Source organism: uncultured Parasphingorhabdus sp. (genome assembly GCF_963975735.1).
In the GTDB taxonomy this organism is placed as follows: Bacteria; Pseudomonadota; Alphaproteobacteria; order Sphingomonadales; family Sphingomonadaceae; genus Parasphingorhabdus.
Genome location: NZ_CAXBIA010000017.1, coordinates 1 through 52,599, shown reverse-complemented (window position 1 = coordinate 52,599; position 52,599 = coordinate 1). Strand labels below are relative to the sequence as shown.

The following is a 52,599-nucleotide window of genomic DNA, read 5'->3' as shown; positions in this document are numbered from 1 at the left end:
GCTATCTGATCGGCGAGCTGAAGTGCCGATTCAACTTCTGGCGGTATCTCGCCTAGGGACTCTTTGATGGACTCTCGATTGAAACCCTCTCCGCCCCATGGACGTCGTAATACATTTCGTGTGAGTTCGATCAATTTGGTGAATTTGTCGTCGCTATGATTGAGCGTCTGACTGACAAGTAAAAGTGTTATATATGTTCGGGTTTCCACAGACCCCAGAGGCGGCAAACGGAATGGAACTTGAATAAGTTTTTCGAGATAATTGCGAGCGTAAGATGCGGGGCCTGTAGATAGTGGCAGGTCCGGGAAGTGCTTTCGCACGGCATATTCGATCATGGCTTCGTCGGCCGCAACCACAAATGCAGAGCCGGGGACAAATAGAAACAACCTAATCGCTTCGAGCGTTTCAATCGCCGTTTCTGGAAGACATCTGTCGAGATCATCAACGACAACGACGAGACGCTCCACCTTTGCAATTTTGAGTAGTTCGGCGAACTCAACACGGAATGCATGAATCTGATCGGGGATGGTTTCTGCCTTGGCAGGACTAAGCATACCGCTCGCACCCTCGACAAGCGATTCAATATCTGAACTTTCAATATTTTGAGACTGGCCGATCAAGCCTTTTAGGCCAGAAATCAAATCCTTTGCCTGATCAATGCTTGGGATGCCGGTCATTGCGGTAAATGCTAATCCGCCACCCTTCTTTGCCAGTTTAAGCCAATTGACCCTGCTAAGGAGTTCTGCCGCTTTGTCCTTTACCGCCTGAGATGTTTTTTTCTGCTGGACAAGTTCAGCAATGATCGACTCAATAAGGACAGTTTTTGTTTCTTCAAATCCTTGAAACAACCATCCATTAAAATGGACACACAATGTGTCATCGTCAGTCCCGTATTTTGATTCGATCATTTTGAGGACGCTTGACTTACCTGCTCCCCAATCACCGTGAACCCCTATAGTTACTGGTGATTGTCCAGCCTGCTCTATCGTCTCAATAATCGTATTCGAAATCGCTTCATAATAAAGATAGTCAACTTCGGTTTCATTATCTGGAATAATCATTTCTTGCCTTCTTGGAGGTGCTTTGCTCGTTTAAATCAGAAATCTAGCAACATATTTGGATTTCTACCAATCAAATGATCGCGAAGTAGGACGGAGAATCAGATAGACATCCGAGCCGTACTCTAAGGCCAATTTTCGGTCTAAGCAGTTGTTTCGTCTTGATCTTGAGGCCAAAAGTAACCGGTAAAGTGTCGAGGCCATTTGGCCAACGGTTGATAGAGGCCACGTCCCGTTCCGCTTTCAACTAGCCAGCGGCGAAGCGAAACGGAACGCAGTAGAGCGCAGAATTGGGGGTGAACCGAGGCTCGGCTCACCTAATTCCCAAATCTGCTTGGCCTGTGTCCCGATCAAAAGCGCCAGCGGCGCATCGGAGACTCAGGCGGAAGGGCTTGCATGACGGGCCGCATCGAAGCTCGATGGGCTATTGATCCGCCAACCAAGCCAACCGGTTTCACTCGACCAAGAATGCCAGCGGCAAGTCGGCGACCGGTAACAAGGAGGCCACGCTGCACATCGCAGCCCGACGCTGTTTTTATGAAAACTCATATGAGGCGAATGATTACTCCCGTGGCTTTCTCGTCCGGCGAGCAGGTTTAGCCGCGAGCCGCGCCTTTGCACCCGCCGACGCTTTGGCCGTGCTGTCACTGTCAGCAAGATCGGTCATCATCGGTTCCCATCCGCTCATTCCCTGTAACACGCGGTCGGCATGTTTGATGGTATTCACATGACCATAATGTTGCTCGATCATCTTGACCGAAGTTCCCATCTGCTCGGCAAGGATATAAACATCGACACCTTCGCTAAGGCGGAAGGTGGCATAGGTGTGACGGAAACAATAGGTTGAACGCGGTGTCCCGTTCGGTCCGATTTTGAGTTCCGCGTGGGTCAGCAGTTTTTCAACGGCGTCTTCAAACAGATATTTGGCAGGTTTTCCGCTGATAATGGTGAATACTGGATCATCGGGCAGCGTGGCTTTCGAGATCGCGCGGATGCGATCAAGATAATCGCCCACACTCTTGGGTGCGACCAGCTTGCGTGATTTGGCTTTGCCTTGGACGAAAAGAACGATGATTTCTTTGCCGTCACGATCCTTGGCAGGCATGATATCACGCCAGCGTAGATTCTTGGCCTCGGGCGGACGCATACCGGTGTTGCACATGATAAGCATGAAATTGTAGCACATCGTGCGCGCCCACGTTCCGGGCGCAGTCGTGGCTTTCTTGATCCAAGCGCGCCCCGCAGTATGCAGCTTGCGATACTCTTCCAGCGTGAATTCATCGCGGCGCATCGTTTTGAGCTTTGGCTTGCCCTCGAAACGCTGGTTTGCGGGGACGTAGCGTTTGCGAATGGCAAAGTTCATGGCCGCATTGAACGCGCCCATTTCGAAGTCGATGGTGGCATCGCTGATCTGGGCGCGATGGCGGCCTTTACCATTCTCGCGCCGCCATGTCGGATAACCAGCCCAGCGGTCTTGCCCAATCAAATGGATCTGTGTGCTGCCGACATAGCGGTCCAGCGCACCCAGCAGTACATTTTTGAGATTTTTGACACGCGCAGCGGAAATCTCGCCAGTATCGGCGCGGCGTTGCTGCACGGCGATAAATTCCTCCGCAACTTGGCGAAAGGGCCGGTTGAAAACCGGCACGTCATGCTTGAGCCGAAAGCGAACATCGGCGTCGTGGTCAAAAGCGCGGTCGCGCGCGGCATCCCGGTCGGGTGTCCCCAATGCAATGGTCTTGTAGCGGTCGTCTTTCGGCAGCTTTATCCGGCAGTAGAAATTGCGATGCGCAACATCGCCTCGCCGGAAGATTATAAGTCCGGGTTTGAGTTCTTCCTTATCGGTGATAAACGCCATCGCATCCTCCACTGTGCAGAATCCGTGCAGATCGGCGGGCTAAGTCATTGATTTGCCGTATCTGTGTAGGCTCTGTGTGGATGTTTATATATGTTTTTGTTGTTTGATCATAGAACTTTAGTTAAATACTCTCATCCTGAACTCGTTTCAGGACCCGGAACGGCAAGCACTACTGTGATGCATTGCCGCCCGTCACCCCGGGCTCGATCCGGGATGACGAGCTGCTGCCGATGCGCTAATCTCCGCGATATGGCTAACGCACCCCTCATCTCCACCTGCCAATGTGGGAAAGTCCGCTTTCAGGCTGTCGGGCGCCCGATTCTGAGCGGTGTCTGCTATTGCAATGACTGTCAGGCGGGCGCGGCAATGCTCGAGGCGCTGGACAGTGCAGCCAGGGTTACCGAAGAGGATGGCGGGACCCATTATCTGACCTATCGCGACGACCGGTTTTCTTGTGTTGCAGGCGCTGACCGGCTGAAAGCCTTTCAGAATGCACCCGATGCCCCGACCCGGCGCATGGTCGCGTCCTGCTGCAACACGGCGATGTATCTGAAATTTTCAAAAGGTCACTGGACCTCGGCTTATGCAAAGCGCTTCGCGGGCGATATCCCGCCGGTCGAAATGCGCACCCAGACCCAGTTTCGACAGTCGAGCATGCCCCTGCCCGACGATGTGCCAAGTTACCGGACGTTCGGGCCGAAGCTGTTCTGGCGTCTGATCACATCCCGAATCGCGATGCTATTCGGATGAACTGCCTTCTCCCTTAAGGGAGAAGGATACGAAGGCTTGCCAGCTCTGCTGGTTAGCCGCAGTTGGATGAGGGTGCTCGGGTGGTGGTTGAACGTACAAACCAACCGGCAGCGCGCCCTCACCCAGCTCCGATGGGAGCATAGTTTACCTACAGCAGCGCCAAACTCCCTCAAGGGAGAGGGAATCGTCATCCTGAACTCTTTTCAGGACCCCGAGCGGCAAGCACCAAAATGGCGCATTGCCGCTCCGGCCCCAGGATCATGTCCGGGGTGACAAAGCTTCTATGCTTTCAAACTCGACCTCGAATGGATCAGAATAATACTCAGTTAATCCATATCCTCTTTGTACGAAAACAAAGGCACAACCGTTATCCTCGATCTTGGCCATTACGGATTCAATTTGGGTTGGCACACTTGTCTCAAGTAGAGAAAAATCAACTAAGTTTGACTTATCTCCATCCGACACTGGATTGACGTTAAATCCATAGGGTCTTCTGTACATCGCCTTCAAATCAGAGTTTTCACAATTCACTGATTGAACCATAAGCGATCTGCTGCCGATTTTCTTCAGGTCATCGCGATCAATTTCAAGCGTCAGCTTGATGGAGTGAATGTTTGATCCCGGCTCAACTTCATGACGCAGGTCAAAGGCCTTCAATACCGAGACCTTTTCTCGATCATTCAGCCAAGCGCAGCTTGTCAGCAACAAGCTGCTAACGATCAATGTAATCACTCCATCAATGCGTAACATTTTTTAAGCCGATTATCAGAGCGCAGGATTAACCAGCACCTTCTCGCCGGTTGCCTTCTTGTCATAGCCCTTGGCGATGTCCGGATCGATCATGTCCATCAGGCTGATCTCGCTGGAATAGTCGCTGTGGAAAATGCCGTTGCGTTCGGCGACGGTATACATGCGCATTTCCATCATCCGTTCGCCGCCGACCTTTTCGAGATGCGGGGTCAGCAACCAGCCGCCAACGCCCCAGTAGAGGCCGAGACCGCCGCCGAGGATGGTTTCGCCGGTGTCGAGACGGCCATAGATATAGACCTGCTTGTTGACGGTCGAACCATAGACGCTGAATTCCGCGCCGCGCACGGCTGCTGCTTTTTCCATCGCGGTCAGGATATAGCTGGCCATCTTGCCACCACCGATCGCATCAAAGCCGAGCGTCGCGCCGGTTTCAGCCAGGGCAGCGATCAGCTGGTCCATGAAGTCGCCTTTGGTGCTGTCGATCACATGGGTCAGGCCGATATCGGTGAGGATTTTCTTCTGGGCATCGGAGCGAACGATCGCGACCAGTGGCACGCCTTCCTTGAGGCAGAGCTTGGCGAGCATCTGGCCGAGGTTGGATGCTGCCGCGGTATGCACCAAAGCTTCATGGCCTTCGGCCCGCATCGTGTTGAGGAAGCCCTGCGCGGTCATCGGGTTGACGAACAGCGAAGCACCTTCCTTGGCCGGTGCGCCTTCGGGCAGCGGGACGCACATCATGGCGGGCATCACGCGATGGGTGCGATACATTTCGCCACCGACGATCGTCACGACCTTGCCCATCAGTGCCTGCGCCGCGTCGGATGAACCGGCTGCAACCACAGTGCCCGCGCCTTCATTGCCGGCGGCCAGTTTCTTGCCGGCGCGCCCCTTGAAGAATGGCTGCATCGCAGGCTCCACATCGGCAACCAGCGCCGGATGGCCGTCGACGGTTTCGCTGCGGACGGTGTCCATATTGGCGGCTGCGGTCAGCAAGCCGAGATCGGATGGGTTGATCGGAACCGCTTCCATTTGAACGACGACTTCATGGTCCTTCAATTCCGGCACTTCATACGGCTCGATCGACAATATCGATTTGCCATCCTCCGTGACGGTGGTGAACAGTTGCTTTGCGTCGGGAAATTGACTCATTGGAAATTCCTCTCTCTCTTGTGTTTCTAGAAATTTGTGGTGGCCGCGAGTGCCCCCAATCTTGCGGTAATCCCGAAAAAACCGGTCACCGTTTCATCGACAATCTGTTTGGCAGTCTTAACCTCGTCATTCAAACCTCGTGAATCAACCCATCGGGTACATGATTTCCCGACTGATCTTGTAAATCCGTTTCATCATCTCGTCGCTGAGCACCAGATCGGTAGCGGCAAAAATCTCGGGAAGTTGATCAGTGTGGGTTGCACCGACAATGGTCGAAGCGACAAAATCATGCTGTTTCGACCATGCGGTTGCCAGCGTCACCGGGGCAACGCCCAGTTCTTCGGCAATCGCCATGAACCGCTTGGTCGATTCCTCCGACTTGGGATTGACGAACCGTTCCGCCATTTTCTTCTGGCGGCCACCCAGATTAAGATAGGCAGAGAAACGCGCCCCCTCTGGCGTCGCGCCATCATTATATTTGCCCGACAGGGCCCCGCCGGCGAGCGGCGAATAAGGGATCAGGCTGACCCCTTCCTGCCGGCAGACCTGCGCCAGTTCATCCTCGAACCGACGGTTGTTCATGCTGAAATTATTCTGGATTGTGCAATAGCGGGTGACACCCAGCCGCTCTGAAGCCTCGAGCGATTTCATCAGGCCCCAGCTGGTTTCGTTGGAACAGCCGATCGCTCGGATCTTGCCCTTGCGGATTTCCTCGTCGAGCACTTCCATCGTTTCGTCATAGGCAGTGCCATGATCGGGCCAGTGGGTCTGGTAAAGGTCGATATAGTCGGTCTGGAGCCGCTTGAGACTGTCGTCGAGCGCCTTGACGATATTGTGTCGATCCATCGCGGTCATACCGGCGCGCTGTGCTGATTCAATCCAGCCGTGGCTTGGACCGGAAACCTTGGTGGCGATGATCAGACTGTCGCGATCCTTGCCCTTCATCCAGCGGCCGACAATATTCTCGGTCTCCCCTGCCCATTCACGCTTCGGCGGCACCGGATAATTTTCTGCGGTATCGAAGAAGTTGATCCCCGCTTCGACCGATTCATCCATGATCCTGTGCGACATCGCCTCGTCGGCGCTGCTGCCGAAGGTCATCGTCCCCATGCAGATCTCGGATACATAAATCGGGCTTCGGCCCAGGCGGCGTTTTTTCATGCAAATGTCTCCGGGAGATAGGATGCTGGATTAACTGTACAGTTAACTAGCATAACCCGCACGGGTTGCGAAATGCAATCCAATTCCGCTGATAGCTAGCCGGCCTGCCCTAAAACCAGACAGGCGAGAAACATCAGTAGGCCGGCAAAGCGATTGGACCGGAACTTGGCAAGCGCATCGTCCCCATCACCGCTTTTCAGGGTCGCAACCTGCCAAAAAAGATGCAGTCCGACGGGTACAAGAGCCACGAGACCAAGCCATTGGGGGCGCAGCATCCAGAATGCGGCGGCCCAGCTCCCGAGCGCGACCAGATAAAAGAGGAGCACGCCGGAACGCACATTATCCCCCAGTCGCAACGCGCTCGACCGTATCCCGACCAAAGCATCGTCTTCTTTATCTTGCAGCGCGTAAATCGTGTCATAGCCGATCACCAGGAATATCGAACCGAGATAGAGCAGCAGCATCGCCCAGTGGAATTGCGGTATAATCGCCAGCCAGCCGACCAGCGCACCCCAGCTGAACACCAGTCCCAGCCACGCCTGCGGCCACCAGGTGATCCGTTTCATGAACGGATAGGCGGCGACCAGAGCGAGGCTGCCCAGCGCCACCAGCTTGGCCGTGCCATTGATCTGGAGCCAGACCAGCAGCCCGATCAGGCATAATATGCCGAGCCACGCCCAAGCGGCTTTCAGCGACGTGACACCGCTGGCTAAAGGCCGCGAGCGGGTCCGCTCCACCTGACGGTCGAGATCCCGGTCGACAATATCATTATAGACACAGCCCGCGCCACGCATCGCGATCGCACCGACCAGCAGCCAGAGGAGCAGGTCCCAGCGCTCGATCGCACCGCCGGCAAGCGCCACGCCCCAGGCGCACGGCCAGAACAATAGCCACCAGCCGATCGGGCGGTCAAAACGGGCAAGCAGGGCAAAGGGCCGGGCTGCAACGGGCAGCAGGCCGACAATGCCCTTATGTTCGGAATCGGGGACGATCTGTTCTGACGGGTTCGACATGACAGCCGTTTATCGTCATTTCTCCAACGCGTCATCCTGAACTTCTCTAACTCGTCATCCTGAACTTGTTTCAGGACCTCAGCCGGACATGTGCATTCTTCCGAAGAGATGCTGAAATAAATTCAGCATGACGAGAATGAAAGCCCGCGCTAAACAACATCCATGCCAGCCACACCCGCCTATCCCCCGCACAGCGCCCCGCGCCTCTATGTCGATGTCGAAATATCCGACGGCGCAGAAATCCGGCTCGACGGCAGCCACGCCCATTATCTGCTGAAAGTTATGCGGATCAGGCAAGGCGATCCAATAAAATTGTTCGACAACCGCACTGGTGAATATCTTGCCCATGTAACGGCGCTCGGCAAACGCGATCTGATCCTGATGGTTGATGGCAAGACACGGGAACGGGAGGCGGTTCCCGATCTTTGGCTGTGCACCGCGCCGATCAAGAAAGACCGCTTCAACTGGATCGCGGAGAAAGCAACCGAACTCGGCGTCGACAGGATCATGCCGGTACAGACCGAACGCACCCAGAGTCATAATATCAAGACGGAAAAGCTGCATGCCCATATGATCGAGGCAGCGGAACAATGCGAGCGCACCGCCCTTCCCGCCCTTGATCCGTTGGTAAAATTGACCGACATGCTCGAACAATGGCCTGCCGAACGCCATCTGTTCTTCGCCGACGAACGAATACACTCAACCGGTGAGGGCAGCTTCCGCAAGGCGTTGGTAGCCCATGCTGGGCCAGCGGCAATCCTGATCGGCCCCGAAGGCGGCTTCTCCGATGCGGAAAACGAAATGATCCGCGCCCTGCCCCAGTCGGTGCCGGTATCGCTTGGCCCGAGAATATTGCGCGCCGATACCGCAGCGCTAGCGGCGATCAGTCTATGGATGGCGGGCCGTGGCGACTGGAACGGCTAAATCCGGCTTGTTCGTGCTGATTCGGCAGTTCATGACGGGTTGGTAAAATCGCGTTAATCATTCCTGGAAACCCAAAATTTAACCAATCTTTCAGAGTATTCCTCTACCTATTAGCGCTATGAAGTGGGGACAAAATTTTCCGGGACTGACCATCCCGAGGAATTTAGTCGCGGTGGGAAAGATGCTTTCCTGCCTCGTCTTGATCTGCCTTGCCTTGATATATCCCTCGGCTGTCCAGGCCCAGACCGTCACACAATATACAATCAGTGAACCCGGCGGTTCAAACGACATTGTCGCGGCTCGCACTTGCGGAACCGGCACCGGTGGAACCGGCGGGTCACCACTGGTCAAGAATTTTTCGGTCGGCACCAATTTCACCGTTGCCGACGTCGACCTGGGTTTTCTCGCTTCCCATGCCTATCGCACAGATATTCAGGTCATTTTACAATCCCCTGCAGGAACGCGGGCTATTCTTGTCGTTGGTTCCACCGCGGGGGGCAATAATCATTTGAACGTCCGGCTGAGCGATGAGTCCAGCCCTGCGGTAAACAGCGGCGGTCACGGCAGTGACAATTTGACGCCAACGCCTAACCCGCCGACCGTTGCCTATCAGCGGCAGTTCTCTCCCAATAACCCGCTGAGCGTGTTCGATGGGCAAAATTCAATCGGTACCTGGCGCATGGAAATCTGCGACATGTACCCGAGCGCCGATGACGGAAATTTTCTGAGAGCAGACTTATGGCTGACTTCAGCACCCACCAATTTTGCCGACCTGTCATTGGCCAAGACCGTCAGCAATGCGACCCCGGCAAACGGTGCCAACATCACCTACACGCTCTCCCTCAATAATTCCGCCGCATCGAACCAGACCGCGGCAGCAACCGTCAATGACTTGCTTCCACTGGGCGTGACGTTCGTCAGTGCATCCGGTTACGGAACCTATAATAGCGGCACCGGCATATGGACGGTACCGTCGATTGCTCCCGGGCAGACCCGAGCTATAAACATAGTGGTCAATGTCACGGCCACATCAGGAGCCACCGTTACCAATAACGCCGAGGTGGCGTCGTCCGATCGGGTAGACCCGGATTCCACGCCCAACAACGGGATCACCGGCGAAGATGATTACGCGAGCCGGGCTTTTACTGTATCGGGATCACGTACCGCGGGCATTCCACCTAGCCTGACCAGCGTTTGCCCTGTCTCCAATCAGATATTGTTCGACTGGAATGGCAAAGCCTGGGTGGGCGGCTCGACAAACAACAGTTATACGGTGAGCGGTATCGGATCGATCAATTTTGCGATCACCAATACGGGCGGCAGCTATGATGATGGCTCGCCCGCTGTGAACAACAACAATTACGGCAGCCTGGCGAATACGGAACAGTCGCTATATGAAAATCTCCAATTTACCACCCAGTCGCAAACCGCAACCACGAGCTTAACCCTGCCAACGGCGGTACCGGGGCTTCAGTTCACCGTTTTCGACGTCGATTATGCCAATAATGACTTTTCCGACAAACTGACGGTTGTCGGCAGTTTCAACGGCTCGACCGTCTTCCCGACGCTGACCAACGGTATCGCCAACTATGTCACGGGCAATGTCGCAATTGGTGATGCCGGATCCAATTCCAACTCGGCCAATGGCAATGTGGTAGTCACCTTCACCTCTCCGGTGGACAGGGTTGATATCATCTATGGTAACCACACGACCGCACCAGCCGATCCGGACGGACAAGCCATTTCAATCCACGATATCAACTTCTGTCGCCCGGTAACCACGATGAGCGTCACCAAGATCAGTTCGGTGATCAGTGATCCGGTCAACGGTACCACCAATCCCAAACGCATCCCCGATGCAATTGTCCAATATTGTATCCTGATCAGCAACAGCGGGTCTGCGACGGCAAATGCGGTCACCGCGACCGACACGCTAACCGGACCCTTCACCTACACCCCGGGCACGATGAAAAGCGGTAGCAATTGCGGATCTGCGACAACCGAGGAAGATGATAACGCCACCGGCGCCGACGAGAGCAACCCATATGGTGCATCCATATCCGGCTCAACCATCACCGCGACGGCGGCGGCATTGGGTCCGGCAAGCAGCTTTGCGCTGACCTTCCGGGTTACAGTAGACTAGCCGAGGCGTTTCAGGCGCACCAATATTTCATCCAGTGACGACAGAAAGCGGGAACGATCCGCCTTGCTGAATGGCGGCGGACCGCCGATATTCTCTGTGCCCATACCGGCGCGCAAATCGGCCATGATCGCCCGTGTCGCTACCGCTGCTCCGATGGAATCAGCGGTGAAGGGCTTGCCGTTGGAACCTACTACGGACGCACCGGCCTTCACGCAGCGATCGGCCAGCAATATGTCGGAGGTAACCACAACAGTGCGGGCGCCAGTGCGTTCGGCAATATAGTCATCAGCTGCATCAAAAGCATCGCTGACCACCACCCTGCTGACCAGCGGATGATCTGGCACGCGGAACGGGCTGTTACTGACAATCACCACCGCCACTTGATGACGGTCCGCCACCCGGTAAATTTCGTCTTTTACCGGGCAGGCGTCCGCATCAACCAATATTTGAATGGCGGTGGTCATAGTTTAGTTCAGTCGGCTTTGGGGGCGCTCGGCTTTCCGCCTTCAAACGAACGTTTTCCGCGGTGCGGCTTTTTGTCACCACCACCGAAATTGCCGCCGGAACCGGATTTGCGATCGCCTTTAAAGTCGGTTTTCTTTTTGAAACCGCCGCCAAATTCGCGCTTTGGTCCGCCGCCGTCAGAACCGCCTTCGCCGTCCGGTTTGCGCTTCTGGTAAGGCTTGCCGCCGCCACCCGCTCTGTCACCGAATTTCTTGTCGCCAAATTTCTTGTCACCGAACTTGTTCTTGCCGAACTGCTTGCCGCCATGTTTCTTGCTGGCGTTGCTGTAATCGCGCTGACCGCCACCGTCGCCGCGTCCGCCCTTGCGGTTACGCTTGGCTTCATCGCGTGGCTTGCCTTCAAACTGGGTGATCACGATATCATCGGTATCATCCCCGCCGGACTCTCTCTTTTCAGCAATCGCAGCAGTAAATTTGTCGACTACCCGACGCGGGATTTCGAACAATGTATCGTCGCCGTTGATCCGGATCGCGCCGATTTCATTCTTGGTGATATGGCCACGGCGGCACAATACCGGTAACAGCCAGCGGGCGTCAGCACGCTGATTATGACCGACGTTCATCTTGAACCAGACCGTATCTTCAAATCCGGGACGCGGACCGCCTGGCGCAGCTTGCGACTGGGCGCCGCGATCGAGCATCTGTTCCGGCGCCGGCATTTTCGCGCGGTGCGATTGTACCAGCATGGCTGCGATTTCTTCCGGCGTTTTTTCGGCCATCAGACGCTTCGCCAGTGCCAGATCATCTTCGTCAATCTCGACTGGCTGCAACAATGTTTCGATCAGCCGCTCGGCATCATTCTTGCGAATGTCGGCGCGTGTCGGTGCATCTTTCCATTCGGCATTGATTTTTGCACCACGCAGCATGGATTCAACCCGCTTGCGCCGCTGGTAAGGCACGATGATAACCGCCGTACCCTTTTTACCCGCACGGCCCGTACGTCCGGAGCGATGCTGCAAAGTCTCGGCGTCGCGTGGCATGTCGACATGCACAACGAGGCTCAGGGTCGGCAGATCGAGGCCGCGGGCAGCAACGTCGGTTGCGACACAGACGCGTGCGCGCTTGCTGCGCAAGGCTTGCATCGCCTGGTTGCGTTCGCTCTGGGTGTGTTCACCGGACAGCGCCACAGCACTGAACCCGCGATCCACAAGGCTTGCGTGCAGGCGGCGAACCGCTTCGCGCGTGCCACAGAACAGCATCGCCGATTCCGCTTCATGAAAGCGCAGCAGATTGACCACCGCGTTTTCGGTATCGGCAGGAGCGACGGTGATTGCCTGATAGGCGATATCGCCATGGCCACGGTCTTCGCCGACGGTAGAAATGCGCAGCGCATCATTCTGATAACGTTTGGCAAGATTGATAATCGGTTTCGGGATCGTCGCCGAGAACATCAATGTCCGGCGATTTTCACCGGTTGCATCGAGAATTTCTTCGAGATCTTCGCGGAAGCCCATGTCGAGCATTTCATCCGCTTCATCGAGAACCGCTGCACGCAGATTTTTAAGGTCGAGCGCTCCGCGTTCGAGGTGATCGCGCAAACGGCCAGGCGTACCGACGATAACATGCGCGCCGCGGCGCAGCTGACGCCGTTCCTTCGATGCATCCATCCCGCCAACGCAGGTCGCGATCTGCGCGCCGGCTGGCTGATAGAGCCAGGTCAGTTCGCGACTCACTTGCAGCGCAAGCTCGCGGGTTGGGGCAATGACCAAGGCCAGCGGCTCGACCAGAAACGGGAAACGCCCGTTGTCATCGAGCAATTGAGGGGCCATAGCCAGACCGAAGGCTACGGTCTTGCCGGAGCCAGTCTGGGCGGATACGATAAGGTCGCGGCCATCCGCTTCTGGTTCAAGCACAGCGGCCTGAACCGGCGTAGGCTTGTCATATTCGTGCGCCGCAAGCGCCTCAGCGAGAAGCGGGGATAATTTCGAGAAAGGCATAATGTTCTAATTCCGTGGCAATTGTGAAAGCCGCGCGGAACTGCCAGTCGCCTGCGGTTTATGAAGATTATGTTGTAATTAAACGGTCTGCACTGGGGATCATATTGCCTTGCCGGCAGCATGGCCACTCGCCCAAGCCCATTGAAAATTATAGCCACCGAGCCAGCCGGTGACATCAACTGCTTCGCCAATAGCATATAAACCGGGCACTTGACCAGCTTCCATATTTTTGGACGAAATTTCCGCTGTACTTATCCCGCCAGCGGTGACTTCCGCCTTGGCAAAACCCTCGGTTCCATTGGGCATGAAGCGCCAGTGGGACAGACGGCGCGCCGCCTCGTCGAGCTTCTTGTCGGTCAAATTGCCCAGTTCCCCTTCGAGGGCGATTCGTTCGATCAGCGTCTCGGTCAGGCGCGTGGGTAAATGAGCGTTAATTGCCTTTTTCAGGGACAAGCGGGGCAGTTGCTTCTTTGCCTGGCTGAGCCAATCGGCAGACAAATCGGGCAGAAAATCAATCTCGACCGATTCGCCATGCTGCCAATAAGATGAAATCTGCAGAATCGCAGGCCCTGACAATCCTTTGTGCGTGAACAGCGCGGCTTCCCGAAAGGCCGTTTTCCCGCATTTCGCGATCACCGGTGCCGACACGCCGGACAGCTCACGGAACAGGGTTTCTTCTCCGCCCAGGGTCAATGGCACGAGCGCCGGCCGAGGCTCAACTATCTTCAAGCCGAATTTTCGCGCCAGATCATAAGCGAATCCAGTCGCACCCATTTTCGGAATCGACGGGCCACCGGTGGCAACGACAAGTGACGGCGCAAAAGCGGTCTCTCCGCCATATTCGACGCGATAGCGACCATCGCTGTGGCCGATATCGGTTATCGCCTTCCCCAGTGACAGGCTGACCGTGTCGGCCGGACACTCGTCCATCAGCATCGCGACAATCTGCCTGGCGGAACCGTCACAGAAGAGCTGCCCCAGTGTCTTTTCGTGCCAGTCGATGCCGTAGCGATCAACCAGTGCGACAAAATCAGCGGCGGTATAGCGACTCAGCGCCGATTTCGCGAAATGCTTGTTCTGGGACAGATAGCGATCGGGCGCAGTGCCGATATTGGTGAAATTGCAACGGCCACCACCGGAAATCAGGATTTTCTTGCCCGGTTCATCGGCATGATCGATCAGAAGAACCTTCCGCCCGCGCTGGCCGGCAACGGCAGCACACATCAGGCCAGCTCCGCCAGCTCCCAGGATTATCGCATCATAATGGGTTGGGACTTTGCGCATGGATTATCGAAAACTCTCTAATATCAGCAGATTCGCGATTGCCGTCTGCGCAGGGTTTTGGTTGTCGCCAAGATAAGCTCCGGCCGATCTCGCCAAATTATTTTGGTATTAAAACCAGCCTGTCCCGCGAGCGACCGCTCAAGCGAAGCCGAGACTGCGCGATCGCGCCTTTATCAGCGATGTCTGCCGTTGGCAACGTCTAGCGGGCTGGCGTCTTCCCAGCCCGTCTTTGCAGGTAAACTCTGTCTTTTGCCATCATCGCAAACCATCCGCCATGAACGATCCCGCGTGCCGCAATCTCCGGATAGATTCTGCTTCCCCGTCAGATCGATCAATCGGCCCTTCGCAACCTTTTGAAGATGGCCGCGTTTTCAAACCAAGTGCAATGGAAATTCGATGGAGCCGGAAATGATCAGCAGCCTCGCTTACGCAATCATCTTGATGGGATGTTCGGATGACATGACCCTCTGTCGTGAAATGACAAGAGACAAGCGCGTCTTCGCAACGCTGCAAGAATGCGAGAGAACAGAGGCCATGGTTCTGCAATCCGACGTGGCGCTGGAAATTGACTATCCGGTCGTAGCGACCAAATGTGCTGCAGGCGCAAAGAAATTTGCCCGGAAAGGCGCGACCGATATTGACGGATAATGATGATCTCGTCACCGGAGAGGCTAGGCTAACACCCGCAACCGAACTGCCCCTCAGCCAGCAAATGCCGACCAAAAGACAGCTCTCGACAGCAATTTTTCTTTTGTCGCTCGGCCTGTTTATGGCTTTGCCATTCGTTCTGTCCGCGGGCGCTGTGTTTTTCAGACCTTTATTCGCGGCGATGGTCATCATGCTGATGTTACTGCCGCTAACCGGCGGATTGACGAAGCTGGGACTACCGAACGCGATTGCCGCCTTTCTTTCCGTGCTGACATTTCTTTTATTTCTGGCTTTCGGATTTCTGCTTATCCTGCAGCCGGCTCTGGAACTCGCAGAGCGGTTTCCCGATATCACGAATATCTTGCAGGAACGGCTCGTTGATATGCGCCAGTTCACCGCTTCTGTATCGCAAATGGGCACGGAATTCTCTTCGACAATCGGCGAGACCACAGGACGCGAAGTGGTCCTCGCAAGCCCCACCGTCATGGAAGAAGCGGCCTATGCCACGCCGGCAGTGCTCCTCGAACTTCTGCTCGTCCTCCTGCTGGTATATTTCATGCTCGAATCCCGCCTCCGGTTGAAGCGAATCATTTTATCAAAACGGTCGACGTTGGCGACCAGTCTGAAAGCGGCGCGGGCCGGACGAAGCATTACCGGAGACCTGTCCCACTATATCGGTGCCGTCACCACGATCAATATTGCAGTCGGGATCATAGTCGCACTCGGTGCATGGACGCTGGATATAGAATCGCCTCTGATGTGGGGCGGTCTGGCGGCCATATTGAACTTCATTCCCTATCTCGGGCCCATGCTGATGGCGGTGCTTCTATTCGGCTTCGGCGCGGCCTCGACCGGCGATCTGGGGGGCGGACTGGTCCCCACAGCGGCCTATATCGGCCTGCAGGCGATCGAAGCCAATTTGATCACGCCCTCGATTCTGGGGCGGCGATTCTCGATGAACCCGGTCGTCATCCTGCTGGCGATCAGCTATTTCACCTGGATATGGGGATTGGGTGGAGCCTTGATAGCGGTCCCCTTGCTGATCGTGGGCAAAGCATTGCTCACTCAAACGGGGAGTCCGAATATTATCGGCTTCATTCTGGGAGAGCCGTTGTTCGATTCTCCGGAAGATAATCAGAGCGAATCACGCGGTCGTCAAAACGACCAGAACTAGCTCGACGCTTTTTCTCATCGTTGGAGCATTGCGCAAATCTGGTGGAGCCCGCCCGCGCCGAAAAATATCGGACTACCCCGACTCAGTCTTGGGCATTGGTTAGCGCAGACGTTTTTTCGCAAACGCTCTGCCGGAGCCGGTTTTCAAATATTTCTCGAACGCCAACGCGACTTCTTCGGAAACAAAATAGTGAGACGAAACAAGCTGCCATGGTTTATACTTGGCCGTATGCTTGGATTTTCCAGCATTATGATCGGCCAGTCGGGCTTGAACATCTTTTGTTAGACCAGTGTAATATTGATCAGGGAATGCAACACTCTGGAGAAAATAAACATAGTGCATGCCGATATAGCCCTCCTTCGCCAAGGCTTCGGCGGGCAACCTACACTCGTACCGATTTCCAAACAATATTTTGCGGGAGAAGGAAATCGGCCTGCCAACCGTAGCTCGCGAAGCGAGCGAAGGTTGGTGGAGCCTAGCGGGATCGAACCGCTGACCTCTTCGCTGCCAGCGAAGCGCTCTCCCAGCTGAGCTAAGGCCCCATTTGAAGAGCGCCTTTAATCCAGACGCCCTTCAGAAAGCAAATCAAAAATTAGGTATCGTCAGGCTCGTCGTCGCCTTTGCCTTTGCTGACACCCAGATCATCGTCACCGCCCAGATCAACTTCATTGTCCGGAGATGGCTCATCATCATCGATGTTGACGTCCAAATCATCATCGTCAACCGAATCTTCTTCCTTCTTCACGGCCTTCTTGGGCGCTTCGAAAGGCATAGGCTGTTTGGATTTCAGCACTGCTTCCGGCACAAAGCTTTCCCCGCATTCGACGCAAGTCGCAGGGTCTTCCTTGCCGAGATCGTAAAAGCGCGTTCCACATTTCGGGCATGTGCGTTTTGTGCCCCATTCCGGTTTAACCATGGCTGGTGTCCAAATCCTGTCTAAATCAATTCGTTGATAGGTAAGTCCGCTATACGGCGATTCAAGTTTTATCTAAATCAGCCGCGAAATCCGGCGCGCCTTGCCATAGCTTTGCTGCGCTGTCAAAAGCCGTTTGATATTCCTGCACGAATCATTTGTGCGTTCCGCTAACAAAGCTCTGACATGACCAGCAACACTCCACAGCCAGTAACGTTCAAACCGTCTGGCCCGCTCACCGGTAAAATTTCCGTTCCCGGAGACAAATCCATATCCCACCGGGCGTTGATATTGTCGGCGCTCGCCGTTGGCAAGAGCCGGATCACCGGACTGCTTGAAGGCGAAGACGTGCTCGCGACTGCCGATGCATTGCGGGCGATGGGAGCGAGAATCGAAAAAGCCGGTGACGTCTGGACCGTAAATGGTGTCGGCGTCGGCGGCCTGATGCAGCCGGACAATGCGATCGAGATGGGAAACAGCGGCACGTCGACGCGCTTGCTGATGGGTCTGGTCGCGTCACACGGGATCACCGCCACATTCATCGGCGATGCGAGTCTGACGAAACGGCCGATGGGCCGGGTGATCGATCCGCTCTCGCAAATGGGTGTCGATATTCAGGCACGCGAGACTTCGGACCATAAATCCTGCCTCCCGCTGACGGTAAGAGGCCAGTGCCCTGCGATCCCGATAGAATATCGCCTGCCGGTCGCTTCCGCGCAGGTCAAATCGGCGATACTGCTCGCCGGCCTCAATACGCCCGGTATTACTCGGATCATCGAGCCGGTACTCACCCGGGATCATAGCGAAACCATGCTCAAGGGTTTCGGAGCGGAAATCAGCGTCGAAACAGACGCCGAGGGTTGCCGGGTCATCTCGCTGACCGGCGAAGCGGAACTCCAGCCGCAAAAGATCAAGGTGCCGGGGGACCCCTCCTCCGCTGCCTTTCTGGCGGTTGCAGCGCTGATCGTGCCCGGATCCGACATCATCATCGAGAATGTCGGCATCAATCCCACCCGCGCAGGCCTGTTTGAAGTGTTGCAGAATATGGGCGGGAACATCAGCTTCAAGAAAAAGCGGACGGTCGGCGGCGAACCGGTCGCGGACATATATGTCAAACATAGCGCTCTCACCGGCATAGACGTGCCCGCCGATATTGCGCCCAGCATGATCGACGAATTCCCTGTCCTGTTCATCGCTGCGGCGATGGCCAGCGGAGAAACCACGACCTGCGGACTGCACGAATTGCGGGTCAAGGAATCCGACCGCCTGTCGCAAATGGCGAAAGGCCTTGAACTGCTCGGCGTGAAGCTGACCGAGAAGGAAGACGGCATGGTGATCGAAGGCAGCGGCGGAAAGCCGTTATCCAACGGACGAACCAAGCCGGTGATCGAAACCGCGCTGGATCATCGTATCGCGATGAGCTTTGCGGTGGCAGGTCTGGTAACAAAATCCGGTCTTGCGATTGATGACATCATGCCAGTGCAAACCAGCTTCCCCGGGTTCCAGGACCTCATAACAGCGCTCATATCCCGATGATCGATGGATTTACCGCCAATGTAATCGGCATTTCCGGCAGCATTCTGGTCGTATTTGCCTATGGTTATAACGTCTATGCGGACGCAGTGAACCCATTTATCTATAACGGCACCAACCTGCTGGGAGCCCTGTTGCTCACCGTCTCTCTAATGGTATATTTCAATCTGGCATCATTTCTGTTGGAGATGGTCTGGATTTCGATTGCTGTGGGCGGTCTCTGGAAGGCCTATCGGAACCGTGCGAGTTCAGGCTCATGATCATTGCTGTCGATGGTCCGACCGCGTCCGGCAAAGGGACAATATCCAAGCAATTGGCGAAACATTTCGCCCTGCCCTTTCTCGATACCGGCTTGCTCTACCGTGCGGTCGGCTGGACGCTCCGGGAGCAAGGTGGCAATGCCGATGTCGCCACCGACGCACTCGCCGCCTGTGCATTTGATGCCAGCTTGCTCGAAAACCCGGGACTGCGCAGCGAAACCGTTGGCGGGCTGGCCAGTCGGGTGTCTGTTCATCCGGAAGTAAGGCGGGCACTCGACAAACGGCAGAAGGACTTCGCCTATCAACCCGCCGGTGCCGTTCTGGATGGCCGTGATATCGGAACCGTCATCGCCCCTGATGCGGATGTGAAGTTATTTGTAACGGCTTCATCCGAGGCGCGTGCAATCAGGCGTTTCGAGGAGATGAAACGACGCGGGGAACCTGCCAATTTTGATGACATTCTCTCCGACATTCTGAAGCGTGACGAACGCGATAAAAATCGCACGACCGCACCGCTCAAGCCCGCCGAAGATGCAGACTTGCTTGATACTACCAATTTGACTATAGACGCCGCCATTCAGCAGGCGATTGCCTTGGTGAATGCGAAGATTAAGCGGCCGGCGCAATAACGATCCGGCATAGCAGACAAATGATGTGCAAGACGGGTTGGTCAAAACCGCCCCGGCTTTAGCGCAGCTTTTGGCATTTGCGCTTAATTTTGCATACATCAAATATCGGCAGTTTTCTGAAGGATGCGGCGGTCGCATGAGGTGATCGCGGCAATTTTGGTCCAAGACCGGCGGAACCAACCGCCTGGCCAGAAAAATTGACTATCAAGGAATAAACCATATGGCCTCAACGGCATTTCCAACCCGCGACGATTTCGCGGCAATGTTAAACGAATCACTCGGTGGCGAAGATCAGGGCTTTGAAGGCCGCGTCGTCAAAGGCACCGTAACCGGCATCGAAAACGACATGGCTGTCATCGATGTAGGATTGAAATCAGAAGGCCGTGTAGCGCTGCGCGAATTCGCCGCTCCCGGTCAAAAAGCCAACATCTCTGTCGGTGACGAAGTCGAAGTCTATGTCGACCGTATCGAAAATGTGAATGGCGAAGCCATGCTGTCCCGCGATCGCGCCCGCCGCGAAGCAAGCTGGGACAAGCTTGAAAAAGAATATGACGAAGGCAATCGCGTCGAAGGTGTTATCTTCGGCCGCGTCAAAGGTGGGTTCACGGTCGATCTTGATGGCGCTGTAGCCTTCCTGCCCGGCAGCCAGGTCGACGTCCGCCCCGTGCGCGACGTGACCCCGTTGATGGACATCACTCAGCCTTTCCAGATCCTCAAAATGGATCGCAAGCGCGGCAACATCGTTGTTTCGCGTCGCGCCATTCTCGAAGAAACCCGCGCCGAACAGCGTTCGGGTCTCATCGAGTCCCTGGCTGAAGGTCAGGTCACCGAAGGCGTCGTCAAGAACATCACCGATTATGGTGCGTTCGTTGACCTCGGCGGTATCGACGGTCTGCTCCATGTCACCGATCTCAGCTACAAGCGGGTCAATCACCCGAATGAGATGATCAACATCGGCGACACGCTGAAAGTCCAGATCATCAAGATCAACAAAGACACCCAGCGCATCTCGCTTGGCATGAAACAGCTCGAAAGCGATCCTTGGGATAGCGCAACCGAGAAATATGCTGTTGGCACCAAGCTCAACGGTTCGGTCACGAACATCACCGAATATGGCGCTTTCGTCGAACTGGAACCTGGCATCGAAGGCCTTGTCCACGTTTCCGAAATGAGCTGGACCAAGAAGAACGTCCACCCGGGCAAGATCGTTTCCACCTCGCAAGAAGTTGAAGTTATCGTTCTCGAAGTCGATACCGAAAAACGTCGCATTTCGCTTGGCCTCAAACAGGCCCAGTCCAATCCATGGACCGACTTTGCGGATACCCACCCGGTTGGCAGCACCGTTGAAGGCGAAGTCAAGAACGCTACCGAATTCGGTCTGTTCATCGGCCTTGAAGGCGACGTCGACGGCATGGTTCACATGTCGGACATCGCTTGGGGCATTTCCGGCGAAGACGCGCTCAACCTCCACCATAAGGGTGAACAGGTAAAAGCCATCGTTCTCGACATCGACATCGAAAAAGAACGTATTTCGCTTGGCATGAAGCAGCTTGAAAAAGGTGCACCTGCCATGGGCGGCACCGATACCGGCGGTCTCAAGAAGGGTTCGGTTGCCACCGTTACCGTTCTCGAAGTTCGCGATGGCGGCCTAGAAGTCCAGATGGGCGACGACGGCGCAACCGGCTTCATCAAGCGCAACGACCTTGGCCGCGACCGCGACGAACAACGTCCCGACCGTTTCCAGGTTGGCCAGAAGCTCGATGCCATGATCACCGGCTTCGACCGTTCGAAGAAACCGAACTTCTCGATCAAGGCGCATCAGCTGGCCGAAGAGAAGCAGGCTGTGGAACAATTCGGTTCAACCGATTCCGGTGCGAGCCTCGGCGACATTCTCGGCGAAGCGCTGAAAAAGAAAGAAGAGTAGTTTCTTCAACCACATGACGGAATGAGAAAAAAAGCCCACCCCTTGATCGGGGTGGGCTTTTTCATTGCCAGCTCCGATTTTGGAGTAATTCTTACAGTTATCCCATAACCATTGAAAACAGACATGATTTCTGGCATCTATGGGGGGTAAATAACATCAGACTTCAAGATTCTTAGAGTCTTTGATGCATGAATTTTCGGGATTTGCCGAAAATCGGAAAGGTGCACCGATGATACGTTCTGAACTATTAGAAAAACTTGCCGAAGAGAATCCGGAATTGAAACCGGATGAAATCGAAAAAATCGTCGACCTGTTTTTCAATCAGATTAGCCAGAAACTGGCTGAAGGTGGCCGCGTGGAACTGCGTGGCTTTGGAGCTTTCTCCACCCGTCAACGAAAACCGCGTACCGGTCGTAATCCGCGCACCGGTGAATCGGTGGAAGTTCCCGCCAAAAGAGTGCCTTATTTCAAACCCGGCAAAGAAATCCGCGAGCAGTTGAACAAGGACTAATCGCCACAATTTCAAATATTATTTGCCTATCCACTTGACCCCGCGCCCGCAATAATGCTTGTCGCTAGGCTCCGACGAAAGTTGGACCTACCGGTGCGGACGTGGCGAAATGGTAGACGCAGCAGACTTAAAATCTGCTATCCGAAATGGGTGTGCGGGTTCGAGTCCCGCCGTCCGCACCAGTTTTAAACTATCCGGATATTGTTAGCCCCTTGGCGTCGCGCGATATATTCTACCGATCGCCGCCCCCTATAACATCGCCATATCAACCGGTTGATCGAGTAATATCCGGCCAGCCAGTTCGAACACCGCCGGCGCGGTCGCGATATGCTGGGTGGCGACATGGGCGTCACGGAAACGGCGTTGCAGGCTGTTGCTCGAATAGACGGCGCCACCGCCACCCAAAGTATAGGTGGTCTTGCAGACTTCCGCAGAAATTTCCGTTGCATGGGCGCAGGCAAGACGCAGATTGGCCCGGCCTTTGGCGGAGATTTCGCCGGACCCCTGTGCTTCCGCCCAGCATCCGTCGATGGCATTTTCCAGATAGCCAAAGGCACCGCCCAGCAATGCCGTCGCCCGCGCCAGCTCCGCCTGCACGGTGGCTCGCTGCGCCATCGACCGTCCGCCACCCGGGGTTTTCTTGTTGATCGCAATATTGTTTATTTCGTCCAGCGCGGCCCGGGCATTGCCCAGTGCCACCGAAGACACGCCCAGCGCCAGCAGGCCAAAGAGCGGAAATTTGTACAAGGCCCCCGGATCACGCGGCTGATCACCGACGAAGGACACGCTGCGATCCTTGGGGACCATCAAATTTTCGACCGAAAAATCGCCGGAACCGGTTCCTTTCAGGCCCGCAACATGCCAGCTGTCGATGAAGGAAACGTCTTTTGCGGGAAAGAACAGCATCCGGTGATAGGGCGCGCCATTGTCGAATTTCTGCAACTCGCCATCCTTGAAGATCATTGCGCCACCGCCGAGCCAGGAGCAATTGGCCGAGCCGGAACCCCATTGCCATTGGCCGCTGAGCAGATAATGGTCGCCCTTGTCTTCTGCCTTGCCCATCGGTGCGAAGACACCACCGGTCACGACATCGTCAGCTCCGAATATTTCACTCGCCGCCATTTCCGGCATATAGGCTGCACCCAAGGTCGAGGTTACCGCGATCATCACACACCAGCCGGCGCTGGCATCCGCTTCGGCAACGGTCGCGACGATTTTCAGAAAATCGAGCGGCTCCAGCTCCAGCCCGCCGAGCGACGCCGGTTTGGACAGATTGAAGGCACCAGCAGCCGCGAGCTTGGCAGCGAGATCGGCCGGCAACCGCCGCGCGGCTTCGGTTTCCTCTGCTCGCGCCGCAATTTCGGGGAGCAGAGCCAGAATTCTGGGACCGACCTCTCCGATGGTGGAAATATCATATTGCAAACCGGTCATTCCGTATTTCTCCTCAGCCAAGGAGACAGCATAAGAGTTCCGCTTTGTCGAGCCAGCAAAAACATCTAGACGAGAGAGATGCGCAATCTCGCTCTTCTTTCCATAATATTGATGCTGCTGTCCTGCGCCAGCGAGCCGGCCATCGACACGGTACCGGGTCCGACGCAAATTGTCCGCTTGTCCGATTCGGAGATCAAGGGCCTCGATCCGCAAAAAATCTCCGATCTGTCGTCGCTCCGCGTCGCTGCAGACCAGTTTGAAGGTCTGACCCGTCTTGATGCCAAAGGGAATGCCGAGCCGGGACTGGCCAGCAAATGGCAAATCTCGCACGATGGGCTGACCTGGACTTTTGCCTTGCGGCGAAATTTGCGATTCTCCGACGGTACAAATTTTGACGCGTCGCTTTTCCCTGCCCTGTTGCAACGCCTGCGCGCGCCTGACACGGCGGCAGCTGCCAAGGCCTTGTTCGGCAATATCATGGCAATGGCGGCGCCCGACACGAATCGGGTGGTCGTGACCCTCGCCTCCCCCGACCCGTCGCTGCCCGCCCTGCTGGCCCATCCCGCGATGGCAGCCCTGCCCCTCCACCGAATTCGCGATATTGGCGACAAATGGACTTCTGACCGGCCGATGATTGCCAGCGGCCCCTATCGGTTGACCGAATGGAAATTGAACGATCATGCGCGGCTGGAGCGCAATCCCGCGTGGCATGGCGGCGGGGCACCGACCGCGACCATCATCTGGAAACCGATGGATGACAGTCTTTCGGCGATGCGCCTGTTCCTTTCCGGCGGTGCGGATATTGCCGCCGACTATCCGGCAAGCCGTCATCAGTGGCTCAAGGAGAAACATCCCACCGCCGCCCATAGCGTGCCCTATCTCGGCAGCTATTATTTCGCCTTCAACACCCGCGCACCACCTTTTGATGACCGCAGGGTACGGACCGCCCTGTCGATGGCCGTCGAGCGCGAGTGGATCGCCGACAAGGTGATTGGAATTGGAAATATCCCGGCATGGGAATTGCTGCCCCCCGGACTGGCCGGCGAGAAACCTGCAAAACCGGCATGGGCAGACTGGCCGCGCGAAAAGCGGCTGCAGGAGGCAAGCGCATTGCTCGATGCCGCCGGCTTTGGCCCGGACAATCCACTGCGTTTCGAAATCCGCTTCAACAGCTCCGCCGAGCACCGCCGCGTATCGGTGGCGATGGCGGCGATGTGGAAACCGCTGGGCGTCGAAGCCAGCCTGTTCAACAGCGAAGCCGCGCTGCATTTCGCCGCGCTCCGCCAACATGATTTCGCCCTGTCCAGATCGGGCTGGATTGCCGACCTGCCGACGCCGGAAAACTTCCTCTTGGTTCACCAGCAAGCCAATGGCGGCGGCAATTATTCCGGCTATGACAATCCCGACTATGACCGCATTCTGGCACAGGCAATCGCCGAACCGGACCCTCGCCAACGCCAAAAACTGATGCGCGATGCGGAGGCGATCCTGATCGCCGACATGCCGATCCTGCCGCTCTATTTTTATGTTACGCGCAGCCTGGTGGCACCGCGCATTGCGGGATGGGAAGATAATATTTCCAATGTGCATCCCAGCCGCACTCTGCTTATAAGGCCCTGATGAATTTCCGTTCGACATTCTGGCTGAACAGCCTCGTGGCAGTAATTGCTGTTCCCTTGCTCGCCGCCTGCAGCTTTGCCGAGGACGAGGATCAGGTGAGAGTCACCGTGATCGAGGACGGCTCGACCCACATCAATCCGGTCGGTACCCGGCTGACCTTTGCCTCGTCGACGATGCGCGCAGCGATGGCCAAAGGCCTTGTCGGGCTGGACGAGGACGGACGCGTCGTGCCCGCGCTTGCCGCCCGCTGGATTGTTTCCGAAGATGGCCTGAGCTATATTTTCCGTCTGTTCGACGCAAAATGGGATGATGGCAGACAGATAACCGCCGAACGGGTCGCCCGTCTGCTTCGCTCCCGTTTTTCCGAACTTCGCAAAAGCCGTTTGCAATATGACGTCTCGGTCGTCGACGAGGTTGTCTCAATGACCGGCCGGGTGATCGAAATCCGGCTGGACTCACCGCACCCCAATTTCCTTCAGCTGCTGGCCCAACCGGAAATGGGACTGTTCCGCGCCGGTCATGGCGCCGGGCCGATGCGGCTGCTTAACGAGGAGAATGGCATCAAGCTCAATCGCTTTGATGAACCCTCGCAGGAAGAAGACGAAGAAGAAGCGGAGCAGGAAGATGACCGCTGGGTGTCCTTGCGCAGCGAATCAGCCGCAGCAGCCATCGCCCGCTATCGGGCCGGCGGCGCCCAGGTCGTGCTGAATGGCAAATACCACCATCTGCCGCTTGTGGACGCAGCGGACATCAGCAGCAGCGACCTGAGGCTCGACCCGGTCGCCGGCCTGTTTGGACTGAGGTTCATTCGCGCCGAAGGTTTCTGGGCGGTCCCGGGCAACCGGGAAATATTGGCAATGGCGATCAACCGTCCGGCGCTGCTGACCTCCTTTCCCGGCGTCAGTGCCTGGCAGAGCCGGCTCAAGATCATCCCCGAGGCGCTGGATGTCGAAGGGATCAACACCTATCCCGACTGGGCCAGCATGACGATGGAGGCACGGACTGCCTTCGCCAAAAACCATGTCGCTCGATGGAAGGCTTCGGAAGGGCGCATCACCCCGCTCACCATCGCTCTGTCTGATGCTGCCGGAGCAGATATCCTGTTCAAGCGTATCCAGTCGGACCTCAGGAGAGTGGGATTGAACGCGAGAAGGGTCGGTCTAGGCAAAAATGCCGATGTCGAGCTGATGGACGAGATCGCCCCTTATGATAGCGCGCAATGGTTTCTGAAACAGTTCACCTGCGCGCAAACGCCGGTCTGCCTGAACGACGCCGACGCAAAAATTGCCGAAGCCGATGCTGCAACCAATCTGCAGATCAAGGCCCGGCTTTATGCCGAGATCGAGAAAATTCTGGTCGAACATTATAATTTCATTCCGATCGCGGTTCCGATCCGCTGGTCGCTTGCCAAACAGGGCCAGCGTGGCTTTTCCGTCAATGCACGCGGATGGCATCCATTGAACCCGTTGGTCGGAATCCCTATATCCTGACTGTATTGGTAGTATATGACAGGGAGGCCCCATGGCCATTTCCGAAGAACAGTTAAAGCGTCTTGCCGAACAATTGCCCGACGTCAGCCGTGATCCGCAATCCGTACGCAACCGCGTCGAGGCGATGGAAAAAGTGCTGGAACGCGCCTTCGTGATTCCGGGCATCAATCGTCCCATCGGCGTCGATTCAATCGTCGGACTGGTTCCGGTGGTCGGTGATATCGTCACCGCGCTCATGGGCGCCTATATCGTCTGGGAAGCCCGCAATCTGGGCATGTCCAAGCTGCAACTGACCCGCATGGCGGCCAATGTCGGTATCGATACCGCGCTCGGCGCGATCCCCTTCGCTGGCGACCTGTTCGACTTTTTCTGGCGCTCGAACAGCAAGAATCTGAAGATCATCCGCAAGCATCTCGACAAGCATCATCCCGGAACGCGGACGCTGGAAGGTTAAGCATGCTCTGCACCCGATGCACTAACCCCCGCGCCAGATTTTGACCTCCGCATCGTCCTTCGCCGCCCGCATATAGGCCGGACAACGTTGCGGCCGGAAACTCTTGCCGAGACAGAGCTTTACCTCCTGCAGCCAGCCACGCGCATTCACCTTTAACCGCAGCATATCCGGCTGAAGCCCCTCGTTTGCCGCCGCAAAGGCGTTGCGGAACTGGCCTGCAGTCAGCGGCTTGCGCGACAGCCGGTCCATGTCCGGAAAGCGCACAGCATCGAACATGATCCGCGACACACGAAAATAAGTTTCCGGACGTTTGGTCATGCAGGTCCCGTGCTTCGCCCATTCATGCGCCATCATCTTCGTTGTCGGCATCATGCAGAAATTACGCTTTATGACCGCGGGCGGCAACGCCTTGGTCGGCGCACAATATTGCGGATAGGCAGGACCGCGCGTGTCGGGCCACAGGCCGTGGAGAATGAAGCCAAAACTGCCGTCATCGCCGCTACACTGGGTCTTGTCGCGGCGGCTGTCCTTGCGCATGCGGCAATATTCCGGCGACCAGCTGAGCGCCAGCGTATAGCTGGTGACGGGCTTGATGCGGCGGGGTTCGGAGGCTGGCTTGCGTTCGGCCGGGGCGCTGAGGCCGGATGGCGGGCGGCATTGGTAGGATTGGGCTTGGGCAGATGTCGCGGCCATAGCCAAAAACAGAAACAAAGCCACTAGTCGCCCCAGCGAAGGCTGGGGCCTAACCCAAATTTCGCGTAGCTCAGACGATTGGCCTGGATCCCTGCCTTCGCTGGGATGACGTTTTCTAAACCTGCGCAAAATCCAGCCCGATATCTGCTGCCGGCGCGCTTTGTGTGAGCCTTCCCACCGAGATATAATCAACCCCGGTCTCCGCCTTGTCGCGGATCGTTTCCAGCGTCACCCCGCCGCTCGCCTCGGTCGCCACGCGGCCGCCGATCAATGTCACCGCACCGCGCAGGGTCGCCGGTTCCATATTGTCGAGCAGCAAGTGAGTCGCCCCCGCCTCCAGCGCCGGTTCGATCTGGTCGACCCGGTCGACTTCGCAGATGATTTTTTCGACGCCAGCCTCTTTGGCCCGCCGGACCGCTTCGCCGACCGAACCGGCAACCGCGACATGATTGTCCTTGATCATCGCTGCGTCCCACAGGCCCATGCGGTGATTCTGCGCGCCGCCCATCCGTGTCGCATATTTCTCCAGCACCCGCAGCCCCGGAATCGTCTTGCGCGTATCGAGCAAAGTACAGCCGGTCCCAACGATCTGCCGCACATATTCATTGGTCATGGTCGCGATGCCGGTCAGATGCTGCACCGTATTGAGTGCGCTGCGCTCGGCGGTCAGCATCGCCCGGCCCTTGCCCTTCAAACGCATGATATCGGTGCCAGCCGCGACCGCCTGGCCTTCGGCGACGAGGATTTCGATCTCCACCTCCGGGTCCAGATAGCGGAAAAAGGCCTCCGCAATCGGCAGTCCGGCAATCACCGCGTCAACGCGGCTATCCATCACACCGGAAAATATTGCGTCGGCAGGAATGACCGCTTCCGACGTAACATCGCGGCCCCCTGCCCCATATGGTGCGCCGAGGTCTTCGGCGAGGGTGGCAGCGACGAAAGCGTCGAGGTCGAAGCGGTCCAGGGTGAAGGTCATATAGCCTTCTAGCCATTCCCACGCTCGGCTCAAGACAAACTATCATTGGCCGAAACTGTCATGGCTTGTCGAGGGCCACCGCTTGTGATAACTATGTGTTTCACATATGCTTAGACATTGATTTCGAATATGATCCAGCCAAGGATGCGATCAACCGGGAAAAGCATCATCTGCCATTGTCGTTCGGGCAGCGGATTTTTGACGATCCTTTTTACACGGTGACCGATACAATTCGGCTTGGTGATGAAGAGCAGCGCTTCAAACTGATCGGTGAAGTAGACGGAAAACTCTTCACGGCGATCCATGTGTGGCGCGGTAACATTGTCAGGTTCATCTCGGTACGGAGGAGTAACAGCAGTGAACAAAGAGACTATGATAGCAATCCCCGCTGATCCGAATGATCCGGAAGACAGGGACGTCAGCGTCGCCGGTCTGGAACGTGCGCATATGGGCCGTTTCATCCGGGTGCTCCGTTATGACCTCGGCATGACGCAGGAGGAATTTGCCAAAACCTACGGTATCCCGCTCGCCAATATCCGCCAATATGAAATCGGCCGCCACATGCCCCCACCCGCGGTCCGCGCCTATCTCAAGGTGATCCGCGCCGAACCGGAAGTGGTGAAGCGGGTGATGGCGGGGTAAGCGACTCCCTCTCCCTTAAGGGAGAGGGTTGCGCAGACTTGGCAGCTTGCTGCCTAGTCGTAGCTGGGTGAGGGTGCACTGCTCTCGATGGCGGGGAACACCCTCATCCAACTGCGCCTAATCCTGCGGATAAGGCTTCGTATCCTTCTCCCTCAAGGGAGAAGGAGAAACCTTCAGCTCAATCCTCATGCGCCAGATCAGTCGGGCCTAGATCACCCTGCCCGACCGTCGCGCTCGCCATTTCCATCATCCGGTCGATCGACTTGCGCGCCTGCAGGCGCAGCTCCTCGTCCATCTCGATGCGCGGCTCGAGGTCACGCAGCGCGATGTAGAGCTTCTCCATCGTGTTGAGCGCCATATAGGGGCAGATGTTGCAGTTGCAGTTGCCGTCCGCTCCCGGAGCGCCGATGAAATTCTTTTCGGGCACCGCTTTTTCCATCTGGTGGATGATATGCGGTTCGGTGGCGATGATGATCGTGTCGCCTTCGAATGACTTGGCATATTTCAGGATCGCGCTGGTCGAGCCGACCATGTCCGCGTGATCGAGAATATAGGCGGGGCATTCGGGATGCGCGGCGACCGGTGCGCCGGGATGCTGGGCCTGCAGCTTGAGCAATTCGGTCTCGCTAAAGGCTTCGTGGACGATGCAGACACCGGGCCACAGCAGCATATCGCGGCCGGTTTTCTTGGCGATATAGCCGCCGAGATGTTTGTCCGGGCCAAAGATGATCTTTTGCTCGAGCGGAATCTGCGAGAGAATATGTTCCGCCGACGAGCTGGTGACGATGATGTCGCTCAGCGCCTTCACCTCGGCCGAGCAATTGATATAGGTCAGCGCGATATGATCGGGATGCTCGTCGCGGAAAGCCTTGAACTTGTCCGGCGGGCAGCTGTCTTCCAGGGAACAGCCGGCGTCCATGTCCGGCAGCACGACGATCTTCTCCGGCGACAGGATTTTCGCGGTTTCGGCCATGAATTTCACGCCGCAGAACGCAATTACATCGGCATCGGTTTCCGCTGCCTTGCGGGAAAGCTCGAGACTGTCACCGACAAAATCGGCAATATCTTGGATTTCCGGCTTCTGGTAATAATGGGCGAGGATGATCGCGTTGCGCTCCTTGCGCAGCTTGTTGATTTCCTCGACAATATCGACCCCGGCCAAGCTGCCGCCAATTCCACCACGTGCGTCCATTTTACTATTCCTCTGTCCTGCGTGCCCGCTCCATATAGGAAGCGAATAGCCATTTGTCTCGTGCGGAACGCCCCTATTGGCGTAAAATGACCTTCACGATGGTAAATGCCTGCCGATAAGAATATCTCTACTCTAGCCAGCACCCGCGATCGATTCAGCAATCCGCTGAAACGGAGAAAACAGGGACAAGCCGGTCACCGCCACATGAACCCCCGTCAAAATGGCGCCGATTGCCAGCGTCGCGGGATGGATATGTCCGATGGTTTTTCGATCATGCCTCGCCAGTACGGCAACAAAGCCCAGTTGGCAGAGCAGAATGAGCCACTCGCCCCAGTCTCCGAGCAAGGGCATTGGCAACAGACGGCCAAATGCCGGTTCCAGGACAATCAGGGTGGCACCGATCATGATACGCCGGTGCCACTGGGTTTGCCGACGCAACATGATCGCCCAGACCACCATGGCAGCAAAAGCCAGAATTTCCACGAGCACCAGCGCCAGAAAATAGGAGTTGCTGAAAAATGGCGGAAAGCGCTGCAGCTGAACCGCCATATAACCCGTGTAGAGGCCGCTGACGGATATTATCAAAGCGAGCACGCCGCCCAGCCAGCCGATCTTTCTATGCAGAGCCATTTTGCCGCGCTGGATCAGGATGTTTTGCGCGACTATCAATCCCAGCCAGCCCAGCATCAGGATTCCATGCAAATGCACCCATAGAGGCACCGCCTGAAAATTTACCATTCCGCGCATAGAAAATTGCGCGAAACTAAAAATGATGACCGCCGCCAAAATGATGGCAAACCGGACAAAAAATCGCTGATCCAGAGCATATTCCATGGCCGGACTCATTGTCTGATTGTTATTCCGCTCCGCTCCCACGATTCCACCTCCCTCAAAATCTCTCCCGAAGCAGCTATAACCCCGTTTACGCCGGTTGGAAATATCGCTTGAGAAACGGGTCGGTGCGGTTTGCCGATACTATCGGTTCAGCGATCGATACGGAATTTGACAATCCGGTCGGTCACGTTCTGCTCTGCATCCATGCCACCCAGTATATAATATTCCTGACCGGCCTTCGCGAGACCGCGATGGTCCATGCCGGGTTCGGCCAACCGCCCCAATTCGATCCATTTGTCGGATTTCAGATCATAGGCAAAAAAGCCGCCGGACGGTTTGGCCGGCACGCCGTCATAGCCGATGCCGTCATAATTATAGGGATTGTCACCACCGCCGGCGAAAATGATCCGCTGACCGGCATCATCACCAATCGCGGCCATCCGGTATTTCACCACACCAGAATGTGCGTCGACACCGCGCCAGCTTATCTGCGTCGGGTTGTTGGGATCGATATCGCCGCGCCAGGTCAGTTTCGCAGCGACAAATTTGCGTTTGCCATCGGCGAAAACAGAGGCGACACCGTCACTGACGATGATGCTATTGCCCGCGATCCCGCCGCTATGACCGAACACCGGCGTACCGGGAAATGGCGTGGCCTCGGTCCATGCGCCCGTCTGCGTATCGAACATCTGCACAACGCTGACATTGGCTTCGTCGTGCCAACCGGAGATCAGATAGATGAAGCGGTTCTGATAGGGCACAGCCAGCATATCATCGACCGGGGTCGGCATATCGGCTTTTTGCTCGTAACGGCCAGTAGCGGGATCAAATGCGAAAACCTCCGGCGTCGAAAGCTCGTCGCCATTGGCAGCGACGCTATAGCCGCCGAAAATATAGATTTTTCCCGCTACGGTCACGGCCGCGCTGGCCAGTCGTCCTTCCGGCACCGGCACGGACGCAATTGTCTTGCAGGACCGGGTAGCGATCACGCAGGCAAAGGCGGCGTTGCTGGTGTCTTTCCAGGTCTTGCCGGCTTTCAGACCATTGAAACTATACAGGGTCGGGCCTTCCGGTCCGTCAGCGACGGCCACCGCATTGTTGCTGATCGGCTCCGGCAAAGCAAAGTCGGCGGTTTGCGATAGCGGTTCGGGCTGCGGGCTCCGTTCACAGCCTGCCAGCGTCAAAGCGGTCAGCAGCATTGCTGCCGCAGTTGTGACCTGCATTTTCATTGTGCCTCTTCCCTCTTCGTCTGCTGCTCCGCCAATATATCCCTGATCGGTCGCGAATAATCCCATCTTTCCTTGTAACGGCTGCGTTCATAAGGAAAAAAGGCATCGATTTTTGCTTCGACGCCAGCAGCCTGCAGCGGCACGGCAAAATTGTGACGTACCGCTCGCCGAGCGGCTTCCCGGGCCAGACGAACCTGCACCGGGTTTTGCGCCTGCTTGGCCAGTTCCTCGACCCCCTTTTTACGATTGGCCTTGTCGAGGACATTTTCCGCGTCGGTCAAAGCCATCAATATGCCGCCGTCATCATAGGTCTGGATCTGCTCGATGTGGACCTCTGGCCGGGCAATTTCGATCGCCGGAATCTCGACATAAAGTATATTGTCGCGGGCATCCCAGCGGACATCTTCCGCGCCCAGCTTGCCCAGGTCCAGTTCGTAACGCACCGTGCCGGGCATGATCAAAGTCTTGCGCGCCGACAGGCCGAGTTTGGTCACCGTGGTGGTCACCGTTGCATTATAGCTCGCCGAAAAAACCGTCAGCCGGTTCTGTTCCTGCATATTGGTCAGGCTGGCATTGGCAATCGACACCGGATCGGGGCTGATACTGCTTTCGACGCGGGAGAAGAGCAACCAGACCAGAGCGCCGAGCAGGATCAGCACGCCGCCGATCATGGCAAACGGGAGCCACAGGCGTGAAGACCGGGAATTCATCCCGCCATCGCCCAGACTTCGCCCGATTGCGTCACCCGCCCCTTGTGCTGGAGATCGATCAGATGCGCACGCACCGACTGACCTGCGGCGCCGTTCAGACGCGGATCAAGGCCCTTGTACATCTGCGGGACCATTTCGATGATCGCGGCTGGCCCTTTTTCCAGCAGCTTCAATATCTGCCGTTCGCGCTGCTTGCGATGGCCCATCATCCCGCGCACCAGCTGGCGTGTATTGGTCACCTTCTTGCCATGGGCGGGATAATAGACCTTGTCCTCGCGTTCATAAAGCTTCTGCAGGCTCGCCAAATAGTCGGCCATATCCCCATCAGGTGGAACGATCACACTGGTCGACCACGCCATCACATGATCGCCGGTGAACATCGCGCCGGATTCCTGTACCGCCAGACACAGGTGATTGGACGTGTGCCCCGGCGTCGCCACCGCTTCGATGGTCCAGCCATCGCCGGACACCGTCTCACCGTCGCCGAGCACCCGGTCCGGCTTATATTCCTTGTCAAAACTCTCATCGGCCCGCGGTCCGTCATCGTCGAGCACCAGAGGCGCGCAGCCAATGATCGGCGCGCCCGCGCGGGCGGCCAGCGGCGCCGCGGCAGGGCTATGGTCGCGATGGGTGTGGGTGCACATGATCGCGGTGATCTTGGCATCTCCGACCGCTGCGATTATCGCATCAATATGTTCGTCAATCGCTGGCCCCGGATCAATAATCGCCCGGTCCGACCTGTTGCCGACGATATAGGTCTGGGTGCCAGTATAGGTATAGGGGCTGGGATTGCCGGCGAGCACGCGGGCGACGAGTGGCTCCATCTGTTCGCACAGGCCGGTGGGGAAATTCGAGGGGTCAAAGTCCATGGATATGATGTGGCATATCCAGCCCATAAAACAACCACGAAAAAGGGCGATCCGCAAAACGAACCGCCCTTATGCCCCGGAACGATTGTCTTGTCTGGCTCAGGTCACGGACAATTGCGCCTTCACGGTTGCGATGCTGCGATCAATTTCCCTGATTTTCTTGGCGCGATCAACCTTGCTATCCTTGCATTTCACGGCGTCCGCGCGCTCCTTTTTCAGGCCCTGCAACGCCGCATCGAGTATCGCCGCCTTGTCGATCTTGACTTCAAAATTGCCGCAACCGGCCACCACGGCCCAGGCCTGTCCAGAGAGGCCGTTTTCGCCGCCCATGGCGATCTGCCGGTTCATCGCGACACAATCGGGACCGTTGACCTTGGTGCTGCGAGCAACGGCATTATTCCGGCCGGAACCGGAAGTAGCGTTCGATGTGGCGCTGGAAGTAGCTTTGGAAATAGATTTCTGAACTGTATAGAATATCGAAGATATTCGAGCGGCGGGCTTGGCTTCAGCTTCCGCTTCGCGTTGCGCTTCCCATGCCTCCCGCTGCGCCTCTCTCGCTTCAGCCATGGCTTCGCGCTTGGCTTCACGTGCTTCCTGCAGCGCTTCGCGAACTTCCTGATCCGCTTCCCGCAGCTCTTGCTTCATCTCTCTTTGGGCCTGGGCCAGCTCCCGCTCAACCTCGCGCATGGTCGAATCCAAATGCTCGCGATCCCATTCACTTTCGCGCAGCGCCTTGTCGGCCGCCAGCCGCGATTTTTCGGCTTCCGCGACCATCTGACGAACTTCTTTTTCGCTCAGCTTTTTGTTCGTGCGCAGGATGATTGTTCTGCCATCATGCTTTATCTTGTGCACATAATCTTTCGACAGATCGGCGTTTTTTCGCCCGTTCAACATCGTGATATTGATTGTATCGCTGTCGTCGGCAGTGGCCGCTGGAACCAAAGGCGCTGCCGGAGCAAGCGGTGCCAGAGGGGCCGTACGCGCAGATGGAGCCACCGGCGGGAGCGGTGTGAGCGGTGCAGATATATCGGCAACATCCACCGCCTCGGCATAAGTCACAGTCGCCGTCATCGGCAAGGCGATGGCCGTGCCGGCCGCAACCAATACAGCTCCCAGTCGACGACGGAGAACGGATTTTTCAGATTGCCCCAACATTTTGAGACGGCCCTTGATCTTGTCTTTCTGGTTCAGCGGACTGGCAAGCCCCAACCGGTGGCCCGAAGCCGATTTGGCGATAGTCCGGCCGTAAACAGCGCGGACGTCGCGACCGCTTTGCTCCAGGATACGCGCATCACAGGCGGTCTCCTGATCCTGCCGAAAATATATCCATGCGAACCATGCAACCGGACTGAACCAGTGCAGGGACAATATCGTCAGCCCGACAAAATTGGCCGCGAGATCACCCGATTCATGATGGGCGATCTCGTGCGCCAGCGCCAGATCCCGCTCGCGGGGCGCATAATCGCGAAAGAAATTCGTCGGAACCGCGATATATTTCTCAAACACACCGAAAGCCAGAGGGCCTCCAACAGCTGCGGTTTCAAGGATTTTGATGCTGCCGTGGCGACCGATCAACCGGCCGTCGGCGACGATATCTTCCCGGAATTGCAGATAGGCGGCAAGCTTGCTGATAAACAGCAGCCCTGCTCCGCCGAGCCAGAGGATGATAGCAATCATTGTCCAGTCAAGCGACGCCATCGCGCCCAGGCTGGTCGCTTGTGCCGGGACCGCAGCAACCAGATCAGATCCGGCCATCGCCGGAATGAACGCGGCTGCAGGTTCGACCTCTGCCGGCGCCTGAAGGGTGAGCGTCGGCATGAACAGGCGCGCCAGCGGCAATATCCAGAGCAGATAGGCGATGCGTGCGCCAAAGAAATGACTGACCGGTTTCCGGACCATCATAACCAGCAGCATCAACAGGGTCATCGACAGCATGCTGTCCCAAATCCATTGGTTCAATTCGCCGCTCATTTTTTCAACTCCCTCAAAAGCTCCTCGATTTCGCGGATGTCATCGGCGCTCAGTTCATCGGCCTCGGCCAGATGGGCAACCAATGGCATGACTTTTCCCCCGAAAAGCCGATCCACAAAATTCCGTGACACGCCGGTGAGATAATCATCCCGTTCCACCAGCGGAGAATAAAGAAAACGACGACCGTCGCGCTCGGTGCCGACCACCGCTTTGGCGGCCAGCCGGGACAACAGGGTCTTGACGGTCTGAAGAGACCAGTCCTTCTCCCGGACCACCTGGTCCGCTACTTCTGCAGCGGTCAGGGGAGCGCGTTTCCAGAGGACTTCCATCACCGCATGTTCGGCATCGCTAATGCGTTCGCTCATAGTGATCGAGACTCCCTTGAATATCGTCAGTGACTACATGTGTAGTTTCATTGATTACAAATGTAAACACACATTTGGGCCATCGATGTTGTTGGTGGACGGACAGCGGCCGTTTGTCGAAAAGCCGAGTGCTGTCGAATTATCTTACAGGTTTACAAATATTAACAGCGCTTAAACCATCCAAGCCATTCATATTCATAGACTTTATGAAACTGGCACAAGGGATGCAAAGTATCGGGTGTACATGACTTTTTACCCCCACACCTCCTTTCAGGAGGTACGAATGAGAGGGACGGCGTACTGGTCTCCGCTGTCCCTTCTCGTTTCACAGTTTCGACAGACACTACCCAAAATAAAACGGCTCGATCCTCCTAGATCGAGCCGTTTTTCTTTTCTTCGACTGTGTGCGGCAGTAAAACGCTTAGGCTTGGGCTGGAGCGACCTTTTTCTCGGCCATCAATTCACCAAGCTCGCCGGCTTCATACATTTCCATCATGATATCGCTGCCGCCTACAAATTCGCCTTTGACATATAGCTGCGGGATGGTCGGCCAATCGGAATATTCCTTAATTCCCTGCCGCACTTCCATGTCCTGCAGAACATCGAACGAGTCAAATCCGACTCCCAGATGCTCGAGAATGGCAATCGCACGGCTTGAGAATCCGCATTGCGGGAAAAGCGGCGTGCCTTTCATGAACAGCACCACGTCATTGCTGTTCACCACGGATTCGATTTTCGCTTTTACATCGCTCATAAATATTCTCCTAGTCGGGAACCACGGTGGTGAGTTGCAACGCGTGCAGTTCTCCGCCCATTTTTCCCTTCAGTGCCGCGTAAACCGCCTGATGCTGTTTAACACGGTTCATGCCCGCGAACGCAGCAGCGGTCACTTTTGCGGCATAATGATCGCCATCGCCGGCCAGATCGGTAATTTCAACCAAAGCGTCCGGAAAGGCGGCCAAGATCATTGCCTCGATATCTGCGCTTGCCATGGCCATCTGGCTAGCTGGCTTCTTCGATAAACTGACGCCGGGCTTCCACCATTTTGTCGGTCAGGGCGGTACGGATAGCCGAATCGTCCATCTCGACGCCTGCGGAAGTCAGGTCACCCAAAAGCTTGCGGATAACATCCTCGTCGCCCGCTTCTTCAAAATCAGCCGCTACGACTTCTTTTGCATAAGCGTCGGTTTCTTCGGGCGTCAGTCCCATTTTCTCTGCAGCCCATTGGCCGAGCAGGCGATTGCGCCGCGCCGTGACCCTGAACTGCATCTCTTCGTCGCGTGCGAATTTCGATTCAAATGCGCTTTCGCGATCTTTAAAATCTGTCATGAGTTTCCCTTGGTATCTATTGATCTAAAAATAGGCATCACCGATGCGTCCTGCAAGTGGAACCGGTCAATCAGTCGGCAACTTTGACGACCAATTTTCCGATAGCGCCACGATCCGCCATCTTCTGAATGGCTTGGCCGGCGTTTTCAAAGCTGAATATCTCTGACACACGCGGTTGAATGAGACCCTGGTCCCAGAGCTTGAACAACCGGTCGATATGCGCCCGGTTGCCCTCTGGATCGCGCGCCGCATAAGCGCCCCAGAACACACCGCAGACATCACAGGATTTGAGCAGGGTCAGATTGAGTGGCAGCTTCGCAATTCCAGCCGGGAAACCGACCACCAGAAAACGGCCTTCCCAGGCAATCGAGCGTACCGCTGGTTCGCTATAGTCACCGCCGACCGCATCATAAATAACGTCAGCACCGCCCGGGCCAACCGCTGCCTTGAACTGCGCGGCCAAGGCCTTGGATTGATCCTTGTCGAATGGCGCGCGGCCATAGACGACGGTTTCGTCAGCACCGGCCGATTTCGCAAATGCAGCTTTTTCTTCGGAAGATACCGCTGCGATAACGCGCGCACCAAAGGCTTTGCCGAGTTCGACGGCAGCAATACCCACGCCGCCGGAAGCACCGAGCACCAGAAGGGTTTCGCCTTCCTTGATATGGCCGCGATCAACGAGAGCGTGGATCGACGTGCCGTAGGTCAGGATCAACGCCGACGCGTCTTCAAAGCTTACACTGTCGGGAATTTTGAATACAGCATTCTGGTCGACAACGACCTTCTCGACCAGACCGCCGTGGCCAGTGGTCGAAGCGACCCTGTCGCCGACTTTCAGATCGGCCACGCCTTCGCCAACAGCTGCAATCACGCCGGAAACTTCTCCGCCTGGCGCAAATGGCCGCTGCGGCTTGAACTGGTACATGTCCTGGATGATCAGCACATCGGGATAGTTGATCGAGCAGGCTTTGACATCGATAAGGACCTGGCCCTTGCCGGCAACGGGATCGGCGACGTCCAGCATCTCCAGTGTATCCGGTCCGCCCACTTTGGTTGACATCAAAGCCTTCATTTTATTTCCTCTCTGGAATATTGTTCGGATCTATGCCGCTACGGGTATGAGCCACGGCTGCGCAGAATCACTGTTTTTCTCGTGCCGCTCTATGGCATCGGACTTTGCCAATGTCAGGTCAATTTCGTCGAGCCCTTCAACGAGGCACTGATGCCGGAAGGGATCCATCTCGAATGCAAAGCGGTCCTGGAACGGCGTGGTAATGCTCATGCTTTCCATATCGATGGTGATCGGATCGGTTTTCGCGACCTCCATCAACCGGTCGACCGCCGCCTGCGGCACGGCAATGGCGAGCAATCCGTTTTTAAAGGCGTTGCCCGAGAAAATATCGGAGAAGCTTGGTGCGATGACCGCCGTTATACCCAAATCGGCCAGAGCCCATGCCGCATGTTCGCGGCTCGATCCGCAGCCGAAATTGTCGCCTGCGATCAATATTTTGGCGCCGGCATATTCCGGATCGTCGAAAATATTGCCTTCTTTCGCGCGGATCGCTTCGAAAGCGCCCTCGCCCAGCCCTTCGCGTGATATGGTTTTCAGCCATTTCGCCGGGATGATGACATCGGTATCGACATTTTTCTGGCCGAAGGGAATAGCACGACCTTCTACGCGGTTAATCGGTTTCATCTCTATTCTTCTTCACTATTGTCGACAAGATCATCGCTGTCATCGTCATCATAATCCGGTTCATTTTCATATTTCGGCAGCGGCTTGTCTTTGACTGGTTTGAATTCATTATGCTTCTTCATCTGATGACGTCCGGCGTACATCAGAGCCGCCGCAACCGCAGCCGATCCGATGGCAGCTCCGACTTTGGCGCCGGTCGACCATTTCGCTGAATCACCATTTTTGGCGGACGGTTCTACAGACGGTTTGTCATTTTTCTTGTCGTCGCTCATTTCAACCTCTCATCTTGTCAGTTCACGCACGTCGGTGAGCCTGCCCGTTACGGCCGCAGCGGCGGCCATTGCGGGTGACATCAAATGCGTTCTAGCACCTGGTCCCTGCCGTCCAACAAAATTGCGGTTGGAAGTGGATGCACAGCGCTCACCTGCGGGCACCTTGTCCGGATTCATGCCCAGACAGGCAGAGCAACCCGGTTCGCGCCATTCGAAACCGGCATCGGTGAATATCCGGTCGAGCCCTTCGGCTTCGGCCTGAGCCTTTACCAGCCCCGAACCCGGCACAACGATCGCCCATTTGACATTGTCGGCTTTCTTGCGGCCTTCCAATATCGCAGCCGCAGCCCGCAGATCCTCGATCCGGCTGTTGGTGCAGCTGCCGATGAAGATGTTCTCGACCGTAACGTCGCGCAGCGCCTGCCCCGCTTCGAGGCCCATATAATCAAGAGACTTGCGCGCCGCATCCTGCTTTGACGCATCTGCAAAGCTGTCCGGCGCGGGAACCACGCCATTCACGGGAATAACATCCTCCGGGCTGGTACCCCAGGTCACCGTCGGCGATACATCGGCGGCGTTGATCGTGACGCTCTTGTCGAACGTTGCCCCCTCGTCGGTCGGCAGCGTCTTCCAATAGGCGACAGCTGCATCCCAGTCCGCTCCCTTGGGTGCCATCGGACGGTCTTTGAGATAGGCATATGTCTTGTCATCCGGGGCGACCAGACCAGCGCGCGCGCCCGCCTCGATGGACATGTTGGAGACGGTCAGACGACCCTCGATCGACATTTGCTCGAAAACCTCGCCGCGATATTCGATGACATGGCCGGTGCCGCCAGCGGTGCCGATCACCCCGACGATATGAAGGATCAGGTCTTTCGGGCTGATACCGGGGCCAAGCAGGCCATCCACACGAATTTCCATCGTTTTCGAGCGCGTCAGTTGCAGCGTTTGCGTCGCCAGCACATGTTCGACTTCGCTGGTGCCGATACCGAAGGCAAGAGCGCCCAAGGCACCGTGCGCCGCCGTATGGCTGTCGCCGCAGACGAGAGTCGTACCCGGCAGGGTAAAGCCCTGCTCCGGACCGATAACGTGGACGATGCCCTGATTGATATCGCTGGCACCGATATATTTGATACCAAAGGCCGGCGCATTGGCTTCCAGCGCTTCCAGCTGGGCAGCGCTCTGCGGATCGGCGATGGGAATCTTGTTGCCCTGCGCGTCGAGCCGCGCGGTGGTCGGAAGATTGTGATCCGGAACCGCCAGAGTCAGGTCCGGCCGGCGAACCTTGCGTCCGGCCTTGCGTAGCCCCTCAAAAGCCTGCGGGCTGGTCACTTCGTGCACCAGATGCCGGTCGATATAGATCAACGCCGTACCGTCATCGCGCTGGTCGACAACATGGGCATCCCAGATTTTCTCGTACAGGGTCTTTGGCTGGTTCATAGCTACTTTCAATATTGTGACTTACAAGCGTCAGATGGGATCCCAAGCGATGTAGCGACTAACCTCGGGAGATTCCAGCCTTCGCTGAACCCGCCTACGAGAATATTTGCTTCAAAAGCAGTCTGGAAAGGCTTATCTTCGTACTATGAGCATTTTCGCGATCCTGGCCACTATCATTGCTTCTGTTGTCGCAATGGAATTTATCGCCTGGGGAGCGCATAAATATATCATGCACGGCTTTGGCTGGGGCTGGCATCGCGACCATCATGAACCGCATGACAAGGCACTGGAGAAGAATGATCTCTATGGCATTGCCGGTGCGGTGATGAGCATCTCGATGTTCGCTATCGGCAGCCCGATGATCATGGGCACGAGCGCATGGGAACCGGGCACATGGATCGGTCTCGGCATATTATTCTACGGCATCATCTACACTTTGGTCCACGATGGCCTGGTTCATCAGCGTTACTTTAAATACGTCCCCAAGAGCGGCTATGCCAAGCGACTGGTGCAAGCCCACAAGCTCCACCATGCCACGATCGGCAAGGAAGGCGGCGTGAGTTTCGGCTTCGTCTTCGCCCGCGATCCGGCGAAGCTGAAGGCGGAGTTGAAGATACAGCGGGAGGCCGGGGTTGCTGTTGTGCGGGATGCGGTTGGCTAAACCTCTTTCCTTCGCGTCGACGCCCAGATCGCCAGACCAATGCCCGCAAAAATGATCATGCCGCCAGTAATCATGCGCGTTGTCAGGACCTCTCCGAGCAACAGCACACCACCCAGTCCTGCGATCGCCGGAACCGACAATTGCGATACCGCTGCGGTGGCGATCGAGATGCGCGAGAGCACGTGATACCAGAGGACATAGCCCAGCGCCGAAGTGAAAGCGCCGGAGATGAAGGCCAGCACTACCCCTTGCCATGTGATCGAAGAGATGACCGCGAACGGGAGCAGCAACAGCGCCAACAGGGCAGCTCCGATAAAATATCGCGCGGTGGCCAATGGAAAATCAGCCACGCCCTTGCCCGCCCAGGAATAAAATCCCCAGGCGGCACCGGCAAAGGCCATCAGCAATCCGCTCCACAAGGGAGGCGCGCTCGCGCCCGGTGCGATCAGGACGACCAGCCCGGCCAGAGCAATCACGGCTCCTGCGATCTGGCCTTTGCTCGGGATTATCGACCGGGTCAGGCCGATCAGCTGCATGCTGATCTGGCCCGCCGGGAATAATATCAGCGCCCCGATCCCCGCATCCAGATTGATATAGGCCGCAGAGAAGGCTGCGGCATAAGCGAACAGCGAGATCGCCCCGACGCTGTCACCCCGGCGCGGCAATATTGCCTTGCCGTGACGAGCCCCGAGTAACAGGCCGAGGATCAGCGCACCGGCAAACAGCCTGATGATCGTGAAGCTCGCCCAGTCAATCTGTCCACCAGCCAGCGCCGCGCGATTGAGCAGAGAATTGCTGGCGAAGGCCAGCAGAACCACGATCAGCAGCCCCGTTGAACGCCAGCCGCCTTGGCCGGACTCTATCCGGGTCAGCTGGGCCTCGTCATCAAAATCGGGCCGCCGAGCTCGACGGTCTTCTGATAGCCCGGCCGTGCGACCAGCGCGTCAAAATAGCGTTTGCAGTTCGGGCGGCTTTCGAGCTGCCCCATCACCGCGCGACCTTCCAGCATATAATGGAGATTGATATCCGCGCCGGTAAACTTGTCGGCGACGATGAAGTCCTTGCCCTCCAGTTCGGCCTCGAGATGGTCGAGCAACTTGGCGACTTCGGCGTTGAGGAATCCGTTCATGACGTCAGGCAGCCCGCCCAGCATCGGCGCGATGCCGGTGATGATGAAGCTCATCCCCATCGTGCCCTCGGCAAAATGCAGCCATTCGAGATATTTCGCCCGCTCCGGATGATCGGGTGCCACGCCGAGCGCGCCATCACTGTGCCGTTCGATCAGATATTCGATGATCGCGCCGGATTCGACCATGGTCACGCCATCCACGTCTACCGTCGGCGCCTTGGCCAACCGGTGTGCTTCGGCCAGTTCCGGTGGCGAACGCCGCGTCTTGGGATCGCGATGGTAGGTCACCATATCATATTCGATACCGCCTTCCTCGCACAGCCAGATGATGCGGGACGAGCGGGAATAGCCGAGATGGTGCAGTTTGATCATGGGGTTCTCCTTTGCGGCCACCTATACCGTTCGTCCTGAGCTTGTCGAAGGACAAATTGCGCGCACTCAGCGTGCTTCGACAGGCTCAGCACGAACGGGATGAAAACCGGCAATGTACAGGCCTCCCGCTCGAACATATTCCCTGCCGAAGGGCAAGGGTCCAGAATGGTCCTGAGCGATCGTCTGTGCCCCGACCTTCGCAGGGACACACTTCAGCTCGCTACCTAATGCCCGACCACGCCCAGACTTTCGAACGGCTTGTCATTCTCGCTATATTTTTCGACGAGCGTCGCGCTGGCCTGGTTCAGCCCGATCAGTTCGACGGACTTGCCCTCGTTCTTCAGCCGCTCGACGATCTTGTCGAGCATGCCGGTCGCGCTGATGTCCCAGAAATGCGCGTCATGGACATCGATAATCACGCTGTCGATGCCTTCCTCGTTAAACTCCATCGCCTCGTAGAGCATGTCGACAGAGCCGAAGAAAATCTGGCCGCCGAATACATAGCGATGGGTGGTGACCTCGACAAAATCCTGAATCGTAACCAGCTGGCGGACCTTCCAGGCGAAGAATATGCCGGAGAGTAATACGCCGGTCAGCACACCGATCGACAGATCATGGGTTGCGACAACCATGATCACGGTCGCGATCATCACGAAATTGGATGGCCACGGATGATGGGTGATTTCGGTGAAGCTTTTCCAGCGGAAGGTGCTGATCGAGACAAAGATCATCACCGCGACAAGCGCCGGCATCGGTATCTGCGCTACCAAGGGACCAAGGCCGACGATCAGCACCAGCAGCATCACACCGGCAGCAAAGGTCGAAAGCCGGCGACGGCCGCCGGATTTGATATTGATCACCGATTGGCCGATCATCGCACAGCCGCCCATGCCGCCGATCCAGCCGGTGACGAAATTGGCAATGCCCTGCCCGTAGGTTTCGCGTCTCTTGTCGCTGCGGGTCTCGGTCAGGTCATCGACAATCGATGCGGTGAGCAGGGATTCGAGCAATCCGACAGCGGCCATCGCCAGAGCATAAGGCGCGACGATCATGAATGTTTCCCATGTGATCGGGACTTGCGGGATATGCAGCCAAGGCAGACTTTCCGGTAGTTCACCCATGTCGCCGACCGTGAACACATCCGCCTTGAAGACAATGCTGAGGCCGGCGAGCACAATGATCGCCGCCAGCGGCGACGGCACCAATGTGGTAATGCGCGGCAGGCCGTAGATAATCGCCAGACCACCAGCGATCATCGCGTAGGTCTGCCAGGTGAAGGCCTCGCCGGTCATCTGCGGAACCTGTGCCATGAAGATCAGGATCGCCAGCGCATTGACGAAACCGGTAATGACCGAGCGCGAGACAAAACGCATCAGCAGGTCGAGCCGGAGTAGCGCGGCTATCGCCTGAAATATACCCATGAGGATTGTAGCGGCAAACAGATATTCGACGCCATGGTCACGCACCAGCGGCACCACGAGCACCGCCACAGCAGCGGTAGCCGCGCTGATCATACCCGGTCGTCCGCCGACCATAGAGATGATCACGGCAATCGAGAAGCTGGCATAGAGTCCGACCCGCGGATCGACACCGGCGATAATCGAGAAGCCAATGGCTTCCGGAATCAGGGCCAGCGCCACCACCAGTCCGGCCAGAAATTCGGCTTTGGGATTCGACAGCCAGTCGCGCCGAAAATCACTGTGAATCGCCATGAAGCTTCCTTAATTCGAGAATGATAATGTTGCGATGCAACATGAACGGGCGCGCAATGGACTATTGGTCCGAAGCCGTCAAGTTTGGGCCGCTAATCAGCGACCCGGAAATCCGCCGTTACGGTTGCAGCCACTTGCAGTTCCTCTTCGTGACCAACTTCCCGCTGCGTTTCGGCCAGCGCCTGACGCTCCCAGTCCTGCATCGCCGGATGGGCGATGATATGATCCACCCACGCCTGACCTGCTGATCCGATATCCAGACCATAAGTCCGCACCCGATAGGCCACCGGCGCGAACATCGCGTCGACGATGGTAAAATGCTCACCGGCCAGCCACGGTCCGCCAAATTCATTCAGCCCTTGCGCGAACAGCTCGCCGATCCGGTCGATATTGCGTTGCAGGTCAGGTGCGATTTCGTGCAATCTTGCCCGCACACCAACATTCATCGTGCACAGATTGCGCAGCGGCCCGAAGCCGCCGTGCATTTCGGCTGACGCACAACGCGCCCATGCCCGCCCGGCTTCGTCTGTCGGCCAGCACCCCGGATGGCGGTCCGCGAGATATTCCATGATCGCCAGAGAATCCCAGATGGTCCGGCGATCATCTTTCAAACATGGCACTTGGCCATTGGGTGCGAATTCCCGGAAACGGTCGTAATTTTCTTCTTCGAAATAGATGATCTGGTCGGTGAACGGGATCTCGAGCGCCTTCATCAACAGCCACGGGCGCAGCGACCAGCTGGAATAGTTGCGATTGGCAGTGATCAGGGTGTAAGTCATATTTCTGTCTTCTTTAGCTGGCAACGCACGGCCTCATTCGAACTGGACCATATAAAAACCGAATAACAGGAAAATTGACCGATGACACTATCCCGCAGAGACTTTATCCGGTCCGCCCAAACCGTCGGCTTATTCTATGCGTCCGTGTCGATTGCAGGATGCGCTCGCGCCCACAGCGCCAACACCGGCCTCACCCTGGTGCCGGACCCGGCAAGACGTCTCGATCTTCCCAAGGGATTTTCTTATACATTGGTCAGCGAGACCGGCGGGATCATGTCTGACGGCTTTTTCCGCCCGGGCCGGCCCGATGGCATGGCCTGTTTCGCTGATCCCGATAGCGCCGACAAATGCATATTGATGCGCAATCACGAGAATTGGAACAGCGTCCCCCTCGGCAGCCCGTTCGGCAAGGCAAATGAACTGCTCGACCGGGTTTCCGACAGCCAACTGTACGACCGCAAGAAAGACGGCTCGCCCTTTTTCGGTGGCGTCACCAAGCTGGTCTACGACCTGAAGAACAAGCGGATGGAGAAGGATTTTCTGGTACTGACCGGCACCGCGGCCAATTGCGCCGGCGGACCGACCCCGTGGGGCAGCTGGCTCAGCTGCGAAGAGGAAATGCTAACGCCAGAAGAAGGGCCGGGAAAATATCACGGCTTTGTTTTCGAAACGCCTTCGAGTTCCACCGGGCTGATTGATGCGATCCCCCTCAAGGCAATGGGCCGCTTCACCCACGAAGCCGCCTCGGTCGATCCGAAAACCGGTATTGTCTACATGACCGAAGACGCGCGCCACGGCTTGTTCTACCGGTTCATCCCCAAGGTTCCGGGCAAATTAGAAGAAGGTGGCCGCCTGCAGGCGCTTGCGCTCAAGGGCGAGAAATCCGCGATCACGTCCAACTGGCCCGAAGACTGGGGCGGCAACGGGTCGCAGTCATTTAAAGTCGGCGATGACCATGTCGCCACATGGATCGACCTCGACGATGTCGAAGCACCGGAGGGCGATCTCGCCCATCGCGGCCATGCCGCCGGAGCAGCCCAGTTCATGCGCGGCGAAGGCCTGGATTATGCCGTGCGCATGGACGGAGAGACCGGGGATTTCTACTTCACCTGCACCGAAGGCGGAGCGGAACGCGTCGGCCAGATCTGGCGCTACACGCCCGACGAAGGCGCGGAAGCAGGCGGAACATTGCAGCTATTCTTCGAATCCACCAGCGCCGATTCGCTCGACATGTGCGACAATCTGGTGGTCGCGCCGTGGAACGACATCATCCTCTGCGAAGACGGACGCGGCGACCAATATCTGCGCGGCCTGACCCCCGACGGCAAAATCTACGACCTCGCCCGCAATGCCCATAAGGACAAAAGCGAATTCTGCGGCGCCTGTTTCTCGCCCGACGGCCAGACGATGTTCGTCAATGTGCAGGACCCGGGATATACTTTTGCGATTACCGGGCCTTGGGAGAAGTTGGGGCTCTAGCCAGCCCCGATCAACTCCCGCCCAATCAGCATCCGCCTGATTTCATTCGTACCCGCGCCGATGTCGAGTAATTTGCTGTCGCGCCAGTAGCGTTCGACCGGCCAGTCGGTGGTATAGCCCGCTCCGCCCAGCGCCTGGATCGACTCCTCGGCCACCCGGACACTATTCTCGCTCGCCAGCATCACCGCGCCGGCTGCATCGAAGCGCGTGGTCTGTCCGGCGTCGCAGGATTTGTTGACATTATAGACATAGCTGCGGGCGCTGTTGAGCCGGACATACATGTCGGCGATCTTGCCCTGCATCAATTGAAAGCTGCCAATCGGCTTGCCGAACTGCTTGCGTTCGCGGACATAGGGGATGACCGTGTCGAGACAGGCCTGCATCAGCCCGAGCGGGATCGCCGCCAGCACAGCGCGCTCGTAATCTAGACCGGACATCAGCACACCGACGCCGCCGTTGAGCGGACCCATGACATTTTCCTCCGGCACTTCGCAATCATCGAACACCAGTTCCGCCGTCGGACTGCCCTTCATCCCGACCTTCTCGATCTTCTGGCCGATGGAGAAACCCTTCATGCCCTTTTCGATCAGGAAAGCCGTGATCCCGCCCGAACCCGCATCGGGACGGGTCTTGGCGTAGACCACCAGCGTATCGGCGCAGGTGCTGTTGGTGATCCAATATTTCGTGCCATTGAGCACATAGCCGCCCTGCACCGCCTCTGCCTTGAGCTTCATCGACACCACGTCGCTGCCCGCTCCGGCTTCCGACATCGCCAACGCCCCGACATGTTCGCCCGAGATCAGCTTTGGCAGATATTTGGCTTTCTGTTCCGCACTGGCCCAGCGACGGATCTGGTTGACGCACAAATTGCTGTGCGCGCCATAGCTGAGGCCGAGCGCCGCGCTGCCGCGGCTGACTTCCTCCACCGCGATTGCATGTTCGAGATAGCCGAGCCCGAGTCCGCCATCTTCCTCGTCCACCGTAATCCCGTGCAGGCCCAGATCGCCCATTTGCGTCCACAGCTCGCGCGGAAACCAGTCTTCGCGGTCCATTTTCTGGGCCAGCGGCATGATCTTCTCTTCGGCGAAGCGACGCGTGGTGTCGCGGATCTGGTCCGCCATTTCGCCGAGCTGGAAATCAAATTGTGGGGTGGCAATCATTGTCTGTTCCTCGATATATCTGCCCCGCTTTAGCAGATTGCAAAGCCGTTTCCAGTGCTTGCGCGCAGCATGGTCCAATGCCATAGCGCGGCCATGCTCTATAACCTTGCAAAGCCCTTGATCTTCGCGCTCGAAGCCGAACGCGCCCATGGCCTGACCATCGCCGGCCTGAAGACCGTCCCCATGGGCCCTGCCCCCAAATGCGATCCCGTTCTGGCGACCAGCGTCGCCGGTCTCGACTTCGTCAACCCGATCGGCATGGCCCCCGGTTTCGACAAGAATGGCGAAGTGCCCGACGCGCTGATCCGCATGGGCTTCGGCTATGCCGAGGTCGGCACGCTGACTCCGCTGGCGCAGGCCGGCAATCCCAAGCCGCGTATCTTCCGGCTGGTCGAGGACAAGGCGGTGATCAACCGTCTCGGCTTTAACAATAAAGGCCAGCAAGACGCCCTGCCCCGGCTCAAGCGGATGCGCGGACGGATGGGCAAGGGCGTGCTCGGCATCAATATCGGCGCGAACAAGGACAGCACGGACCGGATTGCCGACTATGTCATCGGCGCAAAGAACATGGCGCCGCTGGCCGACTATCTGACGGTCAATATCAGCTCGCCCAACACGCCCGGCTTGCGCGCGTTGCAGGACAAAGGCGCGCTGGCGGAATTGCTGGCCGCTGTCATGGCGGCGATGGGCAAATCGAAAACGCCGGTATTCCTGAAGGTTGCCCCCGATCTGGAACCGGCCGATATCGACGATATTGTCGACGTTGCGATGAAACAGAAAATCGCGGCTCTGATCATTTCCAACACCACCATCACCCGGCCCGATTTGAAGTCCGCCAACCAGTCCGAAACCGGTGGCCTCTCCGGCGCGCCGCTAAAAGACCTTGCGCTGCAACGCCTCAAAGATTTCCGCAAGGCCAGCGGCGGTCAAATCCCGTTGATTGGTGTCGGCGGCATTGCGACCGCAGAAGATGCCTATGAACGCATCCGCGCCGGTGCGTCGCTGGTGCAGCTATATACCGCAATGATCTACGAAGGTCCAACGATTGCAGCGGCGATGAGCTGCCAGTTAGCCAAACTGGTCAAACAAGACGGCTTCGGAAACATCGCCGAAGCTGTCGGCACCGCGTAAAGCCTATAATTCCGCTATTCGCCGGTCCCCACCAGCACAACGCCCTCGCGCCGCGGATCAAATCCGCCATCGACTTCGCCATTGCGGATCATCACGGCATGCACGCCGCTATCTTCGCCCTGGCCCGGTTTGAGATCAATACCCCGCGCCGCAAGACCTTGCAAAACCGCCGGATCGAACTTGTCCAATTCACCACCGATGCCTGCCCCGCGCGCAACCAGATTGGGCAAGGCCAAAGCCTCCTGCATCGACAGGTCCCAGTCGATCGCACCGACCAGCGATTTTGCCACATAGGCCAATATGCTGTTGCCGCCGGCTGATCCGATCGCGCCAGCGAACTTGCCGTCACTGTCGAGCAATATGGTTGGCGTCATCGACGATCGGGGCCGCTTGCCCGGTGCCACCGCATTGGCCGCAGGGCGTCCTTCGGCATCGACCGGACTGAACGAAAAATCGGTGAGCTGGTTGTTGAGAAAGAAGCCGTCGACCATGCGGCCGCTGCCGAATATCGATTCAACCGTCGTGGTGATCGAAACAACATTGCCCTTGGCGTCGCGAACGATGAAATGGGAGGTGCCCGCTGGCTCCAATGTCTGATCAGCCGCCGCCTGCACCGCACCGCGCGGCGTCCCCGCCTTGGGTGGAGAAGCAGCCTTATCACCGATCAAGGCGGCCCGCGAAGCAACATAGGCCGGCTCCAGCAATCCGCTGACAGGCACCGAAGCAAAAGCCGGATCGCCGACATATTGGTCGCGGTCTGCGTACATCAGCCGGCTGGCTTCGGCGAACAGGAACCAGGCCTGCGGATCATCCGGGCCTCGCGTGGCAATATCGGTTTTTTCCAGCATCGACAGCAATTGCAGCAAGCCAACGCCGCTCGATGGCGGCGGCGGCACGCAGACAAGATAGACGCGATAGGGATTGCACAAGGCTTCCCGCTTGACCGGCTTGTAAGCGGCCAGATCGGCAATCGTCATCCGTCCGCCCAGCGGCGCCGAGCGGGTCTTGTCGACGATTTTCGCAGCCGTCGAACCGCTGTAGAGCGCTTCGGGTCCGTTCTTCGCCAGACGCCTCAGGAAATCGGCATATTCCGGGTTGGTGATCCGGTCGCCTGTGGTCTTCCGCTTGCCATCGGGGTTGCCGAAATAGGCGGCAGCGTCCGGCGTATCGAGTTGCGGGAAGGAAAGTCCGAGAAAACGGCCGAGCCGCGGACTGATGACAAAGCCCTCCGCCGCTGTCCGCTCAGCTGCCGAAAACAGGCTGCTCCAGTCGAGCGATCCATGTTCTTCATGCACCATTGCCAGCATCCCGACGGCACCGGGTACGCCGGTTGCACGCCCGCTGGTTACCGCCTGGCGATAGCCCAGCGGCTTTCCGTCGGGCCCGAGGAACATCGACGGGCTGGCCTGCGCCGGCGCGGTCTCCCTGCCGTCATAAATAGTCAGTTTGCCGGATGCGCCATCCAGATAGGTCAGGAACGCACCGCCACCAAGTCCGGAGCTTTGCGGTTCCACCAGCGACAGCATCGCCTGCACGGCAATCGCCGCATCGATGGCACTACCGCCCCGTTTCAAAACATCCTGACCCGCTTTCGCCGCCGGCGGATTGGCGGCAATGACGAAGGGTTCTTCCTGCGATGGTGTGGTAGCTGCCGGCACTGAAACCGGGGCTGGTTCAGATAGCCCGGTCTGGGCACAGGAGGCGGTGAGCAACGCTGCCGCAGCAGCGATAAGACGGGACATTTTCATATGGTAGAAAGCTATAGACCAGGTCGAACGGCGATGTCCATTGGCAGTGATTTCCCTGTCGCCGATCACGAAAATACTAGCCGTTTTTACCTAAATAATTGCCGCGCGGTTTCAACCGCGCTAGTCCATAAGCAAATGATCAAGGTCCGGTATCAATCCGGAGCATGAGAGAGGAAGCATTGCGTGGGCCAGAAAAAGCCGAAAAACCGTTATCTTGAAATCGATCAATATCAGAATCTGGTATCGATGTTCTTCGACCGCGCCAGCCAGGGCGGTGACAAGCCGTTTCTGCACGCCAAGATCGACGGCAAGTGGCAGCCGACCACCTGGGCAGAAGCAGCCCGGCAAGTCGCGGCGCTGGCGAAGTCCCTGAAGCGGATCGGCCTGAAAAAGGGCGACCGGGTGATGCTCGTCTCCGAGAACCGCCCCGAATGGTGTATCGCCGATCTCGGCATCATGGCCGCCGGCTGCATCACCGTGCCGACCTACACCACCAACACCGCGCCCGATCACCAGCATATTCTCGACAATAGCGGCGCCCATGCAGTCATCGTGTCAAACAGCAAGCTGGCGCAGAATCTGCTGCCCTCGGTGATCAGCTCTTCCGACGCCAATATCATCATCGGCATCTCCGACCTGCGCATCGGCCAGTCGGGCGACTTCGATCTCTATAGCTGGGACAAGCTCACCCAGGGCAGCGACGCGGATGTCGCAGAAGTGACCGAACAGGTCGCCAGCATCACCCGCGACGAGACCGCCTGCATCATCTACACCAGCGGCACCGGCGGCAAGCCGCGCGGCGTGATGCAGCATCATGGCGCGATCCTGCACAATACCAAGGGACCGGCAGAGGTTATCGAAACGGACTTTGGCTGGGACGAGGAAGTCTTCCTCTCCTTCCTGCCATTGAGCCACGCCTATGAACATAGCGCCGGTCAGTTTTTCCCGATCGGTCTCGGCGCGCAGATTTTCTATTCCGAGGGCCTCGAGAAGCTCGCCTCCAACATCGAGGAAGTGCGCCCGACGATCATGGTCGTCGTCCCGCGCCTGTTCGAAGTGCTGCGCGCGCGGC

53 protein-coding genes and 2 tRNA genes are annotated in these 52,599 nt (G+C 57.1%); 20 read left to right on the top strand and 35 right to left on the bottom strand.

Annotated features, from left to right (window positions below):
• Positions 1 to 1,061, bottom strand: a 1,061-nt coding sequence (locus AACZ86_RS14570) for a P-loop NTPase fold protein (protein ID WP_339693743.1), incomplete at its 3' end; no start/stop codon positions are given.
• Between the two features lie 559 nt (positions 1,062 to 1,620).
• The gene (locus AACZ86_RS14565; protein ID WP_339693742.1) at positions 1,621 to 2,916 is read right to left on the bottom strand and encodes a site-specific integrase; all 1,296 of its coding nucleotides are present in this window, start codon (positions 2,914 to 2,916) and stop codon (positions 1,621 to 1,623) included.
• A gap of 249 nt (positions 2,917 to 3,165) precedes the next feature.
• Between AACZ86_RS14565 and AACZ86_RS14560 the strand changes: the two genes are divergently transcribed.
• Positions 3,166 to 3,666, top strand: coding sequence for a DUF6151 family protein (locus tag AACZ86_RS14560; RefSeq protein ID WP_339693740.1), 501 nt, complete (start codon positions 3,166 to 3,168; stop codon positions 3,664 to 3,666).
• Between the two features lie 258 nt (positions 3,667 to 3,924).
• Here the strand turns inward: AACZ86_RS14560 and AACZ86_RS14555 are convergent, their stop codons facing one another.
• From AACZ86_RS14555 to ubiA, 4 genes are all read right to left on the bottom strand, one after another.
• Positions 3,925 to 4,416, bottom strand: a complete 492-nt coding sequence (locus AACZ86_RS14555; RefSeq protein WP_339693739.1) for a hypothetical protein — start codon at positions 4,414 to 4,416, stop codon at positions 3,925 to 3,927.
• A gap of 15 nt (positions 4,417 to 4,431) precedes the next feature.
• Complete coding sequence (locus tag AACZ86_RS14550; RefSeq protein WP_339693737.1) at positions 4,432 to 5,565, bottom strand: NADH oxidase; 1,134 nt, start codon at positions 5,563 to 5,565, stop codon at positions 4,432 to 4,434.
• Positions 5,566 to 5,709: 144 nt separating this feature from the next.
• Positions 5,710 to 6,726 carry an aldo/keto reductase gene (locus AACZ86_RS14545; protein ID WP_339693735.1) on the bottom strand — a complete coding sequence of 339 codons (1,017 nt, stop codon included), beginning with the start codon at positions 6,724 to 6,726 and terminating at the stop codon, positions 5,710 to 5,712.
• Positions 6,727 to 6,821: 95 nt separating this feature from the next.
• Positions 6,822 to 7,739: a 4-hydroxybenzoate octaprenyltransferase gene (ubiA, locus tag AACZ86_RS14540; protein WP_339693733.1), complete on the bottom strand. Its 918-nt coding sequence runs from the start codon at positions 7,737 to 7,739 to the stop codon at positions 6,822 to 6,824.
• A 162-nt stretch (positions 7,740 to 7,901) separates the two neighbouring features.
• Here ubiA and AACZ86_RS14535 point away from each other — a divergent pair, with 162 nt between their 5' ends.
• Positions 7,902 to 8,663 carry a 16S rRNA (uracil(1498)-N(3))-methyltransferase gene (locus tag AACZ86_RS14535; protein WP_339693732.1) on the top strand — a complete coding sequence of 254 codons (762 nt, stop codon included), beginning with the start codon at positions 7,902 to 7,904 and terminating at the stop codon, positions 8,661 to 8,663.
• A 181-nt stretch (positions 8,664 to 8,844) separates the two neighbouring features.
• On the top strand, positions 8,845 to 10,806 hold the full coding sequence (locus tag AACZ86_RS14530; protein WP_339693747.1) for a proprotein convertase, P: 1,962 nt from the start codon (positions 8,845 to 8,847) through the stop codon (positions 10,804 to 10,806).
• On the opposite strand, the gene AACZ86_RS14525 is transcribed toward AACZ86_RS14530, so the two are convergent.
• The 3 genes from AACZ86_RS14525 to AACZ86_RS14515 all read right to left on the bottom strand — a co-directional run bounded on the left by AACZ86_RS14525 (position 10,803) and on the right by AACZ86_RS14515 (position 14,551).
• Entirely contained in the window at positions 10,803 to 11,270 is a 468-nt protein-coding gene (locus AACZ86_RS14525; protein ID WP_339693730.1) for a YaiI/YqxD family protein, read from the bottom strand. The genes AACZ86_RS14530 and AACZ86_RS14525 overlap by 4 nt on opposite strands.
• 8 nt (positions 11,271 to 11,278) lie before the next feature.
• The gene (locus tag AACZ86_RS14520; protein WP_339693728.1) at positions 11,279 to 13,267 is read right to left on the bottom strand and encodes a DEAD/DEAH box helicase; all 1,989 of its coding nucleotides are present in this window, start codon (positions 13,265 to 13,267) and stop codon (positions 11,279 to 11,281) included.
• Positions 13,268 to 13,366: 99 nt separating this feature from the next.
• Entirely contained in the window at positions 13,367 to 14,551 is a 1,185-nt protein-coding gene (locus AACZ86_RS14515; protein WP_339693726.1) for an NAD(P)/FAD-dependent oxidoreductase, read from the bottom strand.
• A gap of 408 nt (positions 14,552 to 14,959) precedes the next feature.
• Here AACZ86_RS14515 and AACZ86_RS14510 point away from each other — a divergent pair, with 408 nt between their 5' ends.
• Together AACZ86_RS14510 and AACZ86_RS14505 are read left to right on the top strand one after the other, a co-directional pair.
• Complete coding sequence (locus tag AACZ86_RS14510) at positions 14,960 to 15,199, top strand: hypothetical protein (protein ID WP_339693724.1); 240 nt, start codon at positions 14,960 to 14,962, stop codon at positions 15,197 to 15,199.
• Positions 15,189 to 16,373 carry an AI-2E family transporter gene (locus tag AACZ86_RS14505; RefSeq protein ID WP_339693722.1) on the top strand — a complete coding sequence of 395 codons (1,185 nt, stop codon included), beginning with the start codon at positions 15,189 to 15,191 and terminating at the stop codon, positions 16,371 to 16,373. Before AACZ86_RS14510 ends, AACZ86_RS14505 begins: the two co-directional genes overlap by 11 nt.
• Before the next feature lie 99 nt (positions 16,374 to 16,472).
• On the opposite strand, the gene AACZ86_RS14500 is transcribed toward AACZ86_RS14505, so the two are convergent.
• From AACZ86_RS14500 to AACZ86_RS14490, 3 genes are all read right to left on the bottom strand, one after another.
• Positions 16,473 to 16,754: a GIY-YIG nuclease family protein gene (locus tag AACZ86_RS14500; protein WP_339693721.1), complete on the bottom strand. Its 282-nt coding sequence runs from the start codon at positions 16,752 to 16,754 to the stop codon at positions 16,473 to 16,475.
• An 85-nt stretch (positions 16,755 to 16,839) separates the two neighbouring features.
• Positions 16,840 to 16,915: transfer RNA gene (locus AACZ86_RS14495), tRNA-Ala, on the bottom strand.
• 50 nt (positions 16,916 to 16,965) lie between these two features.
• Positions 16,966 to 17,289 (bottom strand): TIGR02300 family protein, encoded by a 324-nt coding sequence (locus AACZ86_RS14490; RefSeq protein WP_339693719.1) that lies wholly within the window; start codon positions 17,287 to 17,289, stop codon positions 16,966 to 16,968.
• 183 nt (positions 17,290 to 17,472) lie between these two features.
• On the opposite strand from AACZ86_RS14490, the gene aroA reads away from it, so the two are divergent.
• From aroA to AACZ86_RS14460, 6 genes are all read left to right on the top strand, one after another.
• Positions 17,473 to 18,822: a 3-phosphoshikimate 1-carboxyvinyltransferase gene (gene aroA, locus AACZ86_RS14485; protein WP_339693717.1), complete on the top strand. Its 1,350-nt coding sequence runs from the start codon at positions 17,473 to 17,475 to the stop codon at positions 18,820 to 18,822.
• Positions 18,819 to 19,079 carry a permease gene (locus tag AACZ86_RS14480; protein ID WP_339693715.1) on the top strand — a complete coding sequence of 87 codons (261 nt, stop codon included), beginning with the start codon at positions 18,819 to 18,821 and terminating at the stop codon, positions 19,077 to 19,079. Before aroA ends, AACZ86_RS14480 begins: the two co-directional genes overlap by 4 nt.
• Entirely contained in the window at positions 19,076 to 19,708 is a 633-nt protein-coding gene (locus tag AACZ86_RS14475; protein WP_339693714.1) for a d(CMP) kinase, read from the top strand. The genes AACZ86_RS14480 and AACZ86_RS14475 overlap by 4 nt, the downstream gene beginning before the upstream one ends.
• Before the next feature lie 220 nt (positions 19,709 to 19,928).
• A complete protein-coding gene (gene rpsA / locus AACZ86_RS14470; protein WP_339693713.1) occupies positions 19,929 to 21,632 on the top strand; it encodes a 30S ribosomal protein S1 in 1,704 nt (567 codons plus the stop codon).
• A 229-nt stretch (positions 21,633 to 21,861) separates the two neighbouring features.
• On the top strand, positions 21,862 to 22,143 hold the full coding sequence (locus AACZ86_RS14465) for an integration host factor subunit beta (protein WP_339693712.1): 282 nt from the start codon (positions 21,862 to 21,864) through the stop codon (positions 22,141 to 22,143).
• 95 nt (positions 22,144 to 22,238) lie between these two features.
• Positions 22,239 to 22,325, top strand: a tRNA-Leu gene (locus tag AACZ86_RS14460).
• A 67-nt stretch (positions 22,326 to 22,392) separates the two neighbouring features.
• Here the strand turns inward: AACZ86_RS14460 and AACZ86_RS14455 are convergent.
• Complete coding sequence (locus AACZ86_RS14455; RefSeq protein WP_339693710.1) at positions 22,393 to 23,574, bottom strand: acyl-CoA dehydrogenase family protein; 1,182 nt, start codon at positions 23,572 to 23,574, stop codon at positions 22,393 to 22,395.
• A gap of 78 nt (positions 23,575 to 23,652) precedes the next feature.
• On the opposite strand from AACZ86_RS14455, the gene AACZ86_RS14450 reads away from it, so the two are divergent.
• The 3 genes from AACZ86_RS14450 to AACZ86_RS14440 are packed head-to-tail and all read left to right on the top strand — an operon-like array spanning position 23,653 to position 27,138.
• Positions 23,653 to 25,194, top strand: coding sequence for a peptide ABC transporter substrate-binding protein (locus tag AACZ86_RS14450; protein ID WP_339693709.1), 1,542 nt, complete (start codon positions 23,653 to 23,655; stop codon positions 25,192 to 25,194).
• Complete coding sequence (locus AACZ86_RS14445) at positions 25,194 to 26,684, top strand: ABC transporter substrate-binding protein (RefSeq protein WP_339693707.1); 1,491 nt, start codon at positions 25,194 to 25,196, stop codon at positions 26,682 to 26,684. The genes AACZ86_RS14450 and AACZ86_RS14445 overlap by 1 nt, the downstream gene beginning before the upstream one ends.
• A gap of 31 nt (positions 26,685 to 26,715) precedes the next feature.
• Positions 26,716 to 27,138, top strand: a complete 423-nt coding sequence (locus tag AACZ86_RS14440) for a DUF4112 domain-containing protein (protein ID WP_339693705.1) — start codon at positions 26,716 to 26,718, stop codon at positions 27,136 to 27,138.
• A 21-nt stretch (positions 27,139 to 27,159) separates the two neighbouring features.
• Here AACZ86_RS14440 and AACZ86_RS14435 read toward each other — a convergent pair whose 3' ends face one another.
• Positions 27,160 to 27,831 carry a ribonuclease T2 gene (locus tag AACZ86_RS14435; RefSeq protein WP_339693703.1) on the bottom strand — a complete coding sequence of 224 codons (672 nt, stop codon included), beginning with the start codon at positions 27,829 to 27,831 and terminating at the stop codon, positions 27,160 to 27,162.
• 115 nt (positions 27,832 to 27,946) lie between these two features.
• The gene (gene nadC, locus AACZ86_RS14430) at positions 27,947 to 28,807 is read right to left on the bottom strand and encodes a carboxylating nicotinate-nucleotide diphosphorylase (RefSeq protein WP_339693701.1); all 861 of its coding nucleotides are present in this window, start codon (positions 28,805 to 28,807) and stop codon (positions 27,947 to 27,949) included.
• A gap of 95 nt (positions 28,808 to 28,902) precedes the next feature.
• On the opposite strand from nadC, the gene AACZ86_RS14425 reads away from it, so the two are divergent.
• Entirely contained in the window at positions 28,903 to 29,199 is a 297-nt protein-coding gene (locus AACZ86_RS14425) for a BrnT family toxin (RefSeq protein WP_339693700.1), read from the top strand.
• The gene (locus AACZ86_RS14420; protein ID WP_339693698.1) at positions 29,165 to 29,449 is read left to right on the top strand and encodes a helix-turn-helix domain-containing protein; all 285 of its coding nucleotides are present in this window, start codon (positions 29,165 to 29,167) and stop codon (positions 29,447 to 29,449) included. Before AACZ86_RS14425 ends, AACZ86_RS14420 begins: the two co-directional genes overlap by 35 nt.
• A gap of 178 nt (positions 29,450 to 29,627) precedes the next feature.
• Here AACZ86_RS14420 and nadA read toward each other — a convergent pair whose 3' ends face one another.
• From nadA to leuC, 14 genes are all read right to left on the bottom strand, one after another.
• Positions 29,628 to 30,641, bottom strand: coding sequence for a quinolinate synthase NadA (nadA, locus tag AACZ86_RS14415; protein WP_339693697.1), 1,014 nt, complete (start codon positions 30,639 to 30,641; stop codon positions 29,628 to 29,630).
• 132 nt (positions 30,642 to 30,773) lie between these two features.
• The gene (locus tag AACZ86_RS14410) at positions 30,774 to 31,475 is read right to left on the bottom strand and encodes an adenylate cyclase (protein WP_339693696.1); all 702 of its coding nucleotides are present in this window, start codon (positions 31,473 to 31,475) and stop codon (positions 30,774 to 30,776) included.
• Between the two features lie 149 nt (positions 31,476 to 31,624).
• The gene (locus AACZ86_RS14405) at positions 31,625 to 32,704 is read right to left on the bottom strand and encodes a hypothetical protein (RefSeq protein ID WP_339693694.1); all 1,080 of its coding nucleotides are present in this window, start codon (positions 32,702 to 32,704) and stop codon (positions 31,625 to 31,627) included.
• Positions 32,701 to 33,414: a DUF4230 domain-containing protein gene (locus AACZ86_RS14400; RefSeq protein ID WP_339693692.1), complete on the bottom strand. Its 714-nt coding sequence runs from the start codon at positions 33,412 to 33,414 to the stop codon at positions 32,701 to 32,703. Before AACZ86_RS14400 ends, AACZ86_RS14405 begins: the two co-directional genes overlap by 4 nt.
• The gene (locus AACZ86_RS14395) at positions 33,411 to 34,283 is read right to left on the bottom strand and encodes an MBL fold metallo-hydrolase (protein WP_339693690.1); all 873 of its coding nucleotides are present in this window, start codon (positions 34,281 to 34,283) and stop codon (positions 33,411 to 33,413) included. The genes AACZ86_RS14400 and AACZ86_RS14395 overlap by 4 nt, the downstream gene beginning before the upstream one ends.
• 99 nt (positions 34,284 to 34,382) lie before the next feature.
• Positions 34,383 to 36,254, bottom strand: a complete 1,872-nt coding sequence (locus AACZ86_RS14390) for a M56 family metallopeptidase (protein ID WP_339693688.1) — start codon at positions 36,252 to 36,254, stop codon at positions 34,383 to 34,385.
• Positions 36,251 to 36,619 carry a BlaI/MecI/CopY family transcriptional regulator gene (locus tag AACZ86_RS14385; RefSeq protein WP_339693686.1) on the bottom strand — a complete coding sequence of 123 codons (369 nt, stop codon included), beginning with the start codon at positions 36,617 to 36,619 and terminating at the stop codon, positions 36,251 to 36,253. The genes AACZ86_RS14390 and AACZ86_RS14385 overlap by 4 nt, the downstream gene beginning before the upstream one ends.
• 421 nt (positions 36,620 to 37,040) lie before the next feature.
• Positions 37,041 to 37,373 (bottom strand): Grx4 family monothiol glutaredoxin, encoded by a 333-nt coding sequence (gene grxD, locus AACZ86_RS14380; protein WP_339693684.1) that lies wholly within the window; start codon positions 37,371 to 37,373, stop codon positions 37,041 to 37,043.
• 10 nt (positions 37,374 to 37,383) lie between these two features.
• Positions 37,384 to 37,617: a BolA/IbaG family iron-sulfur metabolism protein gene (locus AACZ86_RS14375; protein WP_339693682.1), complete on the bottom strand. Its 234-nt coding sequence runs from the start codon at positions 37,615 to 37,617 to the stop codon at positions 37,384 to 37,386.
• Between the two features lie 4 nt (positions 37,618 to 37,621).
• Positions 37,622 to 37,948, bottom strand: a complete 327-nt coding sequence (locus AACZ86_RS14370; RefSeq protein WP_339693680.1) for a DUF1476 domain-containing protein — start codon at positions 37,946 to 37,948, stop codon at positions 37,622 to 37,624.
• A 70-nt stretch (positions 37,949 to 38,018) separates the two neighbouring features.
• Entirely contained in the window at positions 38,019 to 39,020 is a 1,002-nt protein-coding gene (locus AACZ86_RS14365) for an NADPH:quinone oxidoreductase family protein (RefSeq protein WP_339693678.1), read from the bottom strand.
• A gap of 30 nt (positions 39,021 to 39,050) precedes the next feature.
• Positions 39,051 to 39,644 (bottom strand): 3-isopropylmalate dehydratase small subunit, encoded by a 594-nt coding sequence (gene leuD, locus AACZ86_RS14360; protein ID WP_339693676.1) that lies wholly within the window; start codon positions 39,642 to 39,644, stop codon positions 39,051 to 39,053.
• A 2-nt stretch (positions 39,645 to 39,646) separates the two neighbouring features.
• Positions 39,647 to 39,916 carry a hypothetical protein gene (locus AACZ86_RS14355; protein ID WP_339693675.1) on the bottom strand — a complete coding sequence of 90 codons (270 nt, stop codon included), beginning with the start codon at positions 39,914 to 39,916 and terminating at the stop codon, positions 39,647 to 39,649.
• 9 nt (positions 39,917 to 39,925) lie between these two features.
• Entirely contained in the window at positions 39,926 to 41,356 is a 1,431-nt protein-coding gene (leuC, locus tag AACZ86_RS14350; protein ID WP_339693674.1) for a 3-isopropylmalate dehydratase large subunit, read from the bottom strand.
• Between the two features lie 145 nt (positions 41,357 to 41,501).
• Here leuC and AACZ86_RS14345 point away from each other — a divergent pair, with 145 nt between their 5' ends.
• Complete coding sequence (locus AACZ86_RS14345) at positions 41,502 to 42,017, top strand: sterol desaturase family protein (protein ID WP_339693672.1); 516 nt, start codon at positions 41,502 to 41,504, stop codon at positions 42,015 to 42,017.
• On the opposite strand, the gene AACZ86_RS14340 is transcribed toward AACZ86_RS14345, so the two are convergent.
• The 4 genes from AACZ86_RS14340 to AACZ86_RS14325 all read right to left on the bottom strand — a co-directional run bounded on the left by AACZ86_RS14340 (position 42,014) and on the right by AACZ86_RS14325 (position 46,009).
• Positions 42,014 to 42,835, bottom strand: coding sequence for a DMT family transporter (locus AACZ86_RS14340; RefSeq protein WP_339693670.1), 822 nt, complete (start codon positions 42,833 to 42,835; stop codon positions 42,014 to 42,016). The genes AACZ86_RS14345 and AACZ86_RS14340 overlap by 4 nt on opposite strands.
• A gap of 50 nt (positions 42,836 to 42,885) precedes the next feature.
• On the bottom strand, positions 42,886 to 43,518 hold the full coding sequence (locus AACZ86_RS14335) for a glutathione S-transferase family protein (RefSeq protein ID WP_339693668.1): 633 nt from the start codon (positions 43,516 to 43,518) through the stop codon (positions 42,886 to 42,888).
• Between the two features lie 224 nt (positions 43,519 to 43,742).
• The gene (locus AACZ86_RS14330; protein WP_339693666.1) at positions 43,743 to 45,230 is read right to left on the bottom strand and encodes a SulP family inorganic anion transporter; all 1,488 of its coding nucleotides are present in this window, start codon (positions 45,228 to 45,230) and stop codon (positions 43,743 to 43,745) included.
• 92 nt (positions 45,231 to 45,322) lie between these two features.
• Complete coding sequence (locus AACZ86_RS14325; protein WP_339693664.1) at positions 45,323 to 46,009, bottom strand: glutathione S-transferase family protein; 687 nt, start codon at positions 46,007 to 46,009, stop codon at positions 45,323 to 45,325.
• 81 nt (positions 46,010 to 46,090) lie between these two features.
• Between AACZ86_RS14325 and AACZ86_RS14320 the strand changes: the two genes are divergently transcribed.
• Positions 46,091 to 47,488 carry an alkaline phosphatase PhoX gene (locus tag AACZ86_RS14320; protein WP_339693662.1) on the top strand — a complete coding sequence of 466 codons (1,398 nt, stop codon included), beginning with the start codon at positions 46,091 to 46,093 and terminating at the stop codon, positions 47,486 to 47,488.
• Here the strand turns inward: AACZ86_RS14320 and AACZ86_RS14315 are convergent.
• On the bottom strand, positions 47,485 to 48,648 hold the full coding sequence (locus tag AACZ86_RS14315; protein WP_339693660.1) for an isovaleryl-CoA dehydrogenase: 1,164 nt from the start codon (positions 48,646 to 48,648) through the stop codon (positions 47,485 to 47,487). The genes AACZ86_RS14320 and AACZ86_RS14315 overlap by 4 nt on opposite strands.
• Before the next feature lie 93 nt (positions 48,649 to 48,741).
• Between AACZ86_RS14315 and AACZ86_RS14310 the strand changes: the two genes are divergently transcribed.
• Complete coding sequence (locus AACZ86_RS14310) at positions 48,742 to 49,779, top strand: quinone-dependent dihydroorotate dehydrogenase (protein WP_339693659.1); 1,038 nt, start codon at positions 48,742 to 48,744, stop codon at positions 49,777 to 49,779.
• A 14-nt stretch (positions 49,780 to 49,793) separates the two neighbouring features.
• Here AACZ86_RS14310 and ggt read toward each other — a convergent pair whose 3' ends face one another.
• Positions 49,794 to 51,521 carry a gamma-glutamyltransferase gene (gene ggt / locus AACZ86_RS14305; RefSeq protein ID WP_339693658.1) on the bottom strand — a complete coding sequence of 576 codons (1,728 nt, stop codon included), beginning with the start codon at positions 51,519 to 51,521 and terminating at the stop codon, positions 49,794 to 49,796.
• Positions 51,522 to 51,773: 252 nt separating this feature from the next.
• On the opposite strand from ggt, the gene AACZ86_RS14300 reads away from it, so the two are divergent.
• A partial coding sequence (locus tag AACZ86_RS14300) for an AMP-binding protein (RefSeq protein WP_339693745.1) occupies positions 51,774 to 52,599 on the top strand: 826 nt, incomplete at its 3' end.

What these genes read in the sequence shown, in the direction of transcription:
- AACZ86_RS14565 (WP_339693742.1), bottom strand. Translation starts at nt 2,916, where the DNA reads ATGGCGTTTATCACCGATAAGGAAGAACTCAAACCCGGACTTATAATC.
- AACZ86_RS14560 (WP_339693740.1), top strand. Translation starts at nt 3,166, where the DNA reads ATGGCTAACGCACCCCTCATCTCCACCTGCCAATGTGGGAAAGTCCGC.
- AACZ86_RS14555 (WP_339693739.1), bottom strand. Translation starts at nt 4,416, where the DNA reads ATGTTACGCATTGATGGAGTGATTACATTGATCGTTAGCAGCTTGTTG.
- AACZ86_RS14550 (WP_339693737.1), bottom strand. Translation starts at nt 5,565, where the DNA reads ATGAGTCAATTTCCCGACGCAAAGCAACTGTTCACCACCGTCACGGAG.
- AACZ86_RS14545 (WP_339693735.1), bottom strand. Translation starts at nt 6,726, where the DNA reads ATGAAAAAACGCCGCCTGGGCCGAAGCCCGATTTATGTATCCGAGATC.
- ubiA (WP_339693733.1), bottom strand. Translation starts at nt 7,739, where the DNA reads ATGTCGAACCCGTCAGAACAGATCGTCCCCGATTCCGAACATAAGGGC.
- AACZ86_RS14535 (WP_339693732.1), top strand. Translation starts at nt 7,902, where the DNA reads ATGCCAGCCACACCCGCCTATCCCCCGCACAGCGCCCCGCGCCTCTAT.
- AACZ86_RS14530 (WP_339693747.1), top strand. Translation starts at nt 8,845, where the DNA reads ATGCTTTCCTGCCTCGTCTTGATCTGCCTTGCCTTGATATATCCCTCG.
- AACZ86_RS14525 (WP_339693730.1), bottom strand. Translation starts at nt 11,270, where the DNA reads ATGACCACCGCCATTCAAATATTGGTTGATGCGGACGCCTGCCCGGTA.
- AACZ86_RS14520 (WP_339693728.1), bottom strand. Translation starts at nt 13,267, where the DNA reads ATGCCTTTCTCGAAATTATCCCCGCTTCTCGCTGAGGCGCTTGCGGCG.
- AACZ86_RS14515 (WP_339693726.1), bottom strand. Translation starts at nt 14,551, where the DNA reads ATGCGCAAAGTCCCAACCCATTATGATGCGATAATCCTGGGAGCTGGC.
- AACZ86_RS14510 (WP_339693724.1), top strand. Translation starts at nt 14,960, where the DNA reads ATGATCAGCAGCCTCGCTTACGCAATCATCTTGATGGGATGTTCGGAT.
- AACZ86_RS14490 (WP_339693719.1), bottom strand. Translation starts at nt 17,289, where the DNA reads ATGGTTAAACCGGAATGGGGCACAAAACGCACATGCCCGAAATGTGGA.
- aroA (WP_339693717.1), top strand. Translation starts at nt 17,473, where the DNA reads ATGACCAGCAACACTCCACAGCCAGTAACGTTCAAACCGTCTGGCCCG.
- AACZ86_RS14480 (WP_339693715.1), top strand. Translation starts at nt 18,819, where the DNA reads ATGATCGATGGATTTACCGCCAATGTAATCGGCATTTCCGGCAGCATT.
- AACZ86_RS14475 (WP_339693714.1), top strand. Translation starts at nt 19,076, where the DNA reads ATGATCATTGCTGTCGATGGTCCGACCGCGTCCGGCAAAGGGACAATA.
- rpsA (WP_339693713.1), top strand. Translation starts at nt 19,929, where the DNA reads ATGGCCTCAACGGCATTTCCAACCCGCGACGATTTCGCGGCAATGTTA.
- AACZ86_RS14465 (WP_339693712.1), top strand. Translation starts at nt 21,862, where the DNA reads ATGATACGTTCTGAACTATTAGAAAAACTTGCCGAAGAGAATCCGGAA.
- AACZ86_RS14455 (WP_339693710.1), bottom strand. Translation starts at nt 23,574, where the DNA reads ATGACCGGTTTGCAATATGATATTTCCACCATCGGAGAGGTCGGTCCC.
- AACZ86_RS14450 (WP_339693709.1), top strand. Translation starts at nt 23,653, where the DNA reads ATGCGCAATCTCGCTCTTCTTTCCATAATATTGATGCTGCTGTCCTGC.
- AACZ86_RS14445 (WP_339693707.1), top strand. Translation starts at nt 25,194, where the DNA reads ATGAATTTCCGTTCGACATTCTGGCTGAACAGCCTCGTGGCAGTAATT.
- AACZ86_RS14440 (WP_339693705.1), top strand. Translation starts at nt 26,716, where the DNA reads ATGGCCATTTCCGAAGAACAGTTAAAGCGTCTTGCCGAACAATTGCCC.
- AACZ86_RS14435 (WP_339693703.1), bottom strand. Translation starts at nt 27,831, where the DNA reads ATGGCCGCGACATCTGCCCAAGCCCAATCCTACCAATGCCGCCCGCCA.
- nadC (WP_339693701.1), bottom strand. Translation starts at nt 28,807, where the DNA reads ATGACCTTCACCCTGGACCGCTTCGACCTCGACGCTTTCGTCGCTGCC.
- nadA (WP_339693697.1), bottom strand. Translation starts at nt 30,641, where the DNA reads ATGGACGCACGTGGTGGAATTGGCGGCAGCTTGGCCGGGGTCGATATT.
- AACZ86_RS14410 (WP_339693696.1), bottom strand. Translation starts at nt 31,475, where the DNA reads ATGGAATATGCTCTGGATCAGCGATTTTTTGTCCGGTTTGCCATCATT.
- AACZ86_RS14405 (WP_339693694.1), bottom strand. Translation starts at nt 32,704, where the DNA reads ATGAAAATGCAGGTCACAACTGCGGCAGCAATGCTGCTGACCGCTTTG.
- AACZ86_RS14400 (WP_339693692.1), bottom strand. Translation starts at nt 33,414, where the DNA reads ATGAATTCCCGGTCTTCACGCCTGTGGCTCCCGTTTGCCATGATCGGC.
- AACZ86_RS14395 (WP_339693690.1), bottom strand. Translation starts at nt 34,283, where the DNA reads ATGGACTTTGACCCCTCGAATTTCCCCACCGGCCTGTGCGAACAGATG.
- AACZ86_RS14390 (WP_339693688.1), bottom strand. Translation starts at nt 36,254, where the DNA reads ATGAGCGGCGAATTGAACCAATGGATTTGGGACAGCATGCTGTCGATG.
- AACZ86_RS14385 (WP_339693686.1), bottom strand. Translation starts at nt 36,619, where the DNA reads ATGAGCGAACGCATTAGCGATGCCGAACATGCGGTGATGGAAGTCCTC.
- grxD (WP_339693684.1), bottom strand. Translation starts at nt 37,373, where the DNA reads ATGAGCGATGTAAAAGCGAAAATCGAATCCGTGGTGAACAGCAATGAC.
- AACZ86_RS14375 (WP_339693682.1), bottom strand. Translation starts at nt 37,617, where the DNA reads ATGGCCATGGCAAGCGCAGATATCGAGGCAATGATCTTGGCCGCCTTT.
- AACZ86_RS14370 (WP_339693680.1), bottom strand. Translation starts at nt 37,948, where the DNA reads ATGACAGATTTTAAAGATCGCGAAAGCGCATTTGAATCGAAATTCGCA.
- AACZ86_RS14365 (WP_339693678.1), bottom strand. Translation starts at nt 39,020, where the DNA reads ATGAAGGCTTTGATGTCAACCAAAGTGGGCGGACCGGATACACTGGAG.
- leuD (WP_339693676.1), bottom strand. Translation starts at nt 39,644, where the DNA reads ATGAAACCGATTAACCGCGTAGAAGGTCGTGCTATTCCCTTCGGCCAG.
- AACZ86_RS14355 (WP_339693675.1), bottom strand. Translation starts at nt 39,916, where the DNA reads ATGAGCGACGACAAGAAAAATGACAAACCGTCTGTAGAACCGTCCGCC.
- leuC (WP_339693674.1), bottom strand. Translation starts at nt 41,356, where the DNA reads ATGAACCAGCCAAAGACCCTGTACGAGAAAATCTGGGATGCCCATGTT.
- AACZ86_RS14345 (WP_339693672.1), top strand. Translation starts at nt 41,502, where the DNA reads ATGAGCATTTTCGCGATCCTGGCCACTATCATTGCTTCTGTTGTCGCA.
- AACZ86_RS14335 (WP_339693668.1), bottom strand. Translation starts at nt 43,518, where the DNA reads ATGATCAAACTGCACCATCTCGGCTATTCCCGCTCGTCCCGCATCATC.
- AACZ86_RS14330 (WP_339693666.1), bottom strand. Translation starts at nt 45,230, where the DNA reads ATGGCGATTCACAGTGATTTTCGGCGCGACTGGCTGTCGAATCCCAAA.
- AACZ86_RS14325 (WP_339693664.1), bottom strand. Translation starts at nt 46,009, where the DNA reads ATGACTTACACCCTGATCACTGCCAATCGCAACTATTCCAGCTGGTCG.
- AACZ86_RS14320 (WP_339693662.1), top strand. Translation starts at nt 46,091, where the DNA reads ATGACACTATCCCGCAGAGACTTTATCCGGTCCGCCCAAACCGTCGGC.
- AACZ86_RS14315 (WP_339693660.1), bottom strand. Translation starts at nt 48,648, where the DNA reads ATGATTGCCACCCCACAATTTGATTTCCAGCTCGGCGAAATGGCGGAC.
- AACZ86_RS14310 (WP_339693659.1), top strand. Translation starts at nt 48,742, where the DNA reads ATGCTCTATAACCTTGCAAAGCCCTTGATCTTCGCGCTCGAAGCCGAA.
- ggt (WP_339693658.1), bottom strand. Translation starts at nt 51,521, where the DNA reads ATGTCCCGTCTTATCGCTGCTGCGGCAGCGTTGCTCACCGCCTCCTGT.